Source organism: Bacillus sp. FSL R12-0074 (genome assembly GCF_038005725.1).
Taxonomy (GTDB): Bacteria; Bacillota; Bacilli; order Bacillales; family Bacillaceae_G; genus Bacillus_A; species Bacillus_A mycoides.
On record NZ_JBBOTR010000001.1, the window covers coordinates 925,843 to 983,513 of the forward strand.

Sequence of the window (57,671 nt, forward strand, 5' to 3'; positions counted from 1 at the left end):
AAGCATTCGTTTTGGACGGTGGTAAAGCAAAGTAAAACTCAATGTTTTGTTCTTTTAAAAACTGAGATAAGTCGTTTACAGCTGGCATAGCTTGGTCAATCTCATTATATTTTGTAGTCCAAGCAGGGTTTTTCAGAAGCCATTTATCATCAGTTAGAATAATATCGTTAATGAGAGACTTGCCCATTTTAATTTGGGTAAGTGTATAGTTTTTTATGAGATCATCTCTTCCGATTAATTGATCGTTTGTATATGTCTCAAAGTCTTTAAAGAAATTACCATTTAAGGCAGCTTCTTTTGTAAGAGCTGGTTTTTGAGCGAGCGGACGATTTTCAACGGGCGAAACTGCTCGGTCAGTTTTGAGAAGCGATAATATGCCAAATGAAAAGATAATGGTGAGAAAACCGATAAATAGGACGATGTTCCCCAATTTTTTCATAATAACTTTTCCTTCCTACATAAAGTGAAACTTTAATCAGTGGGGGTTTGGTTCGTCCCCACTGATTATCAGCCTTAACCAATCGGGCTGCCCAGAAAATAGCGGGATAAGTTAAAATCTGAAGTAAATAAATGGATTATACGTCGAATTAATTAAATACATAATCGAAACCATAAATAATGTTAGTAATAATATAGGACGTACAACTTGCATCGTGAATGTATACGTTTTTGGTGCAAGTTCTAATATGTTTTTAACACGTTTCAAAATTGGTGTCGCTGCGATAAAGGCGATGATAAATATGACAATGTATTCATGTATATATAGCATTGTGTTGTCATCGATGAAAGATTGCCTCTCTATGCCAAACATCGCTTTTAAATATTGGAACGAGTATGCGAAGTTATCAGCTCGGAAGAAGACCCAACCGATCATAACGATGATTAGTACATATGCATGTTGCAGCGGCTTCCATAGCTTATTTAATATTTTCTCGAATCCAGCTTTTTCAATCGAGATAATAAAGCCGTAATATAATCCCCAGGCGATAAATGTCCAGCTTGCTCCGTGCCATAAACCGGTTAATCCCCATACGATGAAGAGGTTACGGTAATTTGCTAGTTTGGAAACACGATTTCCGCCAAGCGGAATGTATATATAGTCGCGGAACCAAGAGCCTAGTGTAATGTGCCATCTTCTCCAAAATTCTGAAATGGATTTTGAGATGTACGGATAATTGAAGTTTTTCGGGAAATCAAATCCGAACATTTTTCCAAGTCCAATTGCCATATCAGAGTATCCAGAGAAATCGAAATAGATTTGAAGTGTATAGGCGATAATACCAATCCAAGCCGTTCCAGCGCTCATTTCAGACGGTGGTAAGGCAAAGATTTTATCTGCGACAAATCCAACTTGATTGGCGATTAACATTTTTTTCGCTAATCCTAAAACGAAAATTTGGATACCTTCTGTAAATCGTTCAAAAGAATGGATGCGCGTTTTAATTTGATCAGCAACGATATTGTAACGAACGATTGGTCCGGCAATAAGCTGCGGGAAAATTGATATATATAGTGCTAAGTTAAGTGGATTCTTTTGAACTGCGCCATCTTTACGGTATATATCGATGACGTATGACATCGCTTGGAACGTATAGAATGAAATTCCAATTGGTAGTGGAATAGGTTCCACATGAATAGATAAATGTAAAGTTTGATTCAAAATATCTGTGAAAAAGGAAATATATTTAAAATAAGAAAGTAATAAAATATTCCCGACCACAGCCATAATTAAAAATGTGACTTTCATATTTTTTCGTTTATCATAATGATGCACGAGTAGGCCGAAGCAGTAGTTTAATATAATAGAAAAGAGCATTAAGAGGACGAATCGAGGTTCTCCCCATGCATAGAAAATTAAACTAAATGCAAGTAATACGAAATTACGTAGCTCGGCACGCACTATAAAATAGAAAAATAATACGAGAGGTAAAAAGATAAATAAGAAAACAGAACTACTAAATACCAAAGGACTCTCCTCACTTTTTTCAAAATACATTTCGTGCAAAAAACCGACATTTCTATTATATATTCTTTTAAATAAAAGTGCCTTTAATATTTTATCATGTTAATAATTCGATTGAAATGATTATCCTATATAATAGAAGAAAAGGGGAGCGGAATCCTTTTGACACTCACTATTTGGATAAGATAAGATGAATAAGGTGTGATTTGTTTAGAAGGGAAGAGATGGTGTGTTATTTAACTCATTTGAGTTTATTTTTTTATTTTTACCGATAGCATTTCTTTTATATTTTCTATTAAATAAATTTGGACATGCTACATTAGCGAAAGCTTGGCTCGTTGCGGCCTCTTTATTTTTCTATAGTTATTGGAATGTGAAATATTTACCGCTTATGTTAGTGTCGCTCATTGTGAACTACTTTATCGGAATGAGGCTCGTAAAACATAAGAGTAAACTTCTTTTAACGGTAGGGTTAATATTTAATATAGGAATGCTTAGTTATTTCAAGTATTATGATTTTTTCTTACAAAATGTTAATGCATTAATTGGAACTCATTTTACATTATTATCATTAACGTTACCGCTCGCGATTAGTTTCTATACGTTTCAAAAGATCGCATTTTTAGTAGATACGTATCGCGGGGAAACGAAGGCATGTCATTTTCTTGATTACGCATTGTTTGTAACGTTTTTCCCGCAGCTTATTGCAGGGCCGATTGTACATCATGCGCAAATTATGCCGCAGTTTGCGGATAGTAGCAAAAAGCGCTGGCAATCGAAGTATATCGTTCTTGGTATATTTGTATTTGCAGTTGGTATTTTCAAAAAGGTAGGTATTGCAGATGTATTATCACCCCTTGTACATGAAGGGTTTGATGTGCAGCAATCATTAACATTTGTCGAAGCATGGCTTTCGTCGTTAGCGTTTACGTTCCAATTGTATTTTGATTTTAGTGGATATAGTGATATGGCAATTGGAATCGCTTTAATGTTTAATATTAAATTACCTCAAAACTTTAATTCACCGTATAAAGCAGTGAATATACAAGATTTTTGGCATCGTTGGCATATGACGCTTAGCCAGTTTTTAACGAAGTACGTATACATTTCTCTAGGAGGAAATCGAAAAGGAATTACGCGTACATACGTAAATATTATGATTGTATTTTTAATAAGTGGACTTTGGCACGGAGCTGGTTGGACATTTGTTTTTTGGGGATTCTTGCACGGTTTGGCTTCTGTTATTCATCGCTTATGGAGTAAAGCAGGAGGGCGCATGCCAGCCTTTGCTGGTTGGTTCGTTACGTTTTTCTTCATTAATATAACGTGGGTATTCTTTAGGGCAACATCTATGCATGATGCGGTGAAAGTGTTAAAAGGAATGTTCGGACTAAATGGAATCGAATTAGCAAATAGCGTATTCCCAGCATTTATAATAGAGAAGCTGCAATTTTTAAAAGAGTACGGTGTTTCATTTACAGAAGGGTACCATGTCTCTTTATTAGCTCCGAAAATGGTAGCGTATATTTTCGGAGCGTTATGTATTAGTTTCTTCTTAAAAAATTCAATTCAGTTAAAAGATTCATTCCGTCCGAATGTATGGACTGCTTTATTTACTGCAGTATTGCTCGTATATAGCGTGTTACACTTAACGAGTATTAGTGAGTTTTTATACTTTAATTTCTAGGTGGAGAATATGAAAAACAAACATTGGCTTATTTTCGTTTTTGTATGTGTTTTTGTTCCTCTGGCAGGTGTCGGGATATTTAATAGCTATATAGATTCACTTTGGTTATTCCCGCATAAAAATAAGTGGAATGATGTTCAGTACGGGTTTAACGAGAGACAACAGAAAACAAATTATATAACGTACCGTCCGTTTACATATGATGGAGTTATACTTGGAAGTAGTAGAACGACTTTTATTAACGAGAATGACTTCACCGGGTTAAACGCATTTAATTATGCGGTAAGCAGTACAGATCCGCGTGAGTATGATGCATATATTGAATATGCAAAAGAACAAAAAGGTAGTGGACTCGAGTCTATTGTACTTGGTTTAGATTTCCTTGGAACGAACAAAAATAGGGAAATTGGTTTTGATAAACCAGAAGCGTATATTAAGCAGGCGCAAAGTTTATTGTATCCGATTAAATCGTATGTAAGTATGGACGGGATTACTTATTCAAAGAATACAATTGCAAATTCCACCCATCATAGTACGAATCTTGACCGGTACAATCGAGAGAATATAAAATCGATGCGCGATTATACGAAAGAAGAACGTGATGCGCAAATAGCGGCGCAAGTAGATAAGTTTAGTAAAGAGATTTACGGCGGGAATTATGAGTATCAAAATATGAAAGAAATATTAGGAACAGTAAAGGCTCATAATCCGAACACGAAGTTTTATATTTTTACAACGCCTGTTTCAGAGCCTCTGTTCCGTACGATGATTCAATCAGGGCGATGGGAAGATTATAAAAAATGGCTTCATGACGCTGTAGATGTATTTGGAGAAGTGCACCATTTCATGTATCTTAATTCCGTTACAACGAATTTAGATAACTATATGGATGGGCATCATTTCAGACCGGAAGTTGGAAAGTTGATTGCGCATAAAGTTGTAAATGAGGAAGATAGCAACGTCCCGAAAGACTTCGGTATTGTTATTACGAAGGATAATATTGATGAGGTGTTGGAGGAGATTCGGGCGTCTTTTCAATAGGGAAAGTTTGAAAAGCTAGATCATAATGTGATCTAGTCTTTTTTTTGTAGATTGCTGCTTTGTCAAACTTTGTCGGTAAATCGATATCTTCTATAGAATCGTTAATATAATTTCATGTATTACTTTCAAAAGAAGAAGCAGCATCCAAATGGATGCTGCTTCACTTTATTCTGCCTCTAAATCAACAATTAAGTAAGCGAGTATAACGACGAAGAAAATACTAACGGACGGCGCTGTTAATACGTGACCGGACATAAAGCCGATTCCGAGTGATAGTACAACGGTGCTAGCTAATAGCATATATTTCACAGTTAATATTTTCTTAAAGTTTGTTATGATGCTGAGTAATAATTTAATACCGAAGTAAAGGAATGGTATGAAGTAAATAAGAGAACCGATGATTCCGAATGCAAAGAATATGTCATGGAAGTCCATTTCGATTAATTTAATTTTAACCGTATAGTTACCAGCATAGCCCATTCCGAATAATTTTTGTGATAGTGGTGCGTCTTTATAGTATTGTTTGTATACTTTTAAAAACTTATCGCGATCACTGTAAATTAAACTTTTGACCTCAGAGTCTGTTAGCTCACCTTTTGCATGTTTTTTCTCTGCGTCAGGATCTTCTTTAATTATTTTTCCTTCTTTTCTATCCTTTTCTTCTTGTACTGATTTTTTGTATTCGTATATTTGCATGTGGATGCCCATATTTTTTGCGATAGGAGTATGCGGTGTAAGGGCAATTAAACCTCCTAAGACAATAGCGGCAATAACTGTATTTACGAGATATGTGAATCCTTTTCCTTCTTTTTTGCGATGAACCATATATTCAATGAATGAGAATAAAAGTGCCACGCCAAGCGTTAGAACAATTGCACCATATCCTACTTTTGTTCCGACCATAATACTTGCATACATCGCAAGTATTGTTGGAATCCAGTAATAGATTTTCGAGAAAGAAGTTGTTTTATGAATCGAATAGAGCACTACGATTGGAAACATAATTGCAAAAATAGAACTTAAATCATTTCCAGCAAAGAACCAACCTCTTGAACCGATCTTTGAGTGAGGGTAGCTTGGGAAATCTGTACCAGTTTGCATTGCAACAATTAGTGTGATGCTTAAAATTAAAGTTGCATATAAGAAATATGTAATGATTTTATGAAATGCATATTCTTTATTTTTTAACTCTTTAAAGACGATAATATATCCAAACAGTAGCACAATTGGATATATGCTCTTTAAAATAAATTTCACTTCTTCGCCAAATGAAACTGGAGATTTAATCATTATATTATTTGCAAGACCAATTGCTAGTACGATACCGAGTAGGCATAAATAGAGAATGTACTTTTTCGCTCCATGTTGATTTCTATGAAGAAGTAGATAACCTAATGCAAGAAGCATAAAGGCGAAACGGACTACGATTCCAACTGTTGCGCTCATGTGTAATACATAGATTGAAAAAGACGTTAATAAATCTAAAATTGGTTGAAACACAATGAATAGCAATAGGAAATGCGGGAAGTAGTTATCCGTTTGTTTCAACTTATTAACCATATGTTCCTCCATTTCTTCATTCCTTTATTTCAACACCCAAGAGATGGGTATAAAAGCCTTTTTTTGGCATAGTAAGGTGAATGAATTTCAATGTTTGTTTTTTTGCATCAAACTTAAGAATACACCATTTTATTGCAATGGTAAATAGACGAAAAGCAATGATAAACCGACTTTAATTTCTATATTTTTTAACGGAATTGTATGTTTTATACAGAGCTATATACAAATTACGAGAATATTAGACAGAAAATTAAGAAAAAAGAAGGGTTTTTGACATGTTTTCTATAATTATAGAAGTATAATCTTTATGTAGAAAAGAGGGGTATATATAATGGAAGTAACAAGTAAAACAGAATCTGTTGTTGTGAAATATGAAGGGCGCGTAGCAACGGTTATGGTCAATCGCCCAGAGGTTTTAAATGCATTAGATGAACCAACGTTAAAAGAGTTATTACAAAAGTTGAAAGAAGTGGCGGAAAGTTCTGTTCACGTTGTTGTGTTATGCGGAAGTGGCCGTGGTTTTTCTGCGGGTGGAGATATTAAATCGATGCTTTCAAGTAATGATGAAAGTAAGTTTGAAGGCATCATGAATACAATTTCTGAAATCGTTGTGACGTTATATACGATGCCAAAGCTTGTTATTAGTGCAATTCATGGGCCGACTGCTGGACTTGGATTAAGTATTGCATTAACAGCTGATTATGTCATGGCAGATATATCATCAGTTATTGCGATGAACTTTATTGGAATCGCTTTAATTCCAGATGGTGGCGGCCATTTCTTCCTTCAAAAGCGCGTCGGTGAAAATATGACGAAGAAAATCATTTGGGAAGGGAAGAAATTATCAGCGACAGAAGCGTTAGATATTGGTTTAATTGACGAAGTAATCGGTGAGGATTTCCAAACGGCTGTGAAGCAAAAAATTAATGAATGGTTACAAAAACCAATCAAGGCGATGATTCAAACGAAACAAATTTTATGTGAAGTGAATCGTTCTAATTTAGAACAAACGCTTCAGCTCGAAAAGCGTGGTCAATATGCGATGAGACAAACAGCGGACCATAAAGAAGGTATTGCTGCTTTTCTAGAAAAACGTTTACCAGCATTTAAAGGGGAATAAAGTGAAACTTTAATCCGTGGGGATTTGTTTATCCCCCGTGGATTATTAGTCTTACTGCCCGTTAATTCGAGATAAAGGGAAGAAAGTGCTAACACATTTTAGTATAATTGTGTTAGCACTTTTTTTAGGAGTAATAAATGAAGAAAATTATCGGTGTTATCGTTATTATTTTACTAACATATTATGCTTTGCATAGTACACCATCTCTTGCGGTACGGACTGCATTATTCTTTGAGGGACATCCAACTGTTGCTTTCTCTGGTGAAGTGAAGAAAGAACGGGATGTGAAAAAAGAGGCGATTCCTGATGAGTACCAAACCTTATACGGCGATAAGAAAGAAGAACCAGAGCATTACTTCTTTCCGGTAGTAAAGGCGCACGGATCAGGAATTGATATGTTAAGTGCTTGTGTGAAAAAAGAGTGGTTTTTCTATAAAGCAGAGCTTGGGTGTTATTAAAAGTGGGAGGAAAAGTGATGTCAACTTATAACAGATTAGTAAGAGATCGTGTCCCAGAGAAAATTTTGATGTCTGGAAAAACATATACAGCACAAAAATTAACAGGACAAGCTTACATACAAGCGTTAGCGAAAATTGGTACAGAAGAAATTCGTGAATTTGCTTCGATGAAAGAGCGTGAACATGCGCTAGATTCACTTGCAGATGCACTTGAAATTATTATTTCATTAGCGCGTGCAGAAGGTGCAACAATGGAAGATGTAGAGCTTATTCGTAAGCAGAAAGAAGAAGAGCGCGGCGGATTTACAAGAGGGATTTATTTGATGGACGTTTCGGAAGAATAGTTTTATCCCGCTATTTGCGGGCAGTAAGACCCCCAACTCAAAATTTGGCGAATGCGAGGGAGTCGGGCTGCCCGTAAAAGCCCGATTGATGCGGGCTGATTAAAGTTTCACTTTATAGAAAAAGCACAGTGTTAATGGAGATAATGCGGTGCTTTTTTGTCATTGAGATTAGGATAAAGTGAATTTTATTATAATTTAGAAAATTAAACTATATGAGTAGAGGTTTTATCGTAATTTCGCTATACTGAATAGTAGAGAAAATGAGGAGGAAACGACAATGGCACATCATACGAAAGAAACGATGGAACTTATTAAGGAGCTTGTCTCTATTCCAAGTCCATCTGGAAACACGGCGAAAATTATTAGTTTTATTGAAAACTATGTAAGTGAGTGGAATGTAGAGACGAAGCGTAATAATAAAGGTGCTCTTATTTTAACAGTTAAAGGAAAGAATGATGAGCAGCATCGTTTATTAACTGCACACGTTGATACGTTAGGTGCGATGGTGAAAGAAATTAAGCCTGACGGTCGTCTTCGTCTATCTATGATTGGTGGATTTCGCTGGAACTCTGTAGAAGGGGAATATTGCGAAATTGAAACGTCAAGCGGTAAGAAATATACAGGCACAATTTTAATGCATCAAACTTCTGTCCATGTGTACAAAGATGCAGGGGAAGCGAAGCGCGATGAGAAAAATATTGAAGTGCGTATTGATGAACGTGTCTTTTCAGCAGATGAAGTACGTGAGTTAGGAATTGAAGTAGGAGACTTCGTTTCATTTGATCCACGCGTTCAAATTACAGAGAGTGGATACATAAAATCACGTCATTTAGACGATAAAGTAAGTGTAGCAATTCTATTAAAATTAATTAAAAGATTGCAAGGTGAAAAGGTAACATTGCCATATACAACACATTTCTTAATTTCTAATAATGAAGAAATTGGATACGGTGGAAACTCAAATATCCCAGAAGAAACGGTAGAATATTTAGCAGTTGATATGGGAGCGTTAGGTGATGGACAAGCATCTGATGAATATACGGTATCCATTTGTGCGAAAGACTCTAGCGGTCCATACCATTACGCTTTACGTAAGCATTTAGTTGAACTGGCGAAAGCGAACGCTATTGAATATAAAGTGGATATTTATCCATACTACGGATCAGACGCATCAGCTGCGATTCGCGCCGGATTTGATGTGAAACATGCGTTAATTGGAGCTGGTATTGATTCTTCTCACGCATTTGAGCGTACGCACGAAAGCTCGATTGCACATACAGAAGCACTTGTTTATGCATATGTGTTATCAGAAATGATAGTAGAATAGTGAGAGGGTGGTTGATTCTATGAATCAACCACTTTTTTGTGTATAAAAAATACTCTAAGTGTATTTTATTTTACAATATTAAGAAAGTAGGTTTACTACAGAATTCTAGTATTATAGAATGATAGAGGCGCACTAATTTTTTTTGTCCGGATTTATTATGATTTGCATATTAAGATTACGCGTTATTATAAATGATTTTTGAGAGGAGTATTATTATTTATGAAGTATCGTGCAGTCGCGGCTGGTATTTTAGCCGCAAGTTTATTATCATCTCCAGTAAGTAGTTTCGCAGCAGGGAAAAAGTTTTCGGATGTTCCTACATGGGCGCAGGAATCGGTTGACTATTTAGTAGGGAAAAAAGCGCTTGATGGAAAACCAGACGGAACTTTTTCTCCATCTGAAGCAGTAGATAAAGGATCAGCTGCAAAAATATTAGCAGTCGTTCTTGGTTTACCAATTGATCCAAAAGCGAAACCATCTTTTAAAGATTCGCAAACTCATTGGGCAGCACCATATATTGCTGCGGTAGAAAAAGCAGGTGTAATTAGTGGAGATGGTACTGGGAAATTCAATCCATCAAGCCAAATTAACCGTGCATCTATGGCATCTATGCTTGTACAAGCATATTCATTAGATAAGAAAATTATTGGAGAACTTCCAACACAGTTTAAAGATTTGGAACCTCATTGGGGTAAGAAACAAGCTAATATTTTAGTAGCTTTAGAGATTTCAATGGGTACAGGAAATGGTTGGAAGCCTGATGGTACTGTAAGTCGTGCTGAAGCAGCTCAGTTCATCGCGATGGCAGATAAAAATAAAACAAATACATCGAAAAGAATGTATATGAATAGAAACTTTATTACATATCATCAAGCATCGTTATCATCTGGTATTACTGACGTTCAACATAAGCCACAAATGATTGAAGTGAAAGAGCAAAGAGCGGACGGTTGGTTGAAGGTTGTAACGAGTAAAGGTGAGAAGTGGACACCATTACAAGAAAAAACAGAGTCTATTAATCAAGAATTCACTACATATCAAGAAGCTTCACATACGTCTACAGTGGCAGGCACACATAAAGCACAACAAGTAACTGTTATTGAAGAAAAAGATAGCTGGATTCGTATCCGTATGGGGGCTGGTTTCCAATGGGTGGATAAAAATCAATTAAACCCAGTGAAGCAAGGTAACTTCCTAGAAGGTAAAGCGATTATTATTGATCCAGGTCATGGTGGAATTGATTCGGGGAACCCTGGTTATTATGAGAAAGAAAGTAAAACCGTATTAGATGTATCATTACGATTACAGAAAATATTTGAGAAAAAGACACCGTTTACTGTGTTGTTAACTCGTGAGAATGATACACGTCCAGGAAACACTGCAGCTGAGTCTTTACAAAAACGTGTAGAATTTGCTCAGGCAAATAAAGGTGATATTTTTGTAAGTATTCATGGTAATGGTACGGATAGTAAACAAGGACAAGGTACAGAAACATTCTACTATGAATCAGCGACAGCAAGAGGGACAAACCCGAATGTATCAGAAAGTCGTTTATTAGCAGAGAAAATTCAAGAGCGTCTTGTAGATGCACTTGGAACAAAAGATCGCGGTGTGAAGAAAGGCGATTTATATGTAATTAGAGAAAATACGATGCCAGCTGTATTAGCAGAATTAGCATTTGTAGATAATAAAAGCGATGCTGATAAAATTGCTAAACCAGAACAGAGACAAAGTGCAGCAGAAGCTATTTATCAAGGTATTTTAGATTACTACGAAGCAATGGGTAACAACGTATCTTCTTTCCGTTAATGAATAAAAGAGATTGCCATAGGCAGTCTCTTTTTATTTATAAAACAAATTATAAAGGTTTCTCTTTATTTCGGGCATATGATATCATTTAATTTTATATGAAAAAAGTATTTGAGTAATTTTGATCATAACAATTTTAAACGATAAAGGATGATAATAGATTGAGTAATCATAGTAAAACACCTGCATGTATATATACGTATGCATTTCGCGAAGAGGAGCGTGCTTTATGTTACTTGGAAATGCGCTCGTTCTTTGGAATGGAGTCTCACGTTAATATTTTAAAAAGTGAAGTCAAGATTGCTCCGAGTAGAAGTCCGTTTATTAAAGAGCGCGTCGAGGTTATGTATGAAGGGGACGACTTAGAAAGCATTTTAGAACAAGTGGAACAAATTGATTTAGCGGGAGCGACATTCAAAGTTATCTTCGTTAAAATCAATGATCTTGGTAAAGAAAATAAAATTGAATATGGAGAAAGACGCCTTATTGAACGAGACCTCGGTATGCATATTGAAGGAGAAGCGGATGTTCGTAATCCAGAGCGTGTATTCGGGATTGTTCCTCTTGGAGGACGCTGGTACTTCGGACACTATGTAGAAAGTGATCCAGTTTGGTATCATCACATAAAAAAACCGCATAGCTATTCGACATCACTGAGCACACGTGTTGCTAGAGCTGTCGCAAATATCGCTGTACCAAACCCAGAGGGAGTACGAGCGATTGACCCGTGCTGCGGAATTGGAACAGTAGTAGTAGAAGCACTTTCTATGGGAATTAACATCGTTGGTAGAGATATTAATCCACTTGTAGTTCTTGGAACGAGAAAAAACATCGTACATTTCGGGTTTGAAGGAACAGTAACAAAAGGTCCAATTGAAGAAATTACTGAGAACTACGACGTTGCAATTATCGATATGCCCTACGACTTATTTACGCATGCAACACCAGAAGACCAGTTCTCCATTCTTTCAAGCGCGCGCCGCATCGCTAAAAAGGTAGTCGTTGTCACGATGGAAACAATGGACGACATGATCCATGAAGCAGGATTTGAAATTGCAGATCGCTGTATCACAAGAAAAGGATCATTTTCTAGACAAATTCTTGTTTGTGAATAGGAAAGGTCACCCGTTTATTAAATTAATAAATTACAGGATAGTTAGTCCATTATGAGGCTGATTATCCTTTTTTATTTAACAACAAATACAAAAACTCCATTTTGAATAAAGATTGATCAAAATGGAGTTACCCTTTTTAGCTAAGTATGAGATTTTTATAAAAAAGTTTGATTATTTTACTGAGCCTTAATGAATAACATTTCAAGAATACCAATAAAAAGCATAATCAGTCATAACTGAAGAATCACCCAACTGATGTAACATAGCTGAAATATTCCCTCTATGATAGGTTCCATGATTCACAACGTGTAAGACCATTTCAGATATACTTGTTTCTCTTAATCCTGCCCATGGATTATCCAACATTATTCTCTTTTCCATATCTTCCTGTCTGTTCAAAAAGGTTTTAAACCGGGATGTTAAAGTATGAAATTCCGTTTCTAAGTCTTCAATGGGCAGTTTCTCAATCTTTTCTTGAATTTGAAATGAAGATTGCATTGCTTCATTCATACTCTGCCCCTCAAGGGTATGAAGCCATCCATATTCCACCAAATAGAGATGAGATAAAACCTTTGAAACAGAAGAAAAGACACTTTTCATTTCCTTTTGATATTTCTCAGGAGAAAGTGTCTTAAGATGATCAATAATCCGTTGATTTGCCCATACATGATAGTTATATAGATTTTCTACATGATTTGCCATACAATCGCCTCCTTATCATCACGTTTTTTAATGTTCTTTATCAGAATGAATTATTCCTTTAAATATCATTACTTATTTGATGAGATCTTCAACTAAATGGCCCAATTGTTGAACAAAGGTCAAAGCAATCTTCAACTAACCTGCCCCGTTAGTTGAAGTACATTTCTTCACAATGTTTATCGTTAGATTAACATAAATATCCAACAAGAAAACATCAAACCTCTAAGAAATCTATAGAGGTTTGATGTTTTTAATCAATCTTTTTTACAAAGCTACACTTGTGACAAAAAAGCTTATTTTTTCATTTTGTGGTGATTCTGAATTCTTAAGTTGATGGGCATGCCTGTGTAGGTGACCTTTTTTTGGTTTGTATCAATGTGTGATTAGTTGGTAGTTTAGATGGGAGATTTGACGGGATTTGTTGAATAGACGATATATCTCGAGAGTTGTTTTGTTAGTAAATTACTCTTCTTTCGTTGTCTCTTGTTGTGCGATTAATAAATTGCGTAATACGTGTGCGCGGTAACTTTCTAGTTTTCGTCCTTCATGATAGCGAACACCTAATTTCTTTAGTTCAGCTACGTACCAGCCTTTCGTTCCGTAATACATGAGACCACTTCCTTCTTTCTTTTGAACAGTATATGTGCCTGGGCGAGAGAATTTTCTTGTTTATTCATGAAATTCGCGGAGTTTAATATTGAATATTCAGTTTATTTTGATTATGATTAACTTATTATCGGATGACAGTGATTAGCCTCGCTGTAAGCCCAGATTTATGTTTGAAAATGAAGAGAGTAACTTCTTTCCACTTGAGCTTCTTTAGCAAAAGTACGAGCTATAAGGATAAGGGTAGTAAAATTCAATGCAAATGTGTACATTGTTTTTCTGGCTCTTAACATAGTAATGGAGGATGAAATATGCGTAAAGGGACTTTTTTTATGGCAGGACATTCGAGACTTCCGAAAGGGATGGCTGTTCGCAGTATGTACGAGACACTAACAATTACAATTGAGGCAGATCATAAATATCATGTCATTATTGAAGCGTCATGTACGCTTGCGACAGAGCATGGTAGAGACTTCGTCGCTCAAATGTTGAGAGGACATAGTTTGCAAGATGGTATTGAGGAAATCGTTCAAGATATTACGGACCATTATCAAGGAAAAGCGCAAAATGCTATCGTCAGTGCGGTGAAAGATTTACATCGCCAATATGTAAGTTATTTAAATGATGAACAGCCCAGGGGAGAGTACGAGGAAACAACACCATAAAAACTATCTAGTTTACAACCATAAACGAGAGCCAGTTGTATTTCTTTTAAAGAGATATGACTGGCTTATTTTATTGAGGAGGCAAGAACTATGAAAAAGTTAAATGAAGTGTAAGTTGTAAAACAAGAGATGAAAATAAGAGGGTGCGTAGAAAGTAGTAGAGAAAATAATAAAAAACGAATTGACAGTTAGAATATTTTGAATTATTATTTAATTAATAAGATCCATACGAGAAATTAGCCTTCTCTATATTCGATCTTGCTTTCCTGTTTTACAAATATTTTCATACAAACTGTCTATTATTATTGTACTTTAAGAGATTAAAGAACACTCGTAATTATGAGCCAGTTGTACGTTTCTACGATTTTATGTCGTGGATGCGTATGACTGGCTTTTTCGATGTTAGGGCAGTAAGACCGAATCTCAGCATAAGAAGACAAGGATAACTGTCTGTAAAAAACGTCAATAAGTTCTTCATATTTAAATTAGGGAGGAATTGAAATGTCGATTATTACAGAACAAAGTACGAAGATGAAATTTGCAAAGAAATATGAGGGGTATGAAATTGCTCCTCATCCAGAGCATAAGCGTTTATACCATATTGTGTTAAATCAGCAATTGCTTAAGCAGTTTTTTAAAGAGGTAAAAGAGCATTCAGAGCAGTCATTACAATACATTCCTTATTCTCGGTTTAATCTTGCGGATGGAATGAGAAAGATTTTTGGGCAATCATTTATGGATAACATTCGCGGCATTGTTCATGACCGTGAAACGGGCGGATTTACAATTGGGGTACAAGGTGAAACGTCAGATCCAGCAGACTACGTGAAATTTGCAACAGCATTAACACATTTAATCGGGGAGCCAAACTTTGATGCAATGACAGGAACGTATTATGCTAGATTTAATGTGAAAGATACGGATAGTAGTGATTCTTACCTTCGTCAAGCGTACCGATTGTTTACACTTCATACAGACGGTACATTCGTTGATGAACCGACAGATTGGCTTCTTATGATGAAAATTGAAGAGCAAAATGCAGTAGGAGGAGAATCCCGTTTACTACATTTAGACGATTGGGAAGATCTTCAGAAATTTAGAAATCATTCGCTCGCATCTGTTAAGGTTACGTATAAAGCACCACCAAGTAAAAATGCGCAAGAAATCGTCTATCGTGAAACATTTTTTGATGTGAATAACGCACCATGTATTTGTTTTATTGATCAGTTTGCCTATCCAGATAATATTGAACAAGCAAACTATTTGAAAGACTTATCATATTCTGTTGAAAACTCACCAGCAACACATGCATTGAAATTACCAATTGGTGACTTAGTTCTTTTAAACAACTTATTTTGGATGCACGGAAGAGCTGCATTTGAAAAAAATAAAGATTTATATAGAGAACTAATGCGTCAACGTGGTTGTTTTTCTAAATAAGTTTGTATGGCGGGTCTTAAAAAAGGCCTGCCTTTCATCATATTAAGGGGGAAGTAGGATGTGTGACTTTATAATTATTGGCGGAGGAATTGTTGGCCTTTCAACGGGAATGGCTTTAACGAAAAAATTCCCTCGTGCGAAAATCGCGATCATTGAAAAAGAAAAGGAACTTGCACATCATCAAACTGGACATAATAGCGGAGTAATTCATTCTGGAATTTATTATAAACCAGGGAGTTATAAAGCGAAGTTTGCCAAAGAAGGAAATGCAGCTATGGTTCAATTTTGTAAAGAAAATGACATCGCTTATGACATGTGCGGAAAAGTAATTGTCGCTACAGAAAAGGACGAACTTCCTCTTTTACATAACTTATATGAAAGGGGCTTACAAAACGATTTACATATTGAAAAAATAGGTAAGGAAGAATTAGCTGAAATTGAACCTCATGTAAAGGGACTAGGAGCAATCCGTGTTCCTTCTTGCGGAATTGCTGATTATAAAGGAGTAAGCTATGCATTCGCTCGCTTAATTCAAGAAAGCGGCGGAGAAGTACATTTAGGAACAGCCGCAGAGCGCATTACTGAGAAGAAAGACGCCGTAACAATTGAGACGAATCAAGGTGTATTTAAAACGAAATTTCTCATTAACTGCGCTGGATTACATAGTGATCGTATTGCGAAAAAGACAGGTATATTAACAGATATGAAAATAGTTCCGTTCCGCGGTGAATATTACGAACTTGTCCCAGAAAAACGCAATCTCGTCAAACATTTAATTTATCCAGTTCCAAACCCAGAATTCCCGTTTTTAGGTGTTCATTTCACAAGAATGATAAACGGGGATGTACATGCAGGACCAAACGCAGTAGTAAGCTTTAAGCGCGAAGGTTATACGAAAACGGACTTTGATATGAAAGACTTCATGGAAACAATGACATACACAGGCTTTTGGAAAATGGCGATGCCAAATATGAAAGAAGGCATAAAAGAAATGGTGCGCTCATTTAGTAAACAATCATTTTTAAAAAGCTTACAGCGCTTAATACCAGAACTTACAGAGAAAGATATCGTGCCAACCCATGCAGGAGTAAGGGCACAAGCCATTTTATCAAACGGAAATATGGTTGATGACTTTTGTATTATCCCCGGCATCAATTCTCTGCACATTTGCAATGCACCATCTCCAGCCGCAACGGCTAGTATAAAGATTGGTGAGGAGATTGCTAAGCAAGTGCCAGATGTGGTGGCGGTTAGGGTTTGATGGGTCAGGGTGATTTGAGTCATAAATCCGCCTCGTTTTGAAGCGTAATATTACCGTGAATCATGAATTTGAAGAATCCCTTCTCACAAAGTGAAGCTTTAATCAGTGGTAGTTTTTCCTCAGCATTAGGGCTACGAAATTGAAAAATATTTAAAGAAAATACGATATCACTTCTATTTCTAGTTTATTAAAGTAGGCTTTATAGTAAGGATTTCTAAAAATATAAAGGAGGGATATGCTTTGTTTCCAGGTACTTTATATGAAACACATGTTAAAACAAAAAATTTAGAAGTGGCAAAAGAGTTTTATACTAAACTTGGATTATTTCATGCTCGCACTATTGAAGAACGCCGTGTAGCTTTCTTTTGGTTTGATAAAGAAAATAAGAAGGAACAAATGCTGGGCATTTGGGAAGTATCGGAAGAAGCATTCCATACAAGTCACTTTGCATTCAAGGTTAACTATGAAGAAATCATTCATGCAAGAGAATGGCTTCTTAATAAAGGAATAAACCCAAGGGCTGCTTTCGGTCTTGAACCTTCCGAGCCTATGGTTCAAACTTGGACACCTAGTGCAAATCTTTATTTTTATGATCCTGACGGCAATTCTTTAGAATTTCTATGTTTACTTCCTGAAAAGAAAAAAGTAAAACAAGACGTCATGTATTTGAGTGAGTGGGAAAGCTTGGAGAGTGAAGAATAAATTCGATTTTTAACTCAAACCCCGTAAATCTATGGCTTAAATCACCCCCTGAGTTTTCGGGGGATTTTTTTGTTTTAGGGTCAATAATCACCTACTGTATAAAAAAATAGACAGTAGTGTGTATTTTTTAAAAAATGTATACAGATTTATCCCGCATTAACTGCCCGTAAAAGCCCGATTGGTGTGGGCTAATAATCAGTGGGGGATGAAGCCACCCACTGATTAAAGTTTCACTTTATACTCTATGCGTTGGCATGATACTTGCAATGAAAATAGTATTAACATATAGGGGAGAGATAGAAATGAAGGTTAGTAAAATATACACAACAATTGATGCTCACGTAGCTGGGGAACCACTTCGAATCATTACGGGCGGGGTAGCAGAAATAAAAGGAGAAACGCAGCTGGAAAGACGCGCATACTGCATGGAACATTTGGATCATCTTCGTGAGGTTCTTATGTATGAACCGAGAGGACATCACGGAATGTACGGTTGTATCATTACTCCGCCCGCAAGTCCTCATGCTGATTTTGGCGTATTATTTATGCACAATGAAGGCTGGAGTACGATGTGTGGTCACGGAATTATCGCTGTTATTACAGTTGGAATTGAAACAGGTATGTTTGAAGTGACAGGTGAAAAACAAAAATTTATTATTGATAGCCCTGCTGGGGAAGTCATTGCGTACGCAAAATTTAACGGGAGCGAAGTAGAGTCAGTATCATTTGAAAACGTTCCTTCGTTCGTATACAAAAAAGACGTTCCTATCAAAATAGATGACTTTGAATTTCAAGTAGATATCGCGTTTGGCGGAGCTTTTTATGCGGTAGTAGATAGTAAAGAATTTGGTTTGAAAGTCGATTTCAAAGACTTATCTGCTATTCAAGCGTGGGGCAGTAAAATTAAGCACTACATCGAGAGCCAAATGGAAGTAAAACATCCACTTGAAGAAGGGTTAAAAGGAATATACGGCGTTATTTTCTCAGATGAACCGAAAGGGGAAGACGCAACTTTTCGAAATGTAACGATCTTTGCTGATGGGCAAGTGGACCGTTCTCCTTGCGGTACAGGAACTTCCGCAAGAATCGCAACTCTTTTTGAAAAAGATGCGTTACAAAAGGGAGAAATTTTCGTCCACGAATGCATTACTAACGGGAAATTCGAGGGGGAAGTATTGTCGGTAACCGCAGTAGATACATATGAAGCTGTCATTCCGAAAGTAACGGGGAATGCATTTATTACAGGATTTCATCAGTTTGTTGTAGACCCGAGAGATGATTTGAATCGGGGATTTTTGTTAGAGTAGAAGGAGGAGGTGGAAAGATATGCTAGTCATAAGCGCGAACGAACAACGAAACTTAGTAAATATGAAGGAAGTCATTGAATACGCGGCGCTTGCTTTAAAAGAATTTTCAGCAGAAAGAACGATCACACCAATTCGCGGCTCATTACCATTTGCGAACGAGCAAAATACCGCATTAATTATGCCTTCAGTAGCGGAAGGACTCGAAGCGCTCGGTTTAAAAGTAGTAACGGTAGCTCCGCATAATAAAAAGATAGGAAAGAAAACGATAAACGGGATCGTTATGCTATCAGACTTTCAAACGGGAGAACCACTCGCACTTTTAGAAGGATCGTACTTAACGATGATTCGAACAGGCGCCTTATCAGGAGTAGCGACAAAACATTTAGCCCGCCATAACGCAAAAAACTTATGCATTATCGGTACCGGTGAACAAGCGAAAGGAATTGCAGAAGCTGTACTCGCCGTTAGGGATATCGAAAAAATCATTCTATATAACCGAACGGAAGAAAAAGCCTATGCATTCGCGCAATATATACAAGAGAAATTCAATAAACCGGCTTACGTCTACAGGGATCCAAATGAAGCGATAAGCGAAGCAGACATCATCGTCACAACAACAAATGCATCCACACCAGTCTTCTCAGAAAAACTACAAAAAGGCGTCCACATAAACGCCGTCGGTTCATTTAGACCGAGCATGCAAGAACTACCATCTCACGCCATCGCTAACGCAAACAAAGTAGTAGTCGAATCAAAAGAGGCAGCACTAGAAGAAACAGGTGATCTTCAAGTTCCTATAAAAGAAGGATTATTTGAGGCGAGCGACATCCACGCCGAACTTGGTCAGATTATAAGCGGGGAAAAAGCTGGTAGAGAGAATGATGAAGAGATTACTGTTTTTAAATCGGTTGGTTTGGCGGTAGTGGATATTATTGTCGCGAAGTATTTGTATGAGAAAGCGGTGGAGTGTGGAGTGGGTACTACGATTCAGTTGTGAGGCTGCCCTTGGGTGGTCTTTTTGTTTATAATGCGCGTATGCATCTCAATTGTAATGTGTAGTGTTTGCAAAGAAATTATGTGATGTATCATATATTCTGTTAAAATTAAACAAAAATGCATATAAGAAATTGCAGGTGAGAAACCTTGGATTTAGTTCGAAAATTAACTCGTATTTATGGCTTAGGGCTTTGCTGTGGGTTATGGAGTAAAGCTGAAGTAATTCAATGGTGTGATAAATTGATTGAAGCAAGTGACAGTCCGCCATATGAAATAATTGAGATATCCTTAATGTCTAAAGCAAAGATAGATGATATTGAAGGGAAGTTATTTGAGTTTAGTAGCACAGTTGATGAAGAATACACTGTTAAGTTAACTCTTTCCGTCATCCATGAAAAACTAAAAGAACATGAACTGACCATTGAAGAATCAATTAAATGCACCACCAGACTTTTAGTCAACAGGGGGGTGCATTGGGAGGCGGAATACTTTGAATTGTATAGTCTAGACGATAGCTATGACTTAGCTAAAGATGGTATTCATTTTGATTTAAGTCAAGTTATTCATACATATATTGAAATGTTAAGTATTTATAGTAAGTATTTTAGTAGGTTTGAAAAACTGTATTTTAAAGTAATGGGAAATGAATGGAGATTTTAATGTATATCAGTATTTGATTAGCTTTGTTTGTCCCTTATTTTCCAATTGGAGAATAAGGGACAAAGTTTTATGAAGGAGTAAATTTAGATATCAAGTATGCAGATTTTTTTACCATTCTCGCCATTCTTCTGTTATGTCTTCTTCGGACTCTAGGCCAGCTATTCGTGCTGCTGTATCGATAAATTCATAGAAATCTTCTCTTTCCATTGTTTCGATAAAATAGTCATGTTCGTCATTTAATTCATTTATATTAACAACTACTTCTTTAACGACTTGCATTATTTCGACTTCGGTTGGATTCTCACCCAATAGCTCTAAATTGTTAATGTAAGTGTCGAGAACTTTATTTGTTGCACTTATATTTTCTTCAGTGAAAAACTCGCCATCTTCATCATTCTCAATCCATGGGGTTGTGGGTTTGTTTTTTTTCAATTCATCAAATGTCATAAGAGCCTCCTAAAAGTGTTTTTTATCTTTAATCCCATTCTACATTTTCAATTATATATAACAACCATTTCAGAGAAACTTTCTGTAGGCTGCTAGTTTTTCAACTCATTTTACGAGGCTACCTTTTCGTGGTCTTTTTATTTTACCCTCCGCATAAATATATTTTATCGCAAGAATTCATTAATAGATTTCAAACTGTCTATCTTTGCGAAAAAGTTTGACAATACATACGGGTAGTGGTAATTTAAAACCTATAAGAAAACTCGGTATTAATTCCAAGTTTTCTTATAGGTGTAAATAGTCGAGAGGGGTCGAAATATGAAGAAGAAGTTGTTTGCATTACCATTTGTCCTACTATTACTTATTGCATTAGCGGCTTGCTCAGGGGAGAAAGATTCTTCGAAGCAAGCAGGAACTAGTAAATCAGGGACTCCGAAAGATGGAGGAACGTTAACAGTTGGTGTTAGTGATAATCCAGATACGATGAACCCGCTTTATGCGAATGATCGAGTGTCATTAACGATACAGCAAGCTTTATATGCACCGCTGTATCATATGGAAGACGGTAAGAAAAAATTTGTTCTTGCTGAGAGCTTTACGCCTTCAGAGGATCAATTAACATGGACTTTAAAATTAAAGGATAATTTGAAATGGCATGATGGTAAGAAAATTACATCAGATGATATTGTATTTACATTCAAATCTATTCTAGATGAGAAGCAAAATAGTTCAAGCCGTGAAAACTTTATTTTTAAAGGAAAGCCGCTTGAGGTGAAAAAAGTGGATGAGCTAACGACTCAATTTGTATTACCACAAGTAAGTGCATCTTTCGAAGGGGTTATGAACGATTTCTTCCCAATTCCGAAACATGTATTTGAAGGTGAAGCAGATTTAGTGAAGAGTAAGAAAAACCTACAACCTGTAGGATCAGGTCCATTTAAGTTAAAAGAGTTTAAATCAGATGAATATGTTGCGTTAGAGCGATTCGATGATTATTTTGCTGGTAAAGCGAAATTAGATTCTGTCGTGTACCGCGTTGTAAAAGACCGTAATACAGCAAACGTTTCATTGCAAAATGGTCAAATTAATATGAAGATGATCGAACCGCAAGACTTTAAGAAATTAGATAGCACTGGGAACTTCTCAATGGTCACATTCCCTGAAGGTAGATTATTCTACTTAGCTTATAACTTTAATACAGATCTTATGAAGAAAAAAGAAGTGCGCCAAGCAATTGCGCATGCATTAGATAAGAAAGAAATGATTAACTCAGCGTTCGTTTCTAGTCAATTTGCAGAACCGGCAAATTCAATCTTAACGCCAGACGCTATGTATTATGCGAAAGATATTAAAGAGTATAAGTATGATCAAAAAGAAGCGAAAGATTTATTAGCAAAAGCTGGTGTGAAAGATAAAGAAAAAATCCGCGTTATGTATGTAACGAATAATAAAATCATGGAAAGTCTAGCACTTTATACACAGCAAAAATTACAAGAAGTTGGCTTACAAGTTGAACTGAATGCATTAGATGCTAGTGCAGCAAGTGAAAAAGGCTTAGATAAAGAGAATAAAGAATATGACATTACATTTGGTGGTTACATAATGGGACCAGAGCCAGATTCATATAAGAGCTTATTCTTAAGCAATGCGGAATACAATTATGCACGTTATAAAAATGCTGACTTTGATAAGTTATGGGAAGAAGCTGCGGTTGAAACAGATAAAACAAAACGCGCAGAGCTATACCATAAAATCCAAGATACAGCGAGAGAAGACTTACCTTATCTACCAATCGCATATCCGAAAGCAGTTATTGCAGTAGATAAAAAGTTTGATGGGTTAAAAGAAGCAAAAGCAATTCCAGTTACAATGTTTGAAGATCTATCGAAAATTTATGAAGTGAAATAAGAAACTGTAAAGAAGCTGGTGGAAATCAGCTTCTTTATCCCGCTTTAACGGGCTAATAATCAGTGGGGATGGACAAAACCCCCACTGATTAAAGTTTCACTTTATCTTGAGGGGGGAAGTTTGTGTATAAAGTAATTGCAAAGAGGCTTTTAAATGCGATTCCGCTTTTATTTGTTATTTCTATTATTTCTTTTCTATTAATAAAACTAGCGCCGGGCGATCCTGTTCGAAACTTTGTAACGCCGAATATGAGTCCAATTGACGTTGAACGTATTCGCAAAAGTTTAGGACTAGATCAGCCGATTTACGTGCAATATTTTTTATGGTTAAAAAATATTTTAACAGGGAATTTTGGATACTCACTTCAAAACCATCGTCCTGTTTTAGAACTTATTACAGAAAGATTACCCGCAACAATCGGGTTAATGGGATCATCTTTACTCGTCTCATTTGTAATCGCAATACCGCTTGGATTATTTACAGGTGTGAAAAAGAACTCGTTCTTTGACCGCATTGTGAACTTCATCTCCTATGTGGGAATCTCAATGCCAGTCTTTTGGTTCGCGTTACTATTAATCTACTTATTCTCTTTAAAGTTGAACATGCTTCCGAGTATGGGTATGCGCACAGTCGGTCAAGATTCCTTCTGGGATATTGTCCAGCACGGTATTTTACCTTGCATGGTGCTAGCGTTCCAAAACATCTCTGTCTATATGAGATATATTCGCTCAAGTACCATCCAGCAATTAGAGGAAGATTACGTACAAATTCAATATGCGTACGGTGCTTCACAGAAAACAGTTTTATTTAATCACGTACTTCGAAACGTATTAATACCGATCATTACAATTTTCGGATTATCCATTCCAAGTTTAGTAGGCGGAGCGTTCATTACGGAAACAGTATTCTCATGGCCGGGACTTGGTTCACTCGGGGTAAATGCTATTTTTAGATTTGATTATCCAATTATTATGGCAATCACATTATTATCATCGTTCATGTTAATTCTCGGTAATTTAATTGCTGATATTTTATATGGCGTAGTAGATCCGCGCATTCGAATGAGGGGGTGATGGAATGAACAATAGGAGATTTCAAACGATAAAAAATAGTTTTACGAAAAATAAGTTTGTAGTAATGGGAGTTATTATACTGGGTGTTTTAACAATCGCGTCTCTTTTCGCATTCGTATCACCGTACGATCCTAGTAAAATGTCGATTCCAGATCGTTTACAAGAACCGAGTATGAGTCATCCGTTCGGCACAGATGATTACGGAAGGGATTACTTAACGAGAGCGTTATATGGCGGACGAGTTTCCCTTGCTGTTGGTTTTCTAGCGATGGTTGTTTCCATTACAATCGGGACCGCAGTAGGAACAATTAGCGGATATTTTGGCGGAAAGTTAGACAACTTCTTAATGCGAATTGTTGAAGTTCTTATGTCGATTCCATCATTCTTCTTAATGCTGTTATTAAATGCGTATTTAAAACCAGGAATTACAACGCTTGTTCTTATTATCGGATTATTAACGTGGATGGACACCGCGCGTATCGTAAGGGCAGAAACGTTATCTGTAAAAGAGCGTGAATACGTGTTATACGCAAAAGTATCTGGACAAAAATCATTGATGATTATTGTAAGACACATCATTCCGAACATTTTATCAACCATTATAATCGCAGCGACATTAACAATTGCGACATCGATTTTAATGGAATCATCACTTAGCTTCTTAGGATTAGGTATTAGAGAACCAGATTCTTCTTGGGGCAGCATGCTAAATAATGCGCAAGGATACATAGGTGAAGCTTGGTATTTAACACTCTTCCCAGGGTTCCTTATTTTATTAACAGTACTAAGTTTTAACGTAATCGGTGAAGCGTTGAAAAAAGCTTTCGCGCCAAAAGGGGCTCATCATGAGAACTAATGCTTTAAGTGAGGGGGAGTGAAAAGCGTGTCTGAAAAACTATTAGAGGTGAAAAACTTAAAGACTTCTTTTTTCATAGAAGACGGCGAAGTAGAAGCGGTTCGCGGCGTTTCATTTAGCTTGAAAAAGGGTGAAGTCGTTGGGATTGTTGGCGAATCGGGAAGCGGAAAGAGTGTTATGGCGAAATCGGTTATGGCTCTCGTTACGTCGCCAGGGAAAGTGAAAGAAGGAGAGATTCTTTTTCAAAACGAAAACGTGCTTTCTAAATCGGAGAAAGAATTGCGTTCTATTAGAGGAAATCAAATTTCACTCATATCTCAAGATCCAATGTCGGCATTAAACCCAGTTGTGAAAATTGGTAAGCAAATGACGGAAGTAATTATTCGGCATCAAAAAGTGAAAAAGAAAGAAGCACAAAATATCGCGGTCAACTTACTAAAACAAGTCGGTCTTTCTTCACCAGAAGAAAGGGTAAAACAATATCCGCATGAACTAAGCGGCGGTATGAAGCAGCGGGTTATGATCGCAATGGCAATGTCTTGTAATCCAGACCTTCTCATTGCGGACGAACCGACGACTGCGCTTGATGTAACGATACAAGCACAAATACTAGATTTAATGAAAAACTTAAAAAACGAAACGAATATGTCGTTACTTCTTATTACACATGATCTTGGAATTGTTGCGCAAAACTGTACACGCGTCATCGTTATGTACGGCGGACTTATTATGGAAGAAGGACCTGTACTTGATATTTTTCAATCGCCGAATCATCCATACACGAAAGGGTTATTAAACTCTCTGCCAAAAATATCGAACGGAGTAAAAGAAAGACTAGCACCAATTCAAGGTGTGACGCCCAACTTACTACATCCGCCGAAAGGTTGCCCATTCGCAGAGCGTTGCCCGCATAAAATGGACATTTGTGAAAAAGAACGTCCACCATATTTTGAAATCGGAAACGGAAGACGCTCTATGTGCTGGCTAAACGATAGGGCGGTAGGTGATTCCCATGCATGAAGAAAACTTAATTGAAGTTCGGAACTTAAAAAAGTATTTTCCTATTAAAAAAGGACTATTCGGCAGAAAAACAGAGCAATTAAAAGCAGTCGATGACCTAAGCTTCACAATTAAAAAGGGTGAAACATTCGGACTAGTAGGGGAATCAGGCTGCGGGAAATCAACGACAGGAAGAAGTATCATTCGTTTACATGATGTAACGTCAGGTAACATCCTATTCGATGGAAAAGATATCGCGGATCTAAAGGAAAGTGAACTAAAAGAATACAGAAAACGAATGCAAATCATTTTCCAAGACCCATACGCATCATTAAACCCGACAATGAACGTATTCCAAATTATTAGCGAACCGATGAACATTCATGGCTCTTACACAGCCGAAGAAAGAAAAGAAATCATTCTAGACCTTCTCAAAAAAGTAGGACTAAAAGAAGAACACTTATATCGCTACCCGCACGAATTTAGCGGAGGCCAAAGACAGCGCATAAGCATCGCGCGCGCACTATCTGTAAAACCGGACTTTATCCTATGTGATGAACCAATCTCAGCACTAGATGTATCAGTCCAAGCACAAGTCGTAAACATGCTGCAAGATATTCAAGAAGAAACGGGCGTCACATACTTATTCATCGCCCATGACCTATCCATGGTAAGACACATATCAGATAGAATCGGAGTCATGTACTTAGGAAACATAGTAGAAATTGCCGACAGCGAAGACCTATACACAAAACCGGCACATCCATACACACAAGCACTACTCTCATCCATGCCAGAACCAGATCCAACAAACACAGGCAAAGAACGGATCATTCTGCAAGGGGAAGTACCAAGCCCACTCAACTCACCATCCGGCTGCAAATTCAGAACGCGCTGCAAATTCGCCACTGAAAAATGCGCACAGGAAGTACCGAAGATGGTTGAGATTGCGAAGGGGCATGAGGTGGCTTGTCATTGGTTTTAGGGGGGAAAGCATCGGGGGGACCTGGTGCTTTTTTCTTTTGTGTGGGGGTGTGGGATTAGTTGTAGACTAATGGTCAGCGACTGTCTATATTTGCATCTCCTATCATATAATTCCCCTTATTTTTTAACTATGATTTTAATGAGGAACTTCTTTTTGTTGGGAAAGCACGTAAAGTAAGACAACGTATTAAAAAGCATTTTGAAGATAATGTATCACCAATTAAAAATCATCGTGATGAAGTGTATTGTATTGATGTATGTATTGTAGAAGATCCGATGGAAAGAGAAATTTACGAAACATATATGATTAACGAATTTCAAGCGAAGTATAATGTGGATAAAGTATTTTATAAATAACATCAACGTAAAACATGATCTTGGTACTACATCAAGATCATGTTTTTTATATGCAATAAAAACGATTGATTATTCTTAATCATTCGACAAAATACAACAATTTAAGATCGTATTTTTTGCTATGATAAGTAAGGAATTTATATATCGTGTTATTGGGGGATAAAAAGAGATGTTGAAAAAATTTACTACATGTATTTTAGGGGGCGCTTTAGTATTCAATTTATCTGGTTGCGGCAATACATCCGACAAAACTTCTTCAGAATCTAAAGAAACCAATTCTAAACAAGAAGAAAAGAAAGTGCAAACAACTGATGAGGCGAAACCGAAAGAGAATGCAAAGCAGAAAAATACAGAACAAACAAAAGAGAAATCAAAAGTAAAAGAAAAAGAGTATGCTGTAAACAAGGATTTTCATACACCTAAATTTGATGTAACTGTAAAAAGAGTTGTAGAAAGAGATAAGGTTGGTAAAGAAAGTATAGGAATCCAAGAACCTGAAAATGGACATGTCTTTATTGTTGTAGAAGTAGAAGGGAAAAACATCACAAACGAATCGATGAAATTAGCTGTTTTACCATCAGTGGATTTAGTGGATGAAAATGATAATGCTTACCAAAGTGATGTGTGGGCAACTAGTAGTTATGAGGTTGAAAAAGGCGAGACTTCTACTATTACTAAGGAATTAAAACCAGGAGAGGTAAAGAGAGAAAATAAAGTTTACGTGATTAATAAAGAGAAATTTGATACAGGAAAATGGTATGTACTTGTTAACCATGAGTATAAGGAACAAATTAAATAGTGTTTATTTATTAAGAGGAGATGGCTCCTCTTTTTTTTGTTACAAGTTAACACAAAATTTCGTTTTGAGGACACTATTAAATTTTTAAGTTGATGGAGATCATTATGAAAGAGTTAAACGCAGAAAAGTACTTGCACCAGATGTAGAGTATACATCACCATCAGGTCATACTTATAAAACTGATAGTGAGAGGCGAATTACCAGTGTAGAAGGAGAATTAAAAATAGGGGATGCTAAAAGAAATCCTTATGCACAACGAAAAGCTGGGCAAAATGGACCAAATGGAAGAAATGATAGATTAAAAGATGATGGGGGTCATTTAATCGCAAGTATGTTTGAGGGATCTGGTGATATTGATAATTTAGTAGCAATGAATTCACAAATAAATCGTTCTGGTGGTAAATGGTATAGTCTTGAACAGGAGTGGGCAAAAGCTGTAGCTGATGGTAAAACTGTGAAAGTAAAAATAGAACCTAAATATGCAGGGGATAATATACGGCCAATATCATTTGATATAGAATATGAAATTAATGGTATAGAAAAATTAATGCGAATAAAAAATCAAAATGGGGGTTAAACCGTGGAAACAAAAGAAATGGAAATCATCTATCAAGAAATAGGAACAAGGGTTGATGAGATTATCCCAGGTGATTGGGAAAAAATTTATCTATATGCAGAAGTATTAAATGACTCAACAGAAGTATTTTTCTACTTTTCTATCCCTACTAAAGAAGAATTCATTTATTCAAATGATATCCCAAAAGTTTATAATGTTGATAGAAAAATTTATAAAGAATTACTATTTGAGCTATTTGATAAATTTGAAGAATTGCGTGAAGAATTTAGAAAAAACGAACAGGAATTATGGACGAATTTGACTTTAACAATAGATAATTCTGGTAAGTTCAAAATAGAATATAATTCTGAAGATATTTTATCTTCAGAAATAGGAAGTATGGATAGACAAATAATATGGATGTATAAAAACCTAGGTATTTTACCAGATAATGAAGTTGATAAAAAGTTTTTAGATAATTATCTTAAAAATATAGAAGATAAATAAAAATATTGATAATTGTGTGTTATGTTACCCTCTATGAATTATCATTCATAGAGGTTTTTTTTATAAAATTTAATGGTTAAAAATGAATAATTCTCATACTTAATTATGAGAGGGAGTAGATAGGAACAGAATATAATCTCGTTTGGAGCAATGACGTTTAAGAGCCCACTTCATATCTTCGATTTGTTTTTTGCTACGGATGGATTGGACATCAATGAGATGTTGTTTTTTGTTCACGGATTTTTAACATCTTTATTTACAGTGTTTTGAATGTAAACTAATAATAAAAAGTTTGCTTTCATATTAGAAAAGGTTAGTCCCTCACTTCACTCCAGCTAAAAACCTCACACCCAAAAACAAAGGGGAACTCAATTGTTCAAACTCATATAAAGTTTCAATCTTGTCTAAGCATCCATTAGGATATACAATTGATCATCTATTTTTCTTTACATAATCTCCAGATACAGTCCATATCAACTATAGATTCTTGTCTTATGCTAAATGTAATCAAAAAGCAAGTAGATAAAGATAATGACTAAAACATTAACTCTAGATACTTTTTTGATGAATATTACAAATAAACAGGAGGTAATGAAAAATGATTAAAACATTATTAGCAGGAGCACTTTTAAGTACAGGATTGGTAGCGGGAGGTGCAGTAGGTGCAGATGATGCGAAAATGGACAATTTAAAGTCAAATGAAAATAGTTCAAATCAAGTAATTACACAAAGTGCAGATGGAACAACGTCTTTCTCACAAAACTTTGATTTACCTAAAGATGCAGTGCCAGCAACTCCTAAAGGAGACGCAAAAACTGTTGAAAGAACAGAAGGTACAGGTTCTCAGGAAGGAAAAATGGTACCAACAAAAGAAGGTACAGATTCTCAACCTGGATTTGAAATGGGAGCCCCTGAAAAACCAGAGCATGCAAAAACTGTTGAAAGAACAGAAGGTACAGGTTCTCAAGAAGGAAAAATGGTACCAGCAAAAGAAGGTACAGATTCTCAACCTGGATTTGAAATGGGAGCCCCTGAAAAACCAGAACATGCAAAAACTGTTGAAAGAACAGAGGGTACAGACTCTCAAGAAGGAAAAATGGTACCAACAAAAGAAGGAAATTAAATACTATATAGTTATAACGAAGAGCATCCAAAAGGGGTGCTCTTTTTATATTGTAGGGATTAACTAGTTTTACTCAATATAGAACTGTAGGAGGAATTGAGGCTAGAATATAGGTTACTGTCTCTTCAAATCATGGTGTTGGAAGCACTAGTTTTGGTGGTAACGTTACAACATAAACATTTTATTAGAGATTTTTTTAAATTTACATACACTCTAGATGGACTACATATCAACTTCAGATACTTGTTTTATGATACAAGTAATCAAACAAAAGGAGGGCAATACAAAATGATTACAACAGTATTAACAGGGCACTCTTTTAAGTACAGGAGATTATTAACAGGTGGAGAAAATGTTGAAGATGTACAGACAGATAAACATATTCCATATGAACAAAATGAATTGCAGCAAACTCTAGAAAAGTACGATTCGAAGAAATTTGAGTTATAAAAAGAAAATAGATAAATATAGTGAAAATAGATAAATTGACAAGAGAAAAGCACTTTGTGTATATCACAGGTGCTTTTTATTTTCATTTTGATATAGGGCTTGAATTAAATTTTTACACTAAAATATATACGGCAAAAAGGGGGGAGTTCATTGCACAAAGTTATTTATGGAATATTAATTTTAACTTATACTTTGTATTCATTTTTTGTACAAACCTTTCGTCCTTTAGCGCAAGGAATCATTTATTAATGATGTAATAAATGGAGATGCTGAAAGTCGTGCTAAATGGGGAAGTTATGCTTTAACACAAGTTGGATTAGGATTTATTGGTGATAAAGGATTAAGTAAAGCAAGTAAATTAGGTCAAGCGGGTAAAGTGACCAAACTAGCAAAAAACGAGATTCCGCAAACTTTTTCGCATATTACAAGTAATTTACAAATGGGGGATCGCTTTGCTTTTGCAGGTATGGGTACATTCAAAAATGAATTGCCTAGAGTTGAAGATTTGTTTGTATATGCAAGTAGAGAAAAAAGTAAAGGATTAAATGATAATATAAATCAAACCTTTGGAGTTAAGAAGATTGAGGGGGAAAGTTCTCATGAATCTAGGGGAGCTAGTTTAAAAGAAATTAAAAGACAATTAAATATACCTAGATTTCAACACCCGATTAGTCAAAAAATGGTACCATTAACAGATAGTAATGGTAAAAGGATATTAAATGATAATAAACAGCCTATTATGACTCGAGAATTAACATATGAAGTAAAAGGTCAAAAAATTATAATTCAAGATCATTCAGAGGGTCATAAGTTTGGAGAAGGTGGAATTGGAGATCAGCCACCGCATCATAATGTAAGACCTGAATACAATACACGAACAGGACAGGTAGATGGTATGGAGGATCATTATTATTTTGAGAAGAGAAATAAAAAATAGGGAGTATAAAAATGATTGATCAATTTAAATTTTTAAATCCACAAGCGTTAATTAGTATTTTTGGGAAAATACCAAAGTTTGAAGAATCAGAGTTATTAGATGTGCGTCTTAAAAGAGATGGTCCTACTTTAGTTATTCAATTGATGACAAAGGAAAATGTTGAAAACAAGCCAAAACGATGGAATAAGTGGGATGTAATTTATGTAGAGATATCTTTCTTTACTATTCATAATTTAACAATAAAAGGTTTAGGGACAGAAAATATAATTGATTATTTTGAAATAAATACGATAGAAGAAGAAGGTTTATTAAAAATTAAGTGTAAGAATCAAATGTTAGTTGAGTGCTCGTTTGAATGGGCAAAGGTAGAAGGGGTAACCCCAGGCTTAATAGGATTACCATAATTTTGATGGGAAGTAGATAGTTAATTTTTATAGTATTCATATTTTAATATTTTTGGATTAAATAAGGAATGTATCAAGGACATTATCTTTTTCTTCTTTATTGATACCAATGTATTTAAGTGTAATTTGTGGTGTGCTGTGATTGAGTATGTCTTGCAACATGTATACATCTTTAGTTTGTTTATAGAACCAATAGCCGAAGATTTTGCTCATGGTGTGAGTCCCAATAGATTCGATACCAGCAAAATCTTTGGCTTTTTGAAATTTTTGATAAGCCTAGATCTTATTAATGGGTTGATCTTCTTTTCGAGAAGGGAATAATATTTCACAGAAGGTGTAAAATGGGATGTTGATTTAGATGGTGATGGTGAAGATGATAGTATTAAGGATATGGTGAAAACGGGTGCGAAAAAAACTTGGTCAACAGTAGCAGGGGGGGTAATTAACATGAAAAAAAATACAGATTTTAATAAAAAAGTTTTTGAATATTATATGGCTCTTTATGCTGTAAATGATATAAGATCAACTATAATTACTCTTGTCATTGGGATAGCAGATATATTTGTGCTTTTGCCTGCTTTTGCGAATCCTGTTCAACCAATATATATGTACATAATAGTTCCACCAGTTGCTTTTTTAAATGTATGGGCAATATGGATTGTTATAAATCCTAGGAAGCGGCAATTACAATACACTCTATTTCGTGGGGTATTTGGCATCGTATGTTCAGTAGGATTATTAGTTATAACCCAAAAGTTTGCATATGGAATGTTAGGATTACAAACTCCCATCTATTTTATTTTTTCGGTTGGTTTGTATATTTTTGCTTTGAATTATTATTATAAAAATCATATTAAAAAACTTCAGGAACCAATCAAAAAATCAAAATCATCGAAAAAAAACTCTGGTTTCGGAGTAGTGGCTTTTATAGGGTTGGGTCAACTCGTTGCTAATATCAGTCTTGGTTTTGCAACACAAAAGATGGTAGCAATTGTATTAATGTGTGTATACTCCATGCTTTCGTTTATTTTGTTTCATTTCATTATGGAACTCCATAGGTACTATTATTTAAGGAAGCATATAGAAGATGGGGGTAGAACACATGAAACCTTTTAAAGAGTCTGTATTGAATATTCAGTATATAATCGCGGTTCTCCTATAGTCAGTAAAGACTACGGAAAAGAAAAGGGAGAAGCAACATCATGAATATAGAATTACATTTAGATAAAGGAAGGATAGAAAAATAACAAAGGAGAGTAAAAATGAAGATTTGGGAATTAAAGAGTTCATTTGATGACTATGAATCCTTTCAACTATTGAATTTAGAAGAAGATTCTAAAAAGTATTTTGAAGGAAAAATGGACTCGGCAGTAAAAGCATCTGATTCATGGGGAGAAATACGTATTAAATGTGTAGAAGAAGGAAATCAAAGTGATTTTCCTCATTTTTGGGGAGAAGTTGGTACACCAATGGTTAGTGGAAAAGCTAAAAAATTCTTAGAGTCTATGCTCGGTGATAATGTAGAATTTCTTCCCCTAATTCAAGATGTGACGGGAGAAGTGTATTATATAATTAACGTTCTAAATGCAATAGATGCTATTGACTATGAGAAAGCTATACTAAAGAAACTACGTTCTGGCTTAGTAATAGATTTCAAAAAATACGAATTCTTACCTAATATGGTTAAGAACCAAACAATATTTAAAGTTTACTTAAATGAAATATTACATATTCCTTCCGTTTTTGTATCAGATGAATTTAGAAATACAGTGTTAGAAAGTGATTTAAAAGGTTTTGAATTTATAGAGGTATGGGATTCAGAAGCAAACATGTAAAAGAAAGTCCTAAAATAACTGATAGAAGTTGAAGCGATGGTTTACATTAACTAGACACTTACAAGATGGAGATAGTGCAGATATAACTTGGTCTATACCCAAATATAATACCTATCCTAAAGGAGAATAAATACTCTTAGAAAGAAGTTTTTTATATGTGGAAAAATATGATTTTGGAAATTGGAGATATATTGAAAAGTGTTAATTATAAGCTGAATACACCCGCAACGGATACTGAAGTTCAAAGATTAAGAGAACATGTAAAAGAGAAATTTAATGTTGATTTACCGAGGGAATACGAAGAGTTTCTTAAAACTGTAAATGGTTTAGACTTTGATGGACTGGTACTTTACGGAGTTGATTCTTCTTTACTAGAAACAAAAAAAGATGAACATATTTGCGGCTTTATAGACACGAATGAGATTTGGTATGAAAATGAATTTCAAAAAGAGTATTTTTTCTTTGGCGATTCAAATATTGCGTGGTTTTGTAAAAGCTTATCAGACGGTACTTATTTAGAACTTGATAAACCATCAGGTACGGTAATGAACACATATAATGATTTTAATACAATGCTTGAGGAAGCGTTAAAAATAACCCTTCTTTAATAGGAGGTAGTAAAAATTATGTTTAATTTTTTGAAAGAATATGTTGTAGCAGACAGAAGTGTCCGTTCTAAACAAAAACCTATTTTCTATCCTATATATCAAGATGAGATAGATGAGGCAGAAAGCTTATTACAAATGGAACTTCCAAAAGAACTGAAACGCTTTTATCAAGAAATAGGTTGTGGGTTTTTAAAGTATGACAAAAGAACGTTTTTCAACAGATTTATGGACCCGATTTCAGTTGCAGATTTCCGTTTAAGGCAAGATATTTATGAATATAATCCAAACCTAGATGATGTAGATGATGATGAATCATTAGTGTTTTTTGAAGTAACAGAACTTAACTTTTTAACCATTAAATTTAAAGAGGAAAATGAATTAGATCAATGTCCTATTTACTCTGAGGATGAGAAAATAGCGGATTCTTTAGAAGAATTTTTAATTAAAATGGATGAAAATCCTGACTATTATATTTAATCTTTTTAAGACTTGCTTTAAGGTGTAGCATTTGAAAAATATCTAATTATGAGTAAAAAAGCTTATGTATAACCTGCATAAGCTTTTTTAATGACATGTTAGATTGTATATTCCGTTCGTAATATATTTAAAGGGTGATTGGGTATTAAGATTAATTAATGGAATGAAAGATTTGGATTAAATGCACCTATTATTAAATTCGGGAATAATATCTCTAACGCTGAAAAATATTTGATTTAGGGTTTATTTTCAGTATTTTAGAAATAATCAAAGCGAGAAAAAGTAGAATGTTTCATGATTAGAATTGATTATATGCTAATATTCAATAGAAGATTAGAAGTTTGAAAATTCATAATAAAATCTTATAATGCATTCGGTAAAATCAACCAATTTATATTTTACTCATTATGTATTAAAGGGGAAATGAAAAAAACTTGGTCAACAGTAGCGGGGTGGTTTAATTAACATGAAAAAAAGTATAGATTTTAATAAGAAAGCTTTTGCACATTATATGGCACTTTATCCTGTAAATGAAATAAGGGTCCAAGTAATTGTCCTTGTCCTTTTGGGGGCAGACGTGTTTGTGCTTTTGCCTGCGTTTGCGAACTCTTTTCGATTACTCTATGTATATATAGTAACTCCTCCAGTTATTTTTTTAAATTTGTGGGCGATATGGATTGCTATCAATCCTCGGAAACGACAATTACAATACACTTTATTTCGAGGAGTATATGGCACCATATGTTCAGTCGGATTATTGGTTATAACTCAAAAATATGCTTATGAAGTGTTACAATTACAAACTCCCATCTATTTTATTCTTTCATTTGGTTTGTATGGTTTTGCTTTGTATCATTTTTATAAAAATCATATTGAAAAACTTCAGGAACCAAGAAAAAAATTAAAATTATCGAAAGGAACTGGTGGTGTAAAAGTAGCAGCTATTGCAGCGGGATTGGGGCAGTTAATTGCTAATATAATTCTTAGCATTGCAACACAACAGATGGGGGCAATTGTATTTATGTCTGCATGCACAGTGATTTCGTTTGTTTTGTTTTATATGATTATAGAACTCCATAAGTACTATTATTTACGGAAGCATATAGAAGATGGAGGGAAAATACGTATAGGCTTTTAAAGAGAATTTGTTGCATTTCAAGTATATAAGCGCATTCTTCTTATGGAAGCCATTCACGAGGCTTATAGCAATAAAAGATGTATAAGTGGAAGATTATATTCTGGTAAAACATCTGAAGGAATGGAAATTAGGTTTGTTCTTATTAATGATAAGATTATAACTGTTTATTCAATGTATTAAAGAATGTGAGGTACTCAAAAATGAAAGTAACTACTCAGCCCATAGTTAAAAATGCAAGACAATATAGAGGTAATTGCTAAGAAGCACTCCCCCTAAGTTTCAGATGAAATTAAATGATTGAATATTTATATTTAAATAACCGACTATTTATGCTTTAATATTTCTATGTACATAACTGGGATGATTAGGAAATTATATTTAATGTGTTTTAAGAAAGGGGAATGTTTTTTATATGGAAACTCCAGAAAATCAATTTAAACGTGCACTTAATCCTTGGTTCTCCATTTGGACAAAACCACGTGATACAATGAAAGAAATTTTTATATCCAAACCTAAGAATGTGTTTTTACTCATTTTATTAGGCTCATTCGTACAGACTTTAGATCGAGCATCTTCTAAAAATATGGCGGATTCAATAAGTAGTCCATTTTCAATAATCTCAATAGTTATATTCGGTACCTTCGTTGCTTTCTTAATTTATTATTTTTTGCTACCAGCGTTATTCAATTGGGTGGCAAAAAAACTTGGTGGACAAGGTACCTTTGAAAAAACACGTTACTCAGTTGCCTATTCTTATATCCCTTACGTTTACTCTCTTATATTAGTTTGGGTGCCTTCATTTTTCTTGTTTGGGATAGAAAACTTTACGAGTGAGACACCGGAAATGGATAGTAGCATAACTTTAACGATTTTGTTTCTTATTTTTGCCATAATTGATATAGTTATTGGAATTTGGACAATCATTATTTCCTTAAAATGTTTAGGAGAAGCACACCAATTTTCAGCATGGAAAGCATTATTAACAATAATAGTGTCCTTTATGATTATCATTCTTCCTTTGGTAATAATAGTATTTCTTATAGTAGGGGTTACAACCCTTTAATAATTTATTTGCTTCGTATGAACTTAGAAATTTAATTGAGGTTTGGGGACAAGAACAAAAAATGTATAAAAATAATAACTAAAAAATTAACTTTTATAAAAACATTTAAATTAAAATTCTTCTTAAGCGTGAGCCCAATAGCTCACGCCTTTTATTTTGGTTGACTATAACATTTATTTTTAAAATTTATAATCATACTATTTGTTACGAACAAACTATCAAAGAATCCATTGGTGTTACAGCTAATTGAAGGTGCTTTTTTCTTTTGCGCGGGAAGGAGTGGGGTGGCTTGTGTAGGATTGTTCTGGTTGCCCGTTCAAAAAGTATTTAAAAGTAAAAAAAGGTCGTCAAACTCACCACAATCGGTATCTTAAGAATTAAAAGAAAAAGCAAAACATGGGGTTTGCTCGGAAGAAAGATTATAAATCTAGACCGAGTGAAAATTGAAAAATAACACCCCTCAAAGAGAAAAAATTCTCTTTGAGGGGTGTTATATAAAGAAGTCATCCTGTTCAAGATGATCTTCTATACTTTATTATTTTGAACTAGTACCATTCTTCAAGCTATCTCCACTACCAAGCTCCGCCTCAATCTGCGAAGTCTTCGATGACTCATCCATACGCCAATACGTAATAAAGCTTATTGCGATACATCCAGCTACGTAGAAGTAGAATAGTGATTCCATTCCGATACTTTTTAGCCATAAAGCGATGAACTCAGCTGTTCCACCAAATATCGCAACGGTTAGTGCATATGGTAAACCTACGCCGAGTGCACGAATTTCAGTTGGGAATAGTTCTGCTTTTACAATTGCGTTAATGGAAGTGTAGCCAGTAACGATAATGAGACCGACCATCATGAGTAAAAATGCTACGATTGGTTCTGTCGTTTTTTCCATGAAGAAGAAGATTGGTGCTGTTAGTAACGTTCCGAGAATACCGAATGCCATTAATAGTGGGCGGCGTCCAATTTTATCGGATAATAGTCCAGCAATTGGTTGAAGTACAACGAATATAAGTAGTGCGACAAAGTTAATCCAGCTTACAACTTCTTTCGGGAGACCGACTGTGTTTACCATGAACTTTTGTAAATATGTTGTGTACGTATAGAATGCAACAGTGCCTCCTAGTGTTAGGCCGACTACTGTTAATACTGCTTTCGGGTGTTTCATAAGAGCGCGAACGGTTCCTGCGCTTTCGCGGTTTTTCGATTCCATATTTGAGAACTGCTCTGATTCATCCATTGTACGTCGAAGCCATAATACAGCTACTGCTCCCATCGCACCAATAATGAATGGAATACGCCATCCCCAAGCTTTCATATCTGGTTCGCTTAGTAATTGCTGAAGAACAATTTGAACGCCTAACGCAACCATCTGTCCAGCAACGAGCGTTACATATTGAAAACTTGAATAAAAACCACGGCGTCCACTACTAGCCATCTCAGATAAATATGTTGCGGAAGTTCCATACTCTCCGCCAAGTGATAACCCTTGAAGTAAACGAGCAAGAACTAAAATAATTGGCGCCATAATACCGATGCTTTCGTAACTAGGTGTACAGGCGATAATTAAAGAACCACCGGCCATAACCGTAATAGAAAGAGTTAATGCTGCCCGGCGGCCGTGCCGATCCGCATAACGTCCCATTAATAAACTTCCGATAGGGCGCATTAAAAATCCGACTGCGAAAATAGCTGCTGTGTTCAGTAACTGACTCGTTGGATCTCCTTTAGGAAAGAACTCTGCTGAGAAGTAAACAGCGAAAGCAGAGTAAACGTACCAGTCGTACCATTCAATTAAATTGCCGACGGAACCTTTAAAGATATTGCCGGCGACTCGGTTTGATTTTGCTTGAGCCATAATAATTCCTCCTCTTGCTTATAAATAAAACGATAATTATGAAAGCGTGTTCAATGTAGTTGAATTGTACTGTTCTTTAATTGAAATCTCAATATTATGACAATTTTATTCTTTTTGTACTTTATGTACATGGATAGTTTTAATAGTTGCTTCATTATTAGTTTTGTCATAATAATAGAAAAAGGAGATTGATAGTTTTGAATATTTTATCAAAGGATATGGAGTATGAAGAAATCACGCAAGGTGTCATTACAAACGAAAATAGTAAGCTTAATTATTACGTTAATTTTATTTGTTGTTCTTCTATTAGCGGGAATATTTGTTTACATTCAGTCCGTTGATACGAAGCGGCAAGTGGAGCAGTTAGCACTGCAAACAGCTAAATCCCTTTCTTTTATGCCAGCTATAAAAGATGCTTTTCAATATAACGAGCATAAAAGTACTATTCAATCCATTGCGGAACAAGTTCGTGAGCAAGCTGGTGCAGATTATGTCATTATAGAAGATCGTTATGGGGTTATGTATTCACATTCTAATTCTGAGTTGATTGGAACAAAGAGTAACAATTTATATAACTATGAAGCACTTACTTTTGGTGGCTATTATACACTCGAAGGAAATGGTGCAAGTGGCCCGGCCTTAATGGCGAAAGCACCTATTATTGTTCATAACGGAGACTACGATCAAGTCGTAGGCGTTGTGACAGTAGAGTTTTTAATAAAAGGTATTGAATCTAACATATTGAGTAGAACGAAAGAAATTATACTTTTTTCTTTAGCGGTGTTACTAGTTGGAATTGTTGGCGGCATTCTTTTAGCACGTAGCATTCGTAAAGATACACTCGGTTTAGAGCCGAATGAAATCGCAGCGCTATACCGGGAACGAAGCGCAATACTACTATCTATAAAAGAAGGAATTATCGCTATCGATCAAAACGGTTTTATTACGATGATGAACACGTCGGCAGAAGAGATGCTACATGTAAATGATGATTATATGCAGCAGCACATTTCAAAAGTTTTACCGAATTTTAATATGGAAAGAGTGCTAGAAAACGATCAAGAAATCGCATTTCAAGATAAAGTGTTTATTTTAAATATGACACCGATACTCGAAAATAACAGTACGGTAGGCGTTGTATGTAGTTTTAGAGATAAAACAGAACTGCAAAACCTTGTTAACACAATATCTGAGGTAAGAAAGTATTCAGAGAACTTACGCGCTCAAACACATGAATTTACAAATAAACTTTTCGTCCTATCAGGATTACTCCAGCTAGGGCACTACAAAGAAGCGATTGAATTTATCCAACAAGAATCTAACATTCATCAAAGCCAAAACCATATTTTATTCCATCAAATTCATGATGCGAAAGTACAAGCTATTTTATTAGGAAAAATCGGAACAGCATCTGAGAAGAAAATTGATTTTCATATTGAAGGAGATAGTGCGCTTCAACCGTTACCAGAACATATAAAAGTTTCGCACCTTATTACAATCCTTGGAAACATAATCGACAATGCGTTTGATGCGGTGAGTGGACAAGAGGAAAAGAGTGTTTCCTTCTTTGTTACGGATATTGGGCACGATATTGTGTTTGAAGTGATAGATAACGGGATAGGAGTACCAGCAGAAAAAATAAGTACCATTTTTCAAAAAGGATTTTCAACGAAAGGAAATAATCGTGGTTACGGGCTAGCAAACGTGAAAGAAATGGTAGATCTACTAGAAGGAACAATTGAAATTCAAAACGAGAAAAATGGGGGAGCTATTTTTACAATTTACCTTCCGAAAACATTGAGAGAAAGTACATGACAAACAGGGGGATGGGCATATGTTGAAGGTGGCAATTGCAGAAGATGATTTCCGCGTCGCGCAAATTCAGGAAGAGTTTTTATCAAAAATAAAGGACTTAAAAGTGATCGGAAAAGCATTGAACGCAAAAGAAACGATGGAACTACTACAAAGGGAAGAAATCGATTTACTTCTATTAGATAATTATTTACCAGATGGAATTGGAACAGACTTATTGCCGAAAATTCATGCGGATTTTCCAAACGTTGACGTCATCATGGTTACTGCGGCGAATGAAAACCATATGTTAGAAAAAGCAATTCGAAATGGCGTAAGCAACTACCTTATAAAACCGGTCACGTTAGATAAATTTGTTCGAACCATTGAAGACTATAAAAGAAAGAAGCAATTATTACATATTAACAATGAAGTAAATCAAGCACTTATCGATAACTTTTTCGGCATTTCGCAAACACAAGACGTAAAAAACTTACCGACAGGTGTAGATCCGCTAACACTGCAAAAAGTGAAAGGGATTATAAAAGGATTCGAAGAGGGAATTACAATAGAAGAAATGGGAGAACAAATGGGAGCCTCCAGAACAACCGCAAGAAGATATTTAGAATACTTAGTAGCGACAAACGAATGCACAGTAGAGTACACATACGGCATTATCGGACGACCAGAACGAAAATATCGCATAGGACGAGGATTATGAAAAGACGATTATTACTATGTATATGGATCATGACAGGAGTACTAGCTGGTTGTTCTGTAGAAAAAACGCATACGAATAAAGTGAACATAGAAGAAGTAGAGATTGTTGCACCAAACGTTCAAGGAGCAGGATGGGACTTAACAGCACGAGCGATGCAAAAAACGCTGACAGAAGAAAAAATCTTCACAAAACCAATCACTGTCACAAACAAAGTAGGTGGCAGCGGTGACGTCGGATGGAAATATACGAAACAAAAAGGCGGTCACGTACTGGCGATTAACTCAAGCTTACTCATAACGAACAATCTACTAGGCCACAGTAAACTAACATATAAAGACTTCACACCGCTCGCGCTACTTGCATCGGATTGGGAAGTCGTTGTCGTATCAAAAGACTCAAACATAGAAAACGCAAACGAACTAATGGAACAACTAAAACAAGACAAGAAAAACTTCAAAATCGGCGTTGCCCCCGGCCTAGGAAACGACGATCATTTATCCTTCGTACAAGTAAGTAAAGCGTTCGGCATAAACCCTGCCGAACTACAATTCTTCGTCTACGAAAACAAAGAAAAAATCATAAACGCCCTAACGAACAAACAAATCAACGCCGCAACCATGACCCTATCCGAAGCCGAAAAACAATACAAATCCGGCAAAATAAAAATACTAGCCGTATCAGCACCAAAACGGCTAGACCGACTACCGGACATTCCGACGTGGAAAGAACAAGGAGTCGACGTTATATTCCAGCACTGGAAAGGAATTATGGGCCCGAAGGATATGACGGAGGAAGAGGTTGCTTATTGGGATGATGTGATTAGGAGGATGGTGGAGAGTGAGAGTTGGAAGGGGATTTTGAGGGAGCGGGGGTGGGATTCTTTTTATAAGAATAGTGGGGAGACGAGGGTGTTTTTGGAGGAGAGTAGTTTAGGGTATGGTGAGTTGATAGGGGGAATTGGTTTGAGATGATGGGAGGTAGTACTTCTATAATAAGCTATGTAAAAAAACACCTTCTCACTGTATGTAAATCATGTGAAGTGAGAAGGTGTTTTTTATGGTTATAGAAATTATAGATTAAGGTTAAATTATTCGTTAACGTTATTGGCAACAACAGAAGCAATATAAGAATTATTCAACCAATAACACTGCTTTGTAATTTGCTGACCATCAGGTAAAGTTACTTTGTCAGAGCCATTACGAGCTTTTGGTCTAATATGAGCAACGCCGTTGAAATTCATTTTTGGTAGGTTATTTACTTCAACGGTTTTATCACCACGTGTTTTATATTCAAGTTGAATGCCGTCATTTATCACTGTATTTACTTCTTCCCAAAGTCCCCGCATTTCTTTTTCTATTGTAGGAACAGGCATGTTCCAAAGTTTAATACCTTTAAAGTAGAGCTCGCGGTTTGGGTTTTCTTTTTTTGTTTGTTTGAATTCAAAAATTACAAATAAAAACTTAGTTTGATAGAAGCGTTCACGGATTTCACTTTCTTCCCATGATTCGTTTGTCCATTGATGAAAATCAATCGTTTCAAATGACATGCTTTGTTCTGGTTTTCCGTTTGGCTCTAAACGAATTGTCTTAAATTCTATATTGGCTTTCGCAAATTCATCAATATTAGTAAGGCGTGTGTTTTTTATACCTAGTAAAGAACTTACCAATGATGGAACGAAATTTTTTGCAGTAGGTTTAGAATCTATATCTAGTGATTGGGAGATTTCTTTATCTGTTAATCCTATATAAGGTTCGAATTTGGAATGAAGAAATTCCTCTAATGATTTTCCTTTTAAGTCGTTGGCTGTTGTGAAGCTTATTAACTCTTCATTTTTGATATATCTGCGAACTAATGTAGTCATATAAGAAGGTTTTAATGAAAATGCTCGTTGCATTGCTGGTATTTCTGAAAATGGTTGTGAACGAATTGAATTTTTATTTGCTCCTTTTGTACAAGCTCCTAAATAATTTGTATCGCCTTCGGATAACTCGTGTGCTTTTCCAGAGCGAATCTTAGATACGATTGTTTCCCAATCTTGTTTTATTATTTCTAAATCAGCTTCAGGATATGAAAATAGAACACTTTTTGTGATATGGAAGTCTTGACGATTTACGTCTGCTTTCCATTCGTAGAACATAAGTAATAATTTTTGGTTCTTTTCCCAGAAGCTAGACTCTTCGAAGGATGTATTAACTTCCTCCATGTAGTTAATGATATTTAAAACTAAGCGTTCTTTAGAGGATAAAGAACCATTTTTATTTTGCTTAAAAGGTGTTACTTTCAGTTTGACTCCAAGGTTTTTAAAGTTAATGTCCGCATCCGAGGGGCTTGCATACCCAAAAAATCTCTCTTTGACTAATTGACCAAGTTCACCTTTTGAATTTGCTGTTGCAAGTTTATTTGTTGAATTGATTTCACTAAATTTGTGTCCTTCAGCCTTTTTTGCTTTTAACATTAGTTCATCTAGTGTAGCGTATGTAACCATAGTAATCCCCTTTCGTTATCTATATTAATCGGTTTGCTTAGAAACCTTTAAATGAAAAGTTATGATATAATAAAAAGCTGTTTCAATTTTGTGGAGATAAAAACTCTGTAAAGGAAAAGCCGAGGATTTCTTATTAAATAAGATATGGAAATCAAAAATCTATATTATGGAACGGAAGTATGTACTCTCATAATATAGGGATTGATCTTTTCCTTACTTTTTATTATAATGAAGCATAAAGAAATAAAATACCGAAAGGATGTTCGTGTATTTATGGTGAAAGTAGTAGAACTTTTTGCGGGAGTGGGGGGTTTTAGGTTAGGACTTGAAGCGAACGGGAATTTTGAGGTTATTTGGGGAAATCAGTGGGAGCCTTTAACTAAAGCGCAACATGCATTTAATTGTTATGCCACTCAATTTGAAAATAGAGGAATACATGAAAATAAAGATATAGCAGAGGTTTGGCCAGAGATACCTGAGCATGATTTATTGGTAGGTGGCTTCCCATGTCAAGATTATTCAGTAGCACGTACTATCTCAAATGAAAAAGGGATACAAGGAAAAAAGGGTGTTCTTTTTTGGGAGATAATAAACATAGTTAATTCTCGCAAGCCAAGATTTGTTTTGTTAGAGAATGTAGATAGATTATTGAAGTCACCAGCAAAACAAAGAGGTCGTGATTTTTCTATTATGCTGGCGAGCTTTAGAGATGCAGGATATGCAGTTGAATGGAGAGTTATTAACGCCGCGGATTATGGAAATTCACAAAGAAGACGAAGAGTATTTATTTTCGCATACTTAAAAGAATCTCATTTCGCATCTGTTCAAAGTGAAATGAAGTCATTAGGGATATTGTGTAAAAATGGATTTTTCGCTCCGATTTTTAAAGTGCATGAAGCACCTGAGGAAAACAAAAAAAGAGGAGAATTTGTGTTGCCGGTCGATATTGTTGAGGTTTCTGATACATTTAAAGCTGAATACTATAATTCTGGCGTGATGATAGATGGACAAGTATATACTGAAGAATTAGTTCCAGTAACTGAAAATCCAGAGACTTTAGGTGAAGTTGTTCAAAAAGTATATGATAAATTTGGTCCTGCAGATGAATCATATTATTTGAAAATGGATAAGGTTAACAAAAAGGGAAGAACGGAATTTGAGGAACTAAAGTATCTTAAAGGTCCTAAAAAAGAAGAAAGAGTATCAAAGGCGACGGGGCATAAATATTTCTACGCTGAGGGAGGAATGGCTTTCCCTGACGATTTAGATAAGCCTGGACGTACCATGTTAACAAGTGAAGGAACATGTAATAGAAGTTCACATGTAATTGAAGATCCTTATTCAAAAAAATTAAGATATCTAACACCAGCTGAATGTGAGTTGTTAAATGGATTCCCAATGGACTGGACAAATACAGGTATGCCACAAAGAAACAGATACTTTTGTATGGGAAATGCTTTAGTGGTTGATTTGGTGGAACGAATGGGTCAAAGGATTTTAGAGATTAACAAAGAAGAAGAGAAGATGGATAGTGTTATACAGTTAAGTTTATTTTAGAAATTAATATAGCATATGTTTGTGAGAATTTTAAAAGTATAAAGCGTTGGATAACCTGGGTTCTATAGTTATAGACTCAGGTTATTTTTCATGTAATTTTTTAAAATGAAGAATGGAGTAGTGGGAAATAATTAATTTTATCATGAATGGATAATCCACTAATTTCCTTTTTTCTTAATACCAACAATTCTTCTATAGATATTGTATAATATGGAATATATTCGAAACGTATTTTTATATTAAGAGGTGTTACATCATTGGAGAAATATACATTTGATTTTCTACAAGAGATATTCCCTGAGTTAGCGGAAATTGGTAGGGATATTGAAAATATTTTTTATCAAGATCCCCAATCGGTTTTAATTAAGGGAAGAGTATTCTCGGAGTTATTATCAAAACGCATTGCAGAAGAACATGAATTGTATGACATACAATACTTAAAGCAAGTAGATCGTATTCAAAAATTAGAAAGAGAAGATATTTTATCAAAAGAAATTTCACGTTCATTTGATACAGCTCGCTATTTAGGAAATAAAGCGGCACACGAACATATTGAAAGTGGGGTAGAGAGTGCTTTTAAAATGCATAAAAATCTATTCCAAATTGCAGTGTGGTTTATGGAGGTATACGGGAGCTATGAATTTGTTGCGCCGAAATATAAGCACCCACAGCCGAAAAGTAGCCTACATATTGTAGAGAGATTGGAAGAAAAGTTATCTGCTAGTTTAGAAGAAAAGCTAAAAATGCTAATTGAGATTGCAAGTAAACAAAATACATCAAATCAAACTGAGGAATTAACAGAAATAAATAACGCTGAGATTGCGGTAGGGTTAGAAATTGAAGATAAACAGTCTGTGGATAATGAAGAAGAAGCAGATAACAATTTTGTGTATGATGATTTTATTTTAGGAGAAGGAGAGAGCTATCTACTAGCAGAACTCTCGAAGCTGAAAGAATCATCTCAAGAGGCTATCGAAAATCCTAATGAATTTAGTTCGTTTAAGGATTATTTACATGTTGAAAGAACGATACAGGACGATATGATGTCTGCTCTAACAGCAGCAGCTGGGCAAAATATAAGTCAATTAATTTTCTTGTGTGGTAGCGTTGGAGATGGGAAATCACATTTATTATCGTATGTGAAAAATAAATATCCTGAATTGATGGAAGAGTTTTCGGTGCATAATGATGCTACGGAAAGTTTTGATCCACAAAAGAGTTCCCTTGATACATTAGCGGAAGTATTAAAGCCGTATAGTGATAGTGAGATTGATGGTTCTAGATGCAAGCTAATTTTAGCTATTAACCTAGGAGTTCTGCATAATTTTATTGAATCAGATTATGCAAAAGAGCACTATCAAATTTTAACAAAATTTATTGAGGAATCAGGAATATTCGAGGCGAATGAAGTTGCTACTAATCAACAAAGCGGTAATTTTCACTTAATTAGCTTTAGTGATTATCAACCTTTTGAATTAACTAGTGAAGGGCCAAAATCAGATTACTTTTCATTAATTTTAAAGCGAATTGTGGTTGAGTCAGAAAAAAATCCATTTTATCAAGCTTATTTGAAGGATAAGCAACGTGGTATAAATGGATTCTTTATGGTGAATTATGAGTTATTGCAACAGCAACAAATACGAGATGGTGTTTTAAGCATTTTAGTTGAAGCAATAGTTAAGCATAAGATGATTATTTCGACACGCTCCATGCTTAATTTTATTTATGATATTTTGGTCCCCTCTCATGGGAATGAAGATTTTCTTGGGGCAGGTATGATGGAAAAAACCGAAGCTTTATTGCCGAATTTATTATTTGATGGTCAAGAGAAATCAAATTTACTAGCAGTTATTTCTAAAATGGATCCTATTCATCTTCGATCAAATAGTGTAGACCAAATGCTAATTGAGCTAAACAATTCAGTAAATATGAAGAATACTTTCCAAAAGCATTTAGTTTTAAATGGACTTGATGGATGGATAGAAGGGCTAGAAGAGATGGGACCTTTCTTTGAGTTAAGTGATTCATCTAGACAGGTATTTAATAAAACATTAATACGTATGTCATTCTTTTTATCTCCTGTTTTGAATGAAATGTTCGCGGATGAAAATTATAAAAAATATATGGAATATTTATATGCTTTTAATAAGGGGAATCGATCTGATTTAAGAGAGATGTATAATTTAGCGAGAGAATCGATATTCTTGTGGAACGGACGTCCGAAATCAGATTATGTATTTATGGACTATTCAAATGATACTACTCAGGTGGCACAGTCTCTTAAAATCAAGCCATTTGTAGGACATTTGAAAGGGGTAGAACCAGAGGTTTTAAATCGATTTAAATTAAATATATTACTTGCTTTTTCTAATGAAGATAAAGTAGCTCCTGTATATTTAGAAATTGATTATCCGTTATATGCAATGACGGTTAAACTTTCAAAAGGTTATCGTCCGAATAAAAAGGATAAAGAAGATTGTATTCAGTTCGTTGAATTTGTGGATAAGATAATGAAATTAGGAAATAGAGAAAAAGAATTATTGTTTGTTCAATCTAATGAAAATGGAATGTTTAAACTAACATACGATGAAGATTTTGAAGAATTTACGTTTAGAAGGGATTAAAAAATGATTGTAAGAGAGAATTTAGAGGATTTAAAAAGCTCGCTGAGTATTAAACCAGAAAAATTAGGATTAAAACATACAATAAATAAAAAAGCTCCTCTGTTACCTTTCTCTACCCGAGGAACAGAGCGGGCAAAATTCGCAAAAGGGTTTCAGGGAGTATTAGGAGAGTTTACGCGTCTAGTCAGCGGAAATAAGTTAAAAATGGAAGTTAACCTAGAAGAACTTATTGGAGAGATTAGTAAATCTGTTGATGTATCAAAGCAAGATAAGTCGCAATTTGAACAAATACTACGTACCTTTCTGCAGGATAGTGATAATACAATTAAAATTTTTCATTTGCATTTGTTTCAATATTTACCATTAAGTGATAAGGCTGATAAAAAAGGAGAACAAGATATTGCTAGATTCCTTTTAGACGTCTTATTAGGTGAAAAAGAAACAGTAGAAGAGATTTTTGGAAAAAGCGATTCAACAGATTTAATGTCACGTCTTGTGTTAAAACAATTAAATCATTTGGAGAGCGACGAAAAAGAACGCCGTCCTTATATTAATCAAATTCCATTTATCTCGAAGCTATTCAAAGAAGATTTTCAATTTTTAGTGGAACATAAAGATTATTTTAGAACTCATTATCACTTGTTTCTTAGTTATTATTACTTTTTATATATTACTCAATTGACTTTAAAGCTTTCACAAGTTGGGAAAGCGAACTTTAGTGAGAACAATGAAGTTTATTTTACACTTGACTGGGAGTCTACGAGTAAGAATAGAAAAGGTTATACTCATGGTTATCAAATGATTAAAGATACAGGTAGACATTTACTACTACATATTAATTGCTTAGAACATTTAAATTTCCTAATGGGAGCAGAAAAAGCAGGTGGCTATCCTGAATTAAAGGAAACATATCAGCAATTATCAGATGAGGATAAAAAAGTATTTTTAGAGATGCTTTGTGATTGGGTTATGGAATATAGAGGACATTTAGGTCTTGGGGCTTATGAAGGAAATTTAGAATTAGAATATGATACGCTTGTACAATCCTTATTCCGTAGTATAGAAGAAGCCTATGAAAAAGATACGATGCAAGGACCTCGACATAGATACTCTTTATCAATAGAAGAGGTTGGAAAAAAATATTTCTTAAAAACTCGAGGTTCACTTGGTTATATGCTTAATATTAGTCAAGATATGTTGTTGCTACTAACAGCATTGAGTTTAAAAAAGGAAAGAAAACCTTTGAAGCAAGTATTCATAGATTTAGAGGCTAGAGGCTTATTCTTTGATCGGTACTCAAAAGAAGAAATTGTACAGTTATTTGATAAGCTGAATTTAATAGACAAAAAAAGTGATAGCGGTGATGCACAGTATGTTAAACCAATTTTATAATTATCTTTCAGATAAACTAATAAATTATTTAGAAGCGGAAAATCTTAGAGGTGGAGAGCGATTTTACCTTCAATTTGATAATCATGAACAAGTGCAAGCATTTTATGACACATTAAAAGAACAAGATTTATCGCAGGCGTTTTATTACCAGCATAAGCAAGGAACTCCATACGAAACGATTGCTATTAAGGTTTCAGAGGAAATGAAAGTAGTTGTTGCGACTACATCGGCAAATGTTACTCCTGACTTTTTAGTAACACTTCGTAATGAAGTCGGTGAACAAAAGGATGTTTGGGAGAAAACAGCTTTACTTAGTATATGTCATGAGACACTGGACAGTATTAAGGGTGGTAGCAGTGATTTGCAAAAAGAAGGTATGCCATTTAATGTGAAATCAATTTTGAAAACATTAAAAGAAGAGATTGAAACTTCTTCTCTAAATAAAGAGGAGAAGGAAGTACTTTCATTTTATTTACGTAAAAAATTAGATGATACAATTGTGCGACCATCTCTTTGGGATTATGAAGAAATTCTTGGATTTTTATCAAAACAAGAGATTGCGAGAGAAGATTATTCTAATCTAGGTATTTTTTATGATGAAAATTTAAATCAATTTACTTCAGCTCAAATGAAAAAAAGGCTAGAAGAAAATGTTTCATTTTTTGAGAAAGTACAACATATGCACGAGTATGAGCATTTAGAGAGTCAATTAGAAAAATTATTCGATGAAAAAGGTGTGTCTCGTCTAAAGAAGGAAGATTGGCAGCAAGCGGATTATGTTCTTATTAAAGATTCTTACGACAAAATGACTGAAATAGATCACCCTTTAGAATATATTGAATCAGCAAAGAAATATTCAAAAGAAGGTTTGCTATATTGGGAAAAAGCACAAGCTGAGACAAAGGCTGGGAGACGTAAACGTCATATTATTGTTTTTAATCCTACACAGATAGAAAATATCAACCTAAACTTTGAATTTGAAGAAAAGTTAAAGAAGGAATACATTCATAAAAATTCACAAGGTTTTTGTGGAGTATCTGGGAAAAAGCTAACTGTTAGTTTAGCGCATAAGCAAAATGTGACTTCATTCCATAAAGTTGTATATACGCATAAAATGCAATCTAAGTCGAAATATGAGTTTCATATTGCTGTTGTAGAATGTGAAGCCGCGTTTTTACAATCACTTCAAACAATTTATGAAGTGAATGTGAATAAGAAAAATGTAGTTATGAATAAAGCTGAAGAATGTATTATTTTTGGAGATATTTCTAATGACCCAGAAGAAGTATTTATTGAGGAAGATGCGCAGATTATAAATTGGCAAGGTGGAAGTTTTGAAGTCTCTGAATCTTCCCCTGCATGGAATGATGATAGTTTATCGTTTTCTGTTCAAATTGAAACATCTTTAATTCCTATTCTTATTAGAGAGCAAGTTGCAAAGACTGTTCCAGTATCAGGAGAAAGGATATGGAAATTAAAAAGAGAACATCAAGAAAGCTTTGAATATAACCTTGATACAAATAAATTAAAACAAGGTGCAAGGGAATTTTCAGCACGAGAAGGATTCCGAAATTATTTACAAGACGAGAGAGTATGGATTGAAAATGAAATCGCTTTTGCAGTTAGAGGAGTATCAGGCCTAAATAAGGTTGAATTATCAATGAACCCATCATTGAGAGAGGCGTACCAACAATTATTAAATTACTATAAATTTAATAATACGGTTCCTAGTCTTTGTTTTGCGGATGATCAATTAAGAGAGCTATCTATAAGATACTTGAAAGCTTTTAACGAAAGCGTTGCTCATGTACAAGAAAATGTAATGCCCAAAGAAGAAGAAAAGAATCTGTTTAAATTGGGAGTTATTGAAGAGGAACAAAGAGTCATACTGACACCGTTGCATCCTCTTAATGTTGCCTATCAGTTAAGTATTAATGATGAAATTAAAAACGAAGTAGTTGAAATGCATATTTTAAATCGTTTGCATCCTAACAATCTATTGCCATATATATATGGACAGAATGATGAATTGTATAGGCCAGTTTCTCAAAATGAAGCGCCTGAATGGACTGTTTATGAACCGCTTCATAAGGTTGCGATTGGAGAATCTAATGCGTTTTTAGCTAATGTAGTTGAAGAAAAGCTTCAACAATTTGTGGAACATTTCCAATACTTATTTTTACAAGAATCTAAGTCTCCGATACGAATCAATGTGATTAATATAAATAATGATAAAGAAGTTGTAAGAGGTTTAGTACAGTTTATTAAGAAGCAGATAGATAAAAAAGGGCCATCAAAAATTATACCAGTAGAGGTTGCTTTATATCATGAGAGTAATATACTAAGCGCTTTTGAAAAATTTTCTATATATGATGATGTTCAAAAATTCGAGGAGTTCTTTGAATTATCGTTAACATCAAAGAATCTTGATGCTGTAGACGTATTAAGGCTGATTCGAGAAAATGTTTTCTATTATAAACTTATTGGTACGAAAGAATATGGTTACGCTCATATTTCATTCTATAAAATGATTTCAAATGAGAAGCATGCGAAAAGTACAATGGAAGATATTGAAACAGGATTATCTTTAAATGGAATGTTATCATCTCTATCATCTATTAGTACAGAAGTAGATTATCGTACAGGATTTGGATTGAAAAATGTATTGAATAATGAACATTTGTTAATTCGAACTGCTAGAGGAATGAATGAATTAGGAAGTAATTTAAATAACGATGGTACAAACCCTTACCGTAAGAATGAAACAATTGTTACGAGAACATCTACCTATGATGAACAAGTTCTAGAACATTTATATGAATCTTCTTATTGGGTAACCTTTATTGAGCCTAATGTAGGTTTAGATTTCTTCCAAGATTCATCACGTAATTTATTGGTCATTCATTATAGTGATCAATATTCTTCATCAAGCCAGTATGATGCAATTACAGTAACGGATAAAGCAAGACAATACCGAGCGGTTATTGAACAGTATTTGGCAGAAAAAGAAATTGTATCGACACCTGAAAAAATTAATACAGCTATTAGAGCTTTCAATAGTTTAAATGGTGAGTGGTTACTACGAATTATAGGAAGTAAGGGACAATTCTCAAGAGAAAAGTTAAGTATTATTTCAGCTGTGAAATATATATTAAGTGCTTTAGATCATGAGAATATTTTATGGGTTCCTATCTCATTAGAAGAAATATTGCGTGTTGCTGGAGCGGTGAAATTAACGAAAAGTGAAGGTGTATTTTCTGCGAAAAATCTAGGCGGAAAAGGTGCACATAGTGACGATTTACTGTTAATCGGAGTAGAAATGCAAGATGATAAATTATCAGTGCATTATTATCCAGTGGAAGTGAAAATCGGCTTAAATCAAGACAGTGCTATTGCGAAAGCAAAAGAGCAAATTAATGCTACTAAGCAACTATTTGATACGCAACTTTCTAAAACAAGTGAAGATGGTTTACATGTATTTAAACATAAGTTTTTCCGAAATTTCTTTGTACAGTTACTGCTAGCGAATGCCGAGAAATTTATTGCAAACAACATTTGGCCAGAAAAATCTTATGAGAAAATTGAAGAACTAAAGAAAAGATTATTAAATGATGATTATGAAATGAGTGGACATTTGGATGATAAAATCGGAAAAGGAGCAATTTTATCCTTCAAAAAGGAACAATCATGGAGATCCATTAAAATCGAAGAAGATATTTTATTAGTAGAATTAACCGAAGAGGATGGATATGAAGGAGTGATTGAAGAAATTGAAGCACTCAAAATGAAAATCCATTCGGGTAGAACTGATATTAATCCGGATAGATTATTGAATAAGAATCATGATCCTAATCAAGAGTTAAAAAACACTAGCAATAAAGTCGTTCCAACTTTACCTCATTCTGAAGAAAAAAACGAAGAAAAAGAAGAAAAAGAAACGAAAGAATTAAAAGATATCCGTGTTTTATTAGGAACAGTAGAGGGCTCGACTCAAGAAATATATTGGGAATTCGGAAACCCGGAGCTAGCAAATAGACATATTTTAATTTCGGGTAAATCAGGACAAGGTAAGAGTTACTTCATTCAATGTTTACTTCTCGAACTGGCGCAAAACGGAATTTCTAGTATGATATTTGACTATACAGATGGATTCAAGAATTCTAAGTTAGAACCGGAATTTAAAGAGAAACTTCAAGATAATATTGAACAATTCCTAGTAGCAAAAGATAAATTCCCAGTAAATCCATTTAAACGGAATCAAAAAGAATTGGATGAAGGAATTTATATCGATGAAGATAATACTGATGTTGCTGAAAGAATTAAAAGTGTATTTTCTGCTGTATATAAAGATCTAGGTATCCAGCAACAAAACGCTATATATGAAGCGGTAATGCGCGGTTTAGATAAATATGGCGAGGGTATGAATTTAAATTATTTATTAGCAGAGCTAGAAGAAGATACTTCTGGGCCGGCTAAAACAGCAAGGTCACAAATTAAGCCGTTTATTGATAAGAATCCATTTAACCCCAATTCTGTATATGATTGGGGAGATATACTGAACCAAAAAGGTAAAGTGTTTATTGTACAATTAACAGGCTTTAATAGAGATGTACAGCTCATGATTACAGAGTTTATCTTGTGGGATATTTGGAACTACCAATTACATCATGGAGATAAAAATAAACCATTCCCAGTTATATTAGATGAAGCGCAAAATCTTGATCATAGAGAAAAATCACCAAGTGCCAAAATTTTAACTGAAGGAAGGAAATTTGGCTGGTCAGGTTGGTATGCGACACAATCATTAAAAGGCCAATTTACAACGGATGAAATTTCAAGATTACAGAATTCCAGTCAAAAAGTGTATTTCATGCCACCGGAAAATGAAATTAGTGCCATTGCATCAAATCTTGCTCAAGATTCAGCTGTACGAAAAGAGTGGGAAAAACGACTTGCAACATTGAAGAAAGGTCAATGTATCACTTCAGGACCAATGTTACAGAAAGATGGTACGTTGAAGTCGGGTAGTCCTGTGGTTATTAATATTAGTGCTTTGCAGGATAGGTTGAAGTAGTAATTTAATAGTGATATGGAAGTTTTAGAGAACCACCTTGGACAGTATATTTGTTTGGGGTGGTTTTTGTATTTTTAAAATATGTTGAATTTAAAGGTGAAAAAGGCGGAATTCAATTCTTAGCCAAAATCAAGCACATTCAAATGCAACAAGCCGATGAATACGTACATTTCGAACTAGAGCCATGGAAAAAATTAGACCATCTCATCCATCCAGTAGGATATGGCATTCAAACATACACAATAACAACTATGTCGTTATTAAAAGAAGTAAAAGAACTCCCGGAACTCTTCATGAAATGCAAAGAAGAGCGAATTCTTTGGAAAACGCTGCGCCGTTTTACGAAACAGGTTAAGGTTGAGCCGGATCATCTCAATTTAGATGAAGCATCTTCTATTAAGAGTTATTATGTGCAGGATGTTCAGATTTGGGTTGATTATGAGAATGAGGTTGTTATGGTGGGGAGAGATGGGGTAGTTAAAGAGGTTGCTTTGGAGTTGGTTGTTGGTAGGGGTTCGGTGTTGTTTAGGGAAGTTTTAGAGGTGTTAAATGCTGGGGAGTAGTGCTTAAATAAAAAAGGATTTTAAAGATTGGCGTGAATCTACAAAAATGAAATAATGGAAATATCATGAAGGATACATGTAGTATATGTACCCTTTACTTCATATTTTTTATCCATTCTTCTCGTTGTAGCCGTCGAGCTTCACGCTCCTGTTCATGTCTTATAGTTTCATCGTTTTTATGAAACAAATCGTCCCACACGTTCATGGCGAACATTACCATCATTATTATTACCGACAAGAACAACAATATCGTTTTCGTACGGTCTTTCATTTTTTTTGTCCCTCCTGATACAATCTTTCATCACGTTCAACTAGGGCAAGCAAATCTCTTATCATTTCAGGTGTTTCCACCAGCACATATATTTGATATTTGGGATTGGAACGGTTACGCATTGTATGATGAAGGTCGTGACCAGCTCGCACTAAATCCATTGCGAGACTTTTTTTATAGATGTTTTTTAGTTTTGGTTTTTTTTCTTCCTGTGGTTGATCAAGCGTATTTTCAAACTCTTTGTTAAGGGGTTCATCATTTTGTTTTTCCCATCCAGAAATGAATTTTGTATATACTTTTTGCATGGCCGCAGGTGTTAAATGCGTGTAAATGTAATAGTCGGTTGTAACAAGGATATTTTTCTTTTTACTTCCATTTATAGATTCAAAGAATGGAAGATTAGATGTTCGTATGCCTACAAGTTCAATGGTTGTAATCGTTTTTTGTAAATCTTTTTCCATGAAATATTGCCAAAAGTTACGGAAGATTTGTGCATGTGATTTTTCTTCCCATGTGATTGTTTCCCCGTCAACTGTCATTTTGAATATTTGGAGATTTTCTTCTTTCTGTGACTGATTAAGCACAAGTATTTTTTCAAGCTCATTGTTAAGTGTTAAATCATTTTGCTGTTCCCAGGCAGAAATGAATTTTGTATATACTTTTTGCATGGCAGCTGGTGTTAAATGTGTGTAAACATAATAGTCAGCTGTAACAAAGATATTTTTCTTTTTACTTCCATTTATAGATTCAAAGAATGGAAGATTAGATGTTCGGATGCCTACAAGTTCAACGGTTCTAATTGTTTTTTGTAGATCTTTTTCCATGAAATATTGCCAAAAGTTACGGAAGATTTGTGCATGTGATTTTTCCTCCCATTCAATTGTTTCTCCATCAACTGTCATTTTGAATATTTGATTGCTCATTTTAAACGCTCCTTTATGTAGTGAAGTTTGCGAAATAAATTATAGACCACGTAAGTGCTGTTCGATTTTCTCAGCAGTAATCATATCGTACAATGCTAATGGCGCTAAGAGCCCAAAGGCTGTTTGTCTTTCTATTTCTTCAGCCACAAGCTTTGCGTCTTGGAATAAGTTCAAATCAATATACATTTCTAGCGTCTTCATAGCTAGAAAATGATTTTTATGTTCAGTGTTATGGAAGAGTTCTTGCAAGACATGAATCGCGCTAGATATATGTTTATATTTCATGTAATTGCCTCCTATTGAATTTTTAATGTAAGTTTTGAAAGAAATGAGAGGGGAAAGTATCCCTGTTATATAATTATTGTTAGCGTATATGGTAACGATAATTATATGGAATAGAATATAGGGAGTCAATAAAAAATTTTATTTAGTGGAATATAATGTGGTTAATTTTGGGGATGTATTATTCTGGTAATGGTAATTGAATAGGGTTGTTTGACTATGATTTTAATTGGATGTTATTATATACGATAACCATAACTGGAGGTGAATTTAGCTATGGATAATAAGAAGCACAGTATCTCTGAGTTCATTAAGATTCCAGATGAATATCATCATATAACAACTCCTAAACAAGTTATATCTGAGGAGGTACGTCAGGGGTTAAAAGATAAAAAATTATCTTTACGAAAGGCAGCAGATAAAATTGAGGGAATGAGTTATCCTCAAATTGCTCGAATTACTGCTGGTGAAAACTATAATATCGATACGCTTTTAAAGATCTTAAATATATTAGATTTGGAAATTCAAATTGTACCAAGAAATAAACAGTGATTTTACTTTTGCGAAAAGTGTATTCACACTTCTTAACAGAAGTGCTAGAATTTATTTAGAAATACCTTGTTTTTGTAGATCATTGAAAAGTGCATATAGGGGGATACATAATGAAATTTGTTACTATTGTGGAGTATTCAAATTTATCTTTTGGAGTGAAAGTATTGCATGATCTTGCTGACATTGAGCTTTCTATTCAAGAAAGATGTGAGCTTTTAGATATCTTTTATCGAGTAAATCGGTATGGTCTTGATAGGAAAATGTTAGGAGAGCGTCTTCAAAAAGATGTAG

The 57,671-nt window shown here is 34.9% G+C and carries 50 protein-coding genes and 6 pseudogenes (2 of these 56 only partly in view); 44 read left to right on the plus strand and 12 right to left on the minus strand.

Annotated elements, in window-relative coordinates:
- A protein-coding gene (patB1, locus tag NSS97_RS04690; RefSeq protein ID WP_107887903.1) for a secondary cell wall polysaccharide O-acetyltransferase PatB1 crosses the window boundary here: on the minus strand, positions 1–439 show its beginning. 752 nt of this gene lie to the left of the window's left edge; 439 of the gene's 1,191 nt are visible here — the first part of the coding sequence; it begins with the start codon at positions 437–439; its stop codon lies beyond the left edge, outside the window.
- A gap of 111 nt (positions 440–550) precedes the next feature.
- Complete coding sequence (locus NSS97_RS04695) at positions 551–1,966, minus strand: MBOAT family O-acyltransferase (RefSeq protein ID WP_107887904.1); 1,416 nt, start codon at positions 1,964–1,966, stop codon at positions 551–553.
- Positions 1,967–2,192: 226 nt separating this feature from the next.
- On the opposite strand from NSS97_RS04695, the gene NSS97_RS04700 reads away from it, so the two are divergent.
- Positions 2,193–3,650, plus strand: a complete 1,458-nt coding sequence (locus NSS97_RS04700; protein WP_107887905.1) for an MBOAT family O-acyltransferase — start codon at positions 2,193–2,195, stop codon at positions 3,648–3,650.
- Positions 3,651–3,659: 9 nt separating this feature from the next.
- Positions 3,660–4,691 (plus strand): hypothetical protein, encoded by a 1,032-nt coding sequence (locus NSS97_RS04705; protein ID WP_016101731.1) that lies wholly within the window; start codon positions 3,660–3,662, stop codon positions 4,689–4,691.
- Positions 4,692–4,856: 165 nt separating this feature from the next.
- Here NSS97_RS04705 and NSS97_RS04710 read toward each other — a convergent pair whose 3' ends face one another.
- A complete protein-coding gene (locus NSS97_RS04710) occupies positions 4,857–6,251 on the minus strand; it encodes an O-antigen ligase family protein (RefSeq protein ID WP_107887906.1) in 1,395 nt (464 codons plus the stop codon).
- Positions 6,252–6,582: 331 nt separating this feature from the next.
- Here NSS97_RS04710 and NSS97_RS04715 point away from each other — a divergent pair, with 331 nt between their 5' ends.
- From NSS97_RS04715 to NSS97_RS04740, 6 genes are all read left to right on the plus strand, one after another.
- Complete coding sequence (locus NSS97_RS04715; RefSeq protein ID WP_002010905.1) at positions 6,583–7,371, plus strand: enoyl-CoA hydratase; 789 nt, start codon at positions 6,583–6,585, stop codon at positions 7,369–7,371.
- Between the two features lie 137 nt (positions 7,372–7,508).
- Positions 7,509–7,829, plus strand: a complete 321-nt coding sequence (locus NSS97_RS04720) for a hypothetical protein (protein WP_002010902.1) — start codon at positions 7,509–7,511, stop codon at positions 7,827–7,829.
- Positions 7,830–7,846: 17 nt separating this feature from the next.
- A complete protein-coding gene (locus NSS97_RS04725) occupies positions 7,847–8,173 on the plus strand; it encodes a nucleoside triphosphate pyrophosphohydrolase (RefSeq protein WP_002125566.1) in 327 nt (108 codons plus the stop codon).
- 277 nt (positions 8,174–8,450) lie between these two features.
- Positions 8,451–9,500, plus strand: coding sequence for a M42 family metallopeptidase (locus NSS97_RS04730; RefSeq protein WP_341111736.1), 1,050 nt, complete (start codon positions 8,451–8,453; stop codon positions 9,498–9,500).
- Positions 9,501–9,719: 219 nt separating this feature from the next.
- Positions 9,720–11,309 (plus strand): N-acetylmuramoyl-L-alanine amidase, encoded by a 1,590-nt coding sequence (locus tag NSS97_RS04735; RefSeq protein ID WP_107887907.1) that lies wholly within the window; start codon positions 9,720–9,722, stop codon positions 11,307–11,309.
- A 161-nt stretch (positions 11,310–11,470) separates the two neighbouring features.
- Positions 11,471–12,424: a TRM11 family SAM-dependent methyltransferase gene (locus NSS97_RS04740; RefSeq protein ID WP_044438513.1), complete on the plus strand. Its 954-nt coding sequence runs from the start codon at positions 11,471–11,473 to the stop codon at positions 12,422–12,424.
- A gap of 201 nt (positions 12,425–12,625) precedes the next feature.
- Here NSS97_RS04740 and NSS97_RS04745 read toward each other — a convergent pair whose 3' ends face one another.
- Together NSS97_RS04745 and NSS97_RS04750 are read right to left on the minus strand one after the other, a co-directional pair.
- On the minus strand, positions 12,626–13,126 hold the full coding sequence (locus NSS97_RS04745; protein ID WP_001273686.1) for a DinB family protein: 501 nt from the start codon (positions 13,124–13,126) through the stop codon (positions 12,626–12,628).
- 462 nt (positions 13,127–13,588) lie between these two features.
- On the minus strand, positions 13,589–13,735 hold the full coding sequence (locus tag NSS97_RS04750) for a YflJ family protein (protein WP_002010895.1): 147 nt from the start codon (positions 13,733–13,735) through the stop codon (positions 13,589–13,591).
- A 308-nt stretch (positions 13,736–14,043) separates the two neighbouring features.
- On the opposite strand from NSS97_RS04750, the gene NSS97_RS04755 reads away from it, so the two are divergent.
- From NSS97_RS04755 to NSS97_RS04785, 7 genes are all read left to right on the plus strand, one after another.
- Positions 14,044–14,397 (plus strand): DUF3870 domain-containing protein, encoded by a 354-nt coding sequence (locus NSS97_RS04755; protein ID WP_001225455.1) that lies wholly within the window; start codon positions 14,044–14,046, stop codon positions 14,395–14,397.
- A gap of 501 nt (positions 14,398–14,898) precedes the next feature.
- A complete protein-coding gene (gene glaH, locus NSS97_RS04760) occupies positions 14,899–15,837 on the plus strand; it encodes a glutarate dioxygenase GlaH (RefSeq protein WP_107887908.1) in 939 nt (312 codons plus the stop codon).
- A gap of 58 nt (positions 15,838–15,895) precedes the next feature.
- Positions 15,896–17,098: an L-2-hydroxyglutarate oxidase gene (gene lhgO / locus NSS97_RS04765; protein WP_107887909.1), complete on the plus strand. Its 1,203-nt coding sequence runs from the start codon at positions 15,896–15,898 to the stop codon at positions 17,096–17,098.
- Positions 17,099–17,338: 240 nt separating this feature from the next.
- Positions 17,339–17,800, plus strand: coding sequence for a VOC family protein (locus NSS97_RS04770; protein WP_002125581.1), 462 nt, complete (start codon positions 17,339–17,341; stop codon positions 17,798–17,800).
- 254 nt (positions 17,801–18,054) lie between these two features.
- On the plus strand, positions 18,055–19,107 hold the full coding sequence (locus NSS97_RS04775; protein ID WP_107887910.1) for a proline racemase family protein: 1,053 nt from the start codon (positions 18,055–18,057) through the stop codon (positions 19,105–19,107).
- A gap of 19 nt (positions 19,108–19,126) precedes the next feature.
- Positions 19,127–20,104 carry an ornithine cyclodeaminase family protein gene (locus NSS97_RS04780; RefSeq protein ID WP_044438528.1) on the plus strand — a complete coding sequence of 326 codons (978 nt, stop codon included), beginning with the start codon at positions 19,127–19,129 and terminating at the stop codon, positions 20,102–20,104.
- A gap of 146 nt (positions 20,105–20,250) precedes the next feature.
- Positions 20,251–20,763 carry a protein kinase gene (locus NSS97_RS04785; protein ID WP_107887911.1) on the plus strand — a complete coding sequence of 171 codons (513 nt, stop codon included), beginning with the start codon at positions 20,251–20,253 and terminating at the stop codon, positions 20,761–20,763.
- A gap of 108 nt (positions 20,764–20,871) precedes the next feature.
- Here the strand turns inward: NSS97_RS04785 and NSS97_RS04790 are convergent, their stop codons facing one another.
- Positions 20,872–21,210 (minus strand): hypothetical protein, encoded by a 339-nt coding sequence (locus NSS97_RS04790; RefSeq protein ID WP_341111746.1) that lies wholly within the window; start codon positions 21,208–21,210, stop codon positions 20,872–20,874.
- A 318-nt stretch (positions 21,211–21,528) separates the two neighbouring features.
- Here NSS97_RS04790 and NSS97_RS04795 point away from each other — a divergent pair, with 318 nt between their 5' ends.
- The 9 genes and pseudogenes from NSS97_RS04795 (at position 21,529) to NSS97_RS04835 (ending at position 29,249) form a co-directional block, all read left to right on the plus strand.
- The gene (locus tag NSS97_RS04795; RefSeq protein WP_016101720.1) at positions 21,529–23,118 is read left to right on the plus strand and encodes an ABC transporter substrate-binding protein; all 1,590 of its coding nucleotides are present in this window, start codon (positions 21,529–21,531) and stop codon (positions 23,116–23,118) included.
- Between the two features lie 122 nt (positions 23,119–23,240).
- Complete coding sequence (locus tag NSS97_RS04800) at positions 23,241–24,191, plus strand: ABC transporter permease (protein ID WP_002035186.1); 951 nt, start codon at positions 23,241–23,243, stop codon at positions 24,189–24,191.
- A gap of 4 nt (positions 24,192–24,195) precedes the next feature.
- Positions 24,196–25,047, plus strand: a complete 852-nt coding sequence (locus tag NSS97_RS04805; RefSeq protein WP_002035185.1) for an ABC transporter permease — start codon at positions 24,196–24,198, stop codon at positions 25,045–25,047.
- A gap of 27 nt (positions 25,048–25,074) precedes the next feature.
- Complete coding sequence (locus tag NSS97_RS04810; RefSeq protein ID WP_016119684.1) at positions 25,075–26,067, plus strand: ABC transporter ATP-binding protein; 993 nt, start codon at positions 25,075–25,077, stop codon at positions 26,065–26,067.
- Complete coding sequence (locus NSS97_RS04815; RefSeq protein ID WP_341111749.1) at positions 26,060–27,031, plus strand: ABC transporter ATP-binding protein; 972 nt, start codon at positions 26,060–26,062, stop codon at positions 27,029–27,031. The genes NSS97_RS04810 and NSS97_RS04815 overlap by 8 nt, the downstream gene beginning before the upstream one ends.
- A 137-nt stretch (positions 27,032–27,168) precedes the next feature.
- Positions 27,169–27,387 (plus strand): annotated as a pseudogene (locus NSS97_RS04820) (GIY-YIG nuclease family protein); the annotation flags it as partial.
- Positions 27,388–27,556: 169 nt separating this feature from the next.
- Positions 27,557–28,186 carry a DUF4352 domain-containing protein gene (locus tag NSS97_RS04825; RefSeq protein ID WP_044438542.1) on the plus strand — a complete coding sequence of 210 codons (630 nt, stop codon included), beginning with the start codon at positions 27,557–27,559 and terminating at the stop codon, positions 28,184–28,186.
- A gap of 151 nt (positions 28,187–28,337) precedes the next feature.
- Positions 28,338–28,763, plus strand: a pseudogene (locus NSS97_RS04830) (DNA/RNA non-specific endonuclease); the annotation flags it as partial.
- 3 nt (positions 28,764–28,766) lie between these two features.
- Complete coding sequence (locus NSS97_RS04835; RefSeq protein ID WP_176522253.1) at positions 28,767–29,249, plus strand: antitoxin YezG family protein; 483 nt, start codon at positions 28,767–28,769, stop codon at positions 29,247–29,249.
- Between the two features lie 120 nt (positions 29,250–29,369).
- Here the strand turns inward: NSS97_RS04835 and NSS97_RS04840 are convergent.
- Positions 29,370–29,486 (minus strand): annotated as a pseudogene (locus tag NSS97_RS04840) (tyrosine-type recombinase/integrase); the annotation flags it as partial.
- 361 nt (positions 29,487–29,847) lie between these two features.
- Here NSS97_RS04840 and NSS97_RS04845 point away from each other — a divergent pair.
- The 4 genes and pseudogenes from NSS97_RS04845 (at position 29,848) to NSS97_RS04860 (ending at position 32,163) form a co-directional block, all read left to right on the plus strand.
- Complete coding sequence (locus NSS97_RS04845; RefSeq protein ID WP_341111763.1) at positions 29,848–30,372, plus strand: hypothetical protein; 525 nt, start codon at positions 29,848–29,850, stop codon at positions 30,370–30,372.
- Positions 30,373–30,660: 288 nt separating this feature from the next.
- A complete protein-coding gene (locus tag NSS97_RS04850; RefSeq protein WP_002150223.1) occupies positions 30,661–30,822 on the plus strand; it encodes a hypothetical protein in 162 nt (53 codons plus the stop codon).
- 235 nt (positions 30,823–31,057) lie between these two features.
- Positions 31,058–31,759: pseudogene (locus tag NSS97_RS04855) on the plus strand (HNH/endonuclease VII fold putative polymorphic toxin); the annotation flags it as partial.
- An 11-nt stretch (positions 31,760–31,770) separates the two neighbouring features.
- Positions 31,771–32,163 (plus strand): immunity 50 family protein, encoded by a 393-nt coding sequence (locus tag NSS97_RS04860; RefSeq protein ID WP_000566919.1) that lies wholly within the window; start codon positions 31,771–31,773, stop codon positions 32,161–32,163.
- A gap of 57 nt (positions 32,164–32,220) precedes the next feature.
- Here the strand turns inward: NSS97_RS04860 and NSS97_RS04865 are convergent.
- Positions 32,221–32,484, minus strand: a pseudogene (locus NSS97_RS04865) (tyrosine-type recombinase/integrase); the annotation flags it as partial.
- 126 nt (positions 32,485–32,610) lie between these two features.
- Between NSS97_RS04865 and NSS97_RS04870 the strand changes: the two are divergent.
- The 6 genes from NSS97_RS04870 to NSS97_RS04895 all read left to right on the plus strand — a co-directional run bounded on the left by NSS97_RS04870 (position 32,611) and on the right by NSS97_RS04895 (position 37,284).
- The gene (locus tag NSS97_RS04870; RefSeq protein WP_000742398.1) at positions 32,611–33,279 is read left to right on the plus strand and encodes a hypothetical protein; all 669 of its coding nucleotides are present in this window, start codon (positions 32,611–32,613) and stop codon (positions 33,277–33,279) included.
- Between the two features lie 146 nt (positions 33,280–33,425).
- Positions 33,426–33,998, plus strand: a complete 573-nt coding sequence (locus tag NSS97_RS04875; protein WP_044440342.1) for an Imm43 family immunity protein — start codon at positions 33,426–33,428, stop codon at positions 33,996–33,998.
- A gap of 155 nt (positions 33,999–34,153) precedes the next feature.
- Positions 34,154–34,606, plus strand: coding sequence for a YrhA family protein (locus NSS97_RS04880; RefSeq protein ID WP_044440340.1), 453 nt, complete (start codon positions 34,154–34,156; stop codon positions 34,604–34,606).
- 18 nt (positions 34,607–34,624) lie between these two features.
- Complete coding sequence (locus tag NSS97_RS04885; protein ID WP_044440338.1) at positions 34,625–35,083, plus strand: SMI1/KNR4 family protein; 459 nt, start codon at positions 34,625–34,627, stop codon at positions 35,081–35,083.
- 466 nt (positions 35,084–35,549) lie between these two features.
- Positions 35,550–36,221 carry a hypothetical protein gene (locus tag NSS97_RS04890; protein WP_044440336.1) on the plus strand — a complete coding sequence of 224 codons (672 nt, stop codon included), beginning with the start codon at positions 35,550–35,552 and terminating at the stop codon, positions 36,219–36,221.
- Positions 36,222–36,633: 412 nt separating this feature from the next.
- Positions 36,634–37,284, plus strand: coding sequence for a Yip1 family protein (locus NSS97_RS04895; protein WP_002010942.1), 651 nt, complete (start codon positions 36,634–36,636; stop codon positions 37,282–37,284).
- A 535-nt stretch (positions 37,285–37,819) separates the two neighbouring features.
- Here the strand turns inward: NSS97_RS04895 and NSS97_RS04900 are convergent.
- Complete coding sequence (locus tag NSS97_RS04900) at positions 37,820–39,145, minus strand: MFS transporter (protein WP_328009645.1); 1,326 nt, start codon at positions 39,143–39,145, stop codon at positions 37,820–37,822.
- Positions 39,146–39,370: 225 nt separating this feature from the next.
- Here NSS97_RS04900 and NSS97_RS04905 point away from each other — a divergent pair, with 225 nt between their 5' ends.
- Genes NSS97_RS04905 through NSS97_RS04915 form a run of 3 tightly spaced genes read left to right on the plus strand, consistent with a single transcriptional unit; the run spans position 39,371 to position 42,628 of the window.
- The gene (locus NSS97_RS04905; protein ID WP_341111771.1) at positions 39,371–40,960 is read left to right on the plus strand and encodes a sensor histidine kinase; all 1,590 of its coding nucleotides are present in this window, start codon (positions 39,371–39,373) and stop codon (positions 40,958–40,960) included.
- Positions 40,961–40,979: 19 nt separating this feature from the next.
- A complete protein-coding gene (locus NSS97_RS04910) occupies positions 40,980–41,657 on the plus strand; it encodes a response regulator (RefSeq protein ID WP_341111773.1) in 678 nt (225 codons plus the stop codon).
- Positions 41,654–42,628 (plus strand): tripartite tricarboxylate transporter substrate binding protein, encoded by a 975-nt coding sequence (locus tag NSS97_RS04915; RefSeq protein ID WP_341111775.1) that lies wholly within the window; start codon positions 41,654–41,656, stop codon positions 42,626–42,628. Before NSS97_RS04910 ends, NSS97_RS04915 begins: the two co-directional genes overlap by 4 nt.
- A gap of 116 nt (positions 42,629–42,744) precedes the next feature.
- Here NSS97_RS04915 and NSS97_RS04920 read toward each other — a convergent pair whose 3' ends face one another.
- Positions 42,745–44,142: a Sau3AI family type II restriction endonuclease gene (locus tag NSS97_RS04920; RefSeq protein ID WP_341111777.1), complete on the minus strand. Its 1,398-nt coding sequence runs from the start codon at positions 44,140–44,142 to the stop codon at positions 42,745–42,747.
- A gap of 273 nt (positions 44,143–44,415) precedes the next feature.
- Here NSS97_RS04920 and dcm point away from each other — a divergent pair, with 273 nt between their 5' ends.
- The 5 genes and pseudogenes from dcm to NSS97_RS04945 all read left to right on the plus strand — a co-directional run.
- Positions 44,416–45,699 (plus strand): DNA (cytosine-5-)-methyltransferase, encoded by a 1,284-nt coding sequence (dcm, locus tag NSS97_RS04925; RefSeq protein ID WP_341111779.1) that lies wholly within the window; start codon positions 44,416–44,418, stop codon positions 45,697–45,699.
- Positions 45,700–45,956: 257 nt separating this feature from the next.
- Positions 45,957–48,323, plus strand: coding sequence for a DNA phosphorothioation-dependent restriction protein DptF (dptF, locus tag NSS97_RS04930; RefSeq protein ID WP_341111782.1), 2,367 nt, complete (start codon positions 45,957–45,959; stop codon positions 48,321–48,323).
- A 3-nt stretch (positions 48,324–48,326) separates the two neighbouring features.
- Positions 48,327–49,715 (plus strand): DNA phosphorothioation-dependent restriction protein DptG, encoded by a 1,389-nt coding sequence (gene dptG / locus NSS97_RS04935; RefSeq protein WP_063226597.1) that lies wholly within the window; start codon positions 48,327–48,329, stop codon positions 49,713–49,715.
- Positions 49,696–54,789, plus strand: coding sequence for a DNA phosphorothioation-dependent restriction protein DptH (gene dptH / locus NSS97_RS04940; protein ID WP_341111785.1), 5,094 nt, complete (start codon positions 49,696–49,698; stop codon positions 54,787–54,789). The genes dptG and dptH overlap by 20 nt, the downstream gene beginning before the upstream one ends.
- A gap of 86 nt (positions 54,790–54,875) precedes the next feature.
- A pseudogene (locus tag NSS97_RS04945) lies at positions 54,876–55,352 on the plus strand (restriction endonuclease-like protein); the annotation flags it as partial.
- Positions 55,353–55,619: 267 nt separating this feature from the next.
- Here the strand turns inward: NSS97_RS04945 and NSS97_RS04950 are convergent.
- Together NSS97_RS04950 and NSS97_RS04955 are read right to left on the minus strand one after the other, a co-directional pair.
- Positions 55,620–56,525 carry a hypothetical protein gene (locus tag NSS97_RS04950; protein WP_341114689.1) on the minus strand — a complete coding sequence of 302 codons (906 nt, stop codon included), beginning with the start codon at positions 56,523–56,525 and terminating at the stop codon, positions 55,620–55,622.
- Between the two features lie 60 nt (positions 56,526–56,585).
- Positions 56,586–56,831 (minus strand): hypothetical protein, encoded by a 246-nt coding sequence (locus NSS97_RS04955; RefSeq protein ID WP_341111788.1) that lies wholly within the window; start codon positions 56,829–56,831, stop codon positions 56,586–56,588.
- A 273-nt stretch (positions 56,832–57,104) separates the two neighbouring features.
- On the opposite strand from NSS97_RS04955, the gene NSS97_RS04960 reads away from it, so the two are divergent.
- Both NSS97_RS04960 and NSS97_RS04965 read left to right on the plus strand, forming a co-directional pair.
- A complete protein-coding gene (locus tag NSS97_RS04960; protein ID WP_002166247.1) occupies positions 57,105–57,380 on the plus strand; it encodes a helix-turn-helix domain-containing protein in 276 nt (91 codons plus the stop codon).
- A gap of 110 nt (positions 57,381–57,490) precedes the next feature.
- Positions 57,491–57,671: the 5' portion of a hypothetical protein gene (locus tag NSS97_RS04965; RefSeq protein WP_341111791.1), read on the plus strand. 122 nt of this gene lie beyond the right edge of the window; only the first 181 of its 303 coding nucleotides appear in the window; it begins with the start codon at positions 57,491–57,493; its stop codon lies off the right edge, out of view.

Bases quoted from the DNA above. Each gene is read 5' to 3' on its own strand.
- NSS97_RS04705 (WP_016101731.1), top strand. From the start codon at position 3,660: ATGAAAAACAAACATTGGCTTATTTTCGTTTTTGTATGTGTTTTTGTT.
- NSS97_RS04710 (WP_107887906.1), bottom strand. From the start codon at position 6,251: ATGGTTAATAAGTTGAAACAAACGGATAACTACTTCCCGCATTTCCTA.
- NSS97_RS04715 (WP_002010905.1), top strand. From the start codon at position 6,583: ATGGAAGTAACAAGTAAAACAGAATCTGTTGTTGTGAAATATGAAGGG.
- NSS97_RS04720 (WP_002010902.1), top strand. From the start codon at position 7,509: ATGAAGAAAATTATCGGTGTTATCGTTATTATTTTACTAACATATTAT.
- NSS97_RS04725 (WP_002125566.1), top strand. From the start codon at position 7,847: ATGTCAACTTATAACAGATTAGTAAGAGATCGTGTCCCAGAGAAAATT.
- NSS97_RS04730 (WP_341111736.1), top strand. From the start codon at position 8,451: ATGGCACATCATACGAAAGAAACGATGGAACTTATTAAGGAGCTTGTC.
- NSS97_RS04735 (WP_107887907.1), top strand. From the start codon at position 9,720: ATGAAGTATCGTGCAGTCGCGGCTGGTATTTTAGCCGCAAGTTTATTA.
- NSS97_RS04745 (WP_001273686.1), bottom strand. From the start codon at position 13,126: ATGGCAAATCATGTAGAAAATCTATATAACTATCATGTATGGGCAAAT.
- NSS97_RS04750 (WP_002010895.1), bottom strand. From the start codon at position 13,735: ATGTATTACGGAACGAAAGGCTGGTACGTAGCTGAACTAAAGAAATTA.
- NSS97_RS04755 (WP_001225455.1), top strand. From the start codon at position 14,044: ATGCGTAAAGGGACTTTTTTTATGGCAGGACATTCGAGACTTCCGAAA.
- glaH (WP_107887908.1), top strand. From the start codon at position 14,899: ATGTCGATTATTACAGAACAAAGTACGAAGATGAAATTTGCAAAGAAA.
- lhgO (WP_107887909.1), top strand. From the start codon at position 15,896: ATGTGTGACTTTATAATTATTGGCGGAGGAATTGTTGGCCTTTCAACG.
- NSS97_RS04775 (WP_107887910.1), top strand. From the start codon at position 18,055: ATGATACTTGCAATGAAAATAGTATTAACATATAGGGGAGAGATAGAA.
- NSS97_RS04780 (WP_044438528.1), top strand. From the start codon at position 19,127: ATGCTAGTCATAAGCGCGAACGAACAACGAAACTTAGTAAATATGAAG.
- NSS97_RS04790 (WP_341111746.1), bottom strand. From the start codon at position 21,210: ATGACATTTGATGAATTGAAAAAAAACAAACCCACAACCCCATGGATT.
- NSS97_RS04795 (WP_016101720.1), top strand. From the start codon at position 21,529: ATGAAGAAGAAGTTGTTTGCATTACCATTTGTCCTACTATTACTTATT.
- NSS97_RS04805 (WP_002035185.1), top strand. From the start codon at position 24,196: ATGAACAATAGGAGATTTCAAACGATAAAAAATAGTTTTACGAAAAAT.
- NSS97_RS04815 (WP_341111749.1), top strand. From the start codon at position 26,060: ATGCATGAAGAAAACTTAATTGAAGTTCGGAACTTAAAAAAGTATTTT.
- NSS97_RS04825 (WP_044438542.1), top strand. From the start codon at position 27,557: ATGTTGAAAAAATTTACTACATGTATTTTAGGGGGCGCTTTAGTATTC.
- NSS97_RS04845 (WP_341111763.1), top strand. From the start codon at position 29,848: ATGATTAAAACATTATTAGCAGGAGCACTTTTAAGTACAGGATTGGTA.
- NSS97_RS04850 (WP_002150223.1), top strand. From the start codon at position 30,661: ATGATTACAACAGTATTAACAGGGCACTCTTTTAAGTACAGGAGATTA.
- NSS97_RS04860 (WP_000566919.1), top strand. From the start codon at position 31,771: ATGATTGATCAATTTAAATTTTTAAATCCACAAGCGTTAATTAGTATT.
- NSS97_RS04870 (WP_000742398.1), top strand. From the start codon at position 32,611: ATGAAAAAAAATACAGATTTTAATAAAAAAGTTTTTGAATATTATATG.
- NSS97_RS04875 (WP_044440342.1), top strand. From the start codon at position 33,426: ATGAAGATTTGGGAATTAAAGAGTTCATTTGATGACTATGAATCCTTT.
- NSS97_RS04880 (WP_044440340.1), top strand. From the start codon at position 34,154: ATGTGGAAAAATATGATTTTGGAAATTGGAGATATATTGAAAAGTGTT.
- NSS97_RS04885 (WP_044440338.1), top strand. From the start codon at position 34,625: ATGTTTAATTTTTTGAAAGAATATGTTGTAGCAGACAGAAGTGTCCGT.
- NSS97_RS04890 (WP_044440336.1), top strand. From the start codon at position 35,550: ATGAAAAAAAGTATAGATTTTAATAAGAAAGCTTTTGCACATTATATG.
- NSS97_RS04895 (WP_002010942.1), top strand. From the start codon at position 36,634: ATGGAAACTCCAGAAAATCAATTTAAACGTGCACTTAATCCTTGGTTC.
- NSS97_RS04900 (WP_328009645.1), bottom strand. From the start codon at position 39,145: ATGGCTCAAGCAAAATCAAACCGAGTCGCCGGCAATATCTTTAAAGGT.
- NSS97_RS04905 (WP_341111771.1), top strand. From the start codon at position 39,371: ATGAAGAAATCACGCAAGGTGTCATTACAAACGAAAATAGTAAGCTTA.
- NSS97_RS04910 (WP_341111773.1), top strand. From the start codon at position 40,980: ATGTTGAAGGTGGCAATTGCAGAAGATGATTTCCGCGTCGCGCAAATT.
- NSS97_RS04915 (WP_341111775.1), top strand. From the start codon at position 41,654: ATGAAAAGACGATTATTACTATGTATATGGATCATGACAGGAGTACTA.
- NSS97_RS04920 (WP_341111777.1), bottom strand. From the start codon at position 44,142: ATGGTTACATACGCTACACTAGATGAACTAATGTTAAAAGCAAAAAAG.
- dcm (WP_341111779.1), top strand. From the start codon at position 44,416: ATGGTGAAAGTAGTAGAACTTTTTGCGGGAGTGGGGGGTTTTAGGTTA.
- dptG (WP_063226597.1), top strand. From the start codon at position 48,327: ATGATTGTAAGAGAGAATTTAGAGGATTTAAAAAGCTCGCTGAGTATT.
- dptH (WP_341111785.1), top strand. From the start codon at position 49,696: ATGTTAAACCAATTTTATAATTATCTTTCAGATAAACTAATAAATTAT.
- NSS97_RS04950 (WP_341114689.1), bottom strand. From the start codon at position 56,525: ATGACAGTTGATGGAGAAACAATTGAATGGGAGGAAAAATCACATGCA.
- NSS97_RS04955 (WP_341111788.1), bottom strand. From the start codon at position 56,831: ATGAAATATAAACATATATCTAGCGCGATTCATGTCTTGCAAGAACTC.
- NSS97_RS04960 (WP_002166247.1), top strand. From the start codon at position 57,105: ATGGATAATAAGAAGCACAGTATCTCTGAGTTCATTAAGATTCCAGAT.